General features: G+C 53.3%; 45 protein-coding genes (1 of these 45 running past the window's edge). 25 read left to right on the forward strand and 20 right to left on the reverse strand.

Annotation, left to right across the window (positions count from 1 at the left end; all coding sequences use genetic code 11):
• Positions 1 to 2,004, reverse strand: the 5' portion of a protein-coding gene (locus tag RID21_RS26395) for a PVC-type heme-binding CxxCH protein (protein WP_350194161.1). It extends 1,056 nt beyond the left edge of the window; 2,004 of the gene's 3,060 nt are visible here — the first part of the coding sequence; its start codon is at positions 2,002 to 2,004; its stop codon lies beyond the left edge, outside the window.
• A 290-nt stretch (positions 2,005 to 2,294) separates the two neighbouring features.
• Entirely contained in the window at positions 2,295 to 3,893 is a 1,599-nt protein-coding gene (gene guaA / locus RID21_RS26400; RefSeq protein WP_350194163.1) for a glutamine-hydrolyzing GMP synthase, read from the reverse strand.
• Between the two features lie 524 nt (positions 3,894 to 4,417).
• Here guaA and RID21_RS26405 point away from each other — a divergent pair.
• The 6 genes from RID21_RS26405 (at position 4,418) to RID21_RS26430 (ending at position 14,073) form a co-directional block, all read left to right on the forward strand.
• Positions 4,418 to 5,380: a hypothetical protein gene (locus tag RID21_RS26405; RefSeq protein WP_350194165.1), complete on the forward strand. Its 963-nt coding sequence runs from the start codon at positions 4,418 to 4,420 to the stop codon at positions 5,378 to 5,380.
• A 158-nt stretch (positions 5,381 to 5,538) separates the two neighbouring features.
• Positions 5,539 to 6,309, forward strand: a complete 771-nt coding sequence (locus tag RID21_RS26410) for an HpcH/HpaI aldolase family protein (RefSeq protein ID WP_145042615.1) — start codon at positions 5,539 to 5,541, stop codon at positions 6,307 to 6,309.
• A 107-nt stretch (positions 6,310 to 6,416) separates the two neighbouring features.
• On the forward strand, positions 6,417 to 7,781 hold the full coding sequence (locus RID21_RS26415) for a DUF1501 domain-containing protein (RefSeq protein ID WP_350194167.1): 1,365 nt from the start codon (positions 6,417 to 6,419) through the stop codon (positions 7,779 to 7,781).
• Positions 7,782 to 7,978: 197 nt separating this feature from the next.
• Positions 7,979 to 11,326 carry a PSD1 and planctomycete cytochrome C domain-containing protein gene (locus tag RID21_RS26420; protein WP_350194169.1) on the forward strand — a complete coding sequence of 1,116 codons (3,348 nt, stop codon included), beginning with the start codon at positions 7,979 to 7,981 and terminating at the stop codon, positions 11,324 to 11,326.
• Positions 11,327 to 11,345: 19 nt separating this feature from the next.
• On the forward strand, positions 11,346 to 12,755 hold the full coding sequence (locus RID21_RS26425; RefSeq protein ID WP_350194171.1) for a DUF1501 domain-containing protein: 1,410 nt from the start codon (positions 11,346 to 11,348) through the stop codon (positions 12,753 to 12,755).
• Between the two features lie 46 nt (positions 12,756 to 12,801).
• Entirely contained in the window at positions 12,802 to 14,073 is a 1,272-nt protein-coding gene (locus RID21_RS26430) for a PQQ-like beta-propeller repeat protein (RefSeq protein WP_350194173.1), read from the forward strand.
• Between the two features lie 19 nt (positions 14,074 to 14,092).
• Here RID21_RS26430 and murB read toward each other — a convergent pair whose 3' ends face one another.
• Together murB and murC are read right to left on the reverse strand one after the other, a co-directional pair.
• The gene (gene murB / locus RID21_RS26435; protein WP_145189414.1) at positions 14,093 to 14,971 is read right to left on the reverse strand and encodes a UDP-N-acetylmuramate dehydrogenase; all 879 of its coding nucleotides are present in this window, start codon (positions 14,969 to 14,971) and stop codon (positions 14,093 to 14,095) included.
• On the reverse strand, positions 14,937 to 16,388 hold the full coding sequence (gene murC / locus RID21_RS26440; RefSeq protein WP_145189417.1) for a UDP-N-acetylmuramate--L-alanine ligase: 1,452 nt from the start codon (positions 16,386 to 16,388) through the stop codon (positions 14,937 to 14,939). Before murC ends, murB begins: the two co-directional genes overlap by 35 nt.
• 424 nt (positions 16,389 to 16,812) lie before the next feature.
• Between murC and RID21_RS26445 the strand changes: the two genes are divergently transcribed.
• The 4 genes from RID21_RS26445 (at position 16,813) to RID21_RS26460 (ending at position 24,263) form a co-directional block, all read left to right on the forward strand.
• Positions 16,813 to 17,274: a hypothetical protein gene (locus tag RID21_RS26445; RefSeq protein ID WP_350194175.1), complete on the forward strand. Its 462-nt coding sequence runs from the start codon at positions 16,813 to 16,815 to the stop codon at positions 17,272 to 17,274.
• 73 nt (positions 17,275 to 17,347) lie between these two features.
• Positions 17,348 to 19,756, forward strand: coding sequence for a hypothetical protein (locus RID21_RS26450; protein WP_350194177.1), 2,409 nt, complete (start codon positions 17,348 to 17,350; stop codon positions 19,754 to 19,756).
• A 44-nt stretch (positions 19,757 to 19,800) separates the two neighbouring features.
• A complete protein-coding gene (locus tag RID21_RS26455; RefSeq protein WP_350194179.1) occupies positions 19,801 to 23,532 on the forward strand; it encodes a DUF4175 family protein in 3,732 nt (1,243 codons plus the stop codon).
• Positions 23,529 to 24,263: a hypothetical protein gene (locus tag RID21_RS26460; RefSeq protein WP_350194181.1), complete on the forward strand. Its 735-nt coding sequence runs from the start codon at positions 23,529 to 23,531 to the stop codon at positions 24,261 to 24,263. Before RID21_RS26455 ends, RID21_RS26460 begins: the two co-directional genes overlap by 4 nt.
• Before the next feature lie 90 nt (positions 24,264 to 24,353).
• Here the strand turns inward: RID21_RS26460 and RID21_RS26465 are convergent, their stop codons facing one another.
• Positions 24,354 to 24,698, reverse strand: coding sequence for a hypothetical protein (locus tag RID21_RS26465; protein ID WP_350194183.1), 345 nt, complete (start codon positions 24,696 to 24,698; stop codon positions 24,354 to 24,356).
• A 148-nt stretch (positions 24,699 to 24,846) separates the two neighbouring features.
• Positions 24,847 to 25,458, reverse strand: coding sequence for a hypothetical protein (locus tag RID21_RS26470; protein WP_350194185.1), 612 nt, complete (start codon positions 25,456 to 25,458; stop codon positions 24,847 to 24,849).
• A gap of 413 nt (positions 25,459 to 25,871) precedes the next feature.
• On the opposite strand from RID21_RS26470, the gene RID21_RS26475 reads away from it, so the two are divergent.
• Positions 25,872 to 26,420 (forward strand): sigma-70 family RNA polymerase sigma factor, encoded by a 549-nt coding sequence (locus RID21_RS26475; RefSeq protein ID WP_350194187.1) that lies wholly within the window; start codon positions 25,872 to 25,874, stop codon positions 26,418 to 26,420.
• Positions 26,417 to 28,111: a hypothetical protein gene (locus RID21_RS26480; RefSeq protein ID WP_350194189.1), complete on the forward strand. Its 1,695-nt coding sequence runs from the start codon at positions 26,417 to 26,419 to the stop codon at positions 28,109 to 28,111. Before RID21_RS26475 ends, RID21_RS26480 begins: the two co-directional genes overlap by 4 nt.
• A 302-nt stretch (positions 28,112 to 28,413) precedes the next feature.
• Here the strand turns inward: RID21_RS26480 and RID21_RS26485 are convergent, their stop codons facing one another.
• The gene (locus tag RID21_RS26485; RefSeq protein WP_350194191.1) at positions 28,414 to 29,088 is read right to left on the reverse strand and encodes a FadR/GntR family transcriptional regulator; all 675 of its coding nucleotides are present in this window, start codon (positions 29,086 to 29,088) and stop codon (positions 28,414 to 28,416) included.
• Positions 29,089 to 29,306: 218 nt separating this feature from the next.
• Here RID21_RS26485 and RID21_RS26490 point away from each other — a divergent pair, with 218 nt between their 5' ends.
• From RID21_RS26490 to RID21_RS26500, 3 genes are read left to right on the forward strand one after another with little or no spacing between them, the layout of a single operon-like run.
• Positions 29,307 to 30,155, forward strand: coding sequence for an HpcH/HpaI aldolase family protein (locus tag RID21_RS26490; RefSeq protein WP_145442250.1), 849 nt, complete (start codon positions 29,307 to 29,309; stop codon positions 30,153 to 30,155).
• Positions 30,133 to 32,469, forward strand: a complete 2,337-nt coding sequence (locus RID21_RS26495; RefSeq protein ID WP_350194193.1) for an aminotransferase class III-fold pyridoxal phosphate-dependent enzyme — start codon at positions 30,133 to 30,135, stop codon at positions 32,467 to 32,469. The genes RID21_RS26490 and RID21_RS26495 overlap by 23 nt, the downstream gene beginning before the upstream one ends.
• A 51-nt stretch (positions 32,470 to 32,520) precedes the next feature.
• Entirely contained in the window at positions 32,521 to 32,721 is a 201-nt protein-coding gene (locus RID21_RS26500; protein WP_350194195.1) for a hypothetical protein, read from the forward strand.
• A 65-nt stretch (positions 32,722 to 32,786) separates the two neighbouring features.
• Here the strand turns inward: RID21_RS26500 and feoB are convergent, their stop codons facing one another.
• On the reverse strand, positions 32,787 to 35,072 hold the full coding sequence (gene feoB / locus RID21_RS26505; RefSeq protein WP_350194197.1) for a ferrous iron transport protein B: 2,286 nt from the start codon (positions 35,070 to 35,072) through the stop codon (positions 32,787 to 32,789).
• 77 nt (positions 35,073 to 35,149) lie between these two features.
• Positions 35,150 to 35,374 (reverse strand): FeoA family protein, encoded by a 225-nt coding sequence (locus RID21_RS26510; protein ID WP_350194199.1) that lies wholly within the window; start codon positions 35,372 to 35,374, stop codon positions 35,150 to 35,152.
• A 590-nt stretch (positions 35,375 to 35,964) separates the two neighbouring features.
• Between RID21_RS26510 and RID21_RS26515 the strand changes: the two genes are divergently transcribed.
• From RID21_RS26515 to RID21_RS26555, 9 genes are all read left to right on the forward strand, one after another.
• A complete protein-coding gene (locus RID21_RS26515; protein WP_350194201.1) occupies positions 35,965 to 36,930 on the forward strand; it encodes a DUF1559 domain-containing protein in 966 nt (321 codons plus the stop codon).
• Between the two features lie 120 nt (positions 36,931 to 37,050).
• Complete coding sequence (locus RID21_RS26520) at positions 37,051 to 37,218, forward strand: hypothetical protein (RefSeq protein WP_155365951.1); 168 nt, start codon at positions 37,051 to 37,053, stop codon at positions 37,216 to 37,218.
• Between the two features lie 473 nt (positions 37,219 to 37,691).
• Positions 37,692 to 38,621, forward strand: a complete 930-nt coding sequence (locus tag RID21_RS26525; RefSeq protein ID WP_350194203.1) for a DUF1559 family PulG-like putative transporter — start codon at positions 37,692 to 37,694, stop codon at positions 38,619 to 38,621.
• Positions 38,622 to 38,731: 110 nt separating this feature from the next.
• The gene (locus tag RID21_RS26530) at positions 38,732 to 38,902 is read left to right on the forward strand and encodes a hypothetical protein (RefSeq protein WP_350194205.1); all 171 of its coding nucleotides are present in this window, start codon (positions 38,732 to 38,734) and stop codon (positions 38,900 to 38,902) included.
• Positions 38,903 to 39,382: 480 nt separating this feature from the next.
• Positions 39,383 to 40,306 carry a DUF1559 family PulG-like putative transporter gene (locus RID21_RS26535; protein ID WP_350194207.1) on the forward strand — a complete coding sequence of 308 codons (924 nt, stop codon included), beginning with the start codon at positions 39,383 to 39,385 and terminating at the stop codon, positions 40,304 to 40,306.
• A 156-nt stretch (positions 40,307 to 40,462) separates the two neighbouring features.
• On the forward strand, positions 40,463 to 40,618 hold the full coding sequence (locus tag RID21_RS26540) for a hypothetical protein (protein ID WP_350194209.1): 156 nt from the start codon (positions 40,463 to 40,465) through the stop codon (positions 40,616 to 40,618).
• Between the two features lie 226 nt (positions 40,619 to 40,844).
• Positions 40,845 to 41,018, forward strand: coding sequence for a DUF1559 family PulG-like putative transporter (locus RID21_RS26545; protein ID WP_350194487.1), 174 nt, complete (start codon positions 40,845 to 40,847; stop codon positions 41,016 to 41,018).
• Positions 41,019 to 41,974: 956 nt separating this feature from the next.
• Entirely contained in the window at positions 41,975 to 42,931 is a 957-nt protein-coding gene (locus RID21_RS26550; protein ID WP_350194211.1) for a DUF1559 family PulG-like putative transporter, read from the forward strand.
• Positions 42,932 to 43,087: 156 nt separating this feature from the next.
• On the forward strand, positions 43,088 to 43,249 hold the full coding sequence (locus RID21_RS26555) for a hypothetical protein (protein ID WP_350194213.1): 162 nt from the start codon (positions 43,088 to 43,090) through the stop codon (positions 43,247 to 43,249).
• A gap of 33 nt (positions 43,250 to 43,282) precedes the next feature.
• Here the strand turns inward: RID21_RS26555 and deoC are convergent, their stop codons facing one another.
• The 6 genes from deoC to RID21_RS26585 form a co-directional block, all read right to left on the reverse strand.
• Positions 43,283 to 43,981 (reverse strand): deoxyribose-phosphate aldolase, encoded by a 699-nt coding sequence (gene deoC / locus RID21_RS26560; protein ID WP_350194215.1) that lies wholly within the window; start codon positions 43,979 to 43,981, stop codon positions 43,283 to 43,285.
• 5 nt (positions 43,982 to 43,986) lie between these two features.
• A complete protein-coding gene (locus RID21_RS26565) occupies positions 43,987 to 44,910 on the reverse strand; it encodes a sugar phosphate isomerase/epimerase family protein (RefSeq protein WP_350194217.1) in 924 nt (307 codons plus the stop codon).
• A 207-nt stretch (positions 44,911 to 45,117) separates the two neighbouring features.
• A complete protein-coding gene (locus tag RID21_RS26570) occupies positions 45,118 to 45,540 on the reverse strand; it encodes a hypothetical protein (RefSeq protein WP_350194219.1) in 423 nt (140 codons plus the stop codon).
• A gap of 549 nt (positions 45,541 to 46,089) precedes the next feature.
• The gene (locus tag RID21_RS26575) at positions 46,090 to 47,016 is read right to left on the reverse strand and encodes a type II secretion system F family protein (RefSeq protein WP_350194221.1); all 927 of its coding nucleotides are present in this window, start codon (positions 47,014 to 47,016) and stop codon (positions 46,090 to 46,092) included.
• A gap of 89 nt (positions 47,017 to 47,105) precedes the next feature.
• Positions 47,106 to 48,077: a type II secretion system F family protein gene (locus RID21_RS26580; protein ID WP_350194223.1), complete on the reverse strand. Its 972-nt coding sequence runs from the start codon at positions 48,075 to 48,077 to the stop codon at positions 47,106 to 47,108.
• A gap of 60 nt (positions 48,078 to 48,137) precedes the next feature.
• Positions 48,138 to 49,442, reverse strand: a complete 1,305-nt coding sequence (locus RID21_RS26585) for a TadA family conjugal transfer-associated ATPase (RefSeq protein WP_350194225.1) — start codon at positions 49,440 to 49,442, stop codon at positions 48,138 to 48,140.
• 462 nt (positions 49,443 to 49,904) lie between these two features.
• Between RID21_RS26585 and RID21_RS26590 the strand changes: the two genes are divergently transcribed.
• Complete coding sequence (locus RID21_RS26590) at positions 49,905 to 50,975, forward strand: GtrA family protein (RefSeq protein WP_350194227.1); 1,071 nt, start codon at positions 49,905 to 49,907, stop codon at positions 50,973 to 50,975.
• Here RID21_RS26590 and RID21_RS26595 read toward each other — a convergent pair.
• The 5 genes from RID21_RS26595 to RID21_RS26615 form a co-directional block, all read right to left on the reverse strand.
• Entirely contained in the window at positions 50,972 to 51,811 is an 840-nt protein-coding gene (locus RID21_RS26595; RefSeq protein WP_350194229.1) for a DUF3467 domain-containing protein, read from the reverse strand. The genes RID21_RS26590 and RID21_RS26595 overlap by 4 nt on opposite strands.
• Before the next feature lie 78 nt (positions 51,812 to 51,889).
• On the reverse strand, positions 51,890 to 52,822 hold the full coding sequence (gene ispH, locus RID21_RS26600; RefSeq protein WP_350194231.1) for a 4-hydroxy-3-methylbut-2-enyl diphosphate reductase: 933 nt from the start codon (positions 52,820 to 52,822) through the stop codon (positions 51,890 to 51,892).
• 245 nt (positions 52,823 to 53,067) lie between these two features.
• A complete protein-coding gene (gene glmS / locus RID21_RS26605; protein ID WP_350194233.1) occupies positions 53,068 to 54,930 on the reverse strand; it encodes a glutamine--fructose-6-phosphate transaminase (isomerizing) in 1,863 nt (620 codons plus the stop codon).
• A 367-nt stretch (positions 54,931 to 55,297) separates the two neighbouring features.
• A complete protein-coding gene (locus RID21_RS26610) occupies positions 55,298 to 56,323 on the reverse strand; it encodes a hydantoinase/oxoprolinase family protein (RefSeq protein WP_350194235.1) in 1,026 nt (341 codons plus the stop codon).
• 18 nt (positions 56,324 to 56,341) lie between these two features.
• Positions 56,342 to 57,394: an ATP-grasp domain-containing protein gene (locus tag RID21_RS26615; protein ID WP_350194237.1), complete on the reverse strand. Its 1,053-nt coding sequence runs from the start codon at positions 57,392 to 57,394 to the stop codon at positions 56,342 to 56,344.
• Positions 57,395 to 57,671: the final 277 nt, after the last annotated feature.

Consider the following 57,671-nt stretch of genomic DNA (forward strand, 5'->3'; position numbering starts at 1 on the left):
TGCTACCGCATCTGCAGTCTCTTTTTTCGCCCCTGCAATTCGCAGCAACTCTGTTACCAGAGACTGCTTACTGCCAGAGGGACTGTTCTTGGCCGCTTTGAGAAAGTTGACCGCCAGAGGACCAGCAATGTCAGCGGAGGAAGTCAGAACTGCCACCTGCATATCACCATCATAGACCGGTGAATTGACCAGTTTCGTCAGACCGGTAATCGCGGTCTGTTTGTCGAATTCTCCCAGTGAGAATGCCAGCTGTAACTGCACCCGGTATTCCGGATCGTCCACCAGCGCCAGCACGGCTTCCGCCAGTTGCGGGTTTTCCTGAGCCTGTTTTTCAGACAGACGAATTGCATGCTCACGGATGCCTGGCTCCGGATCTTTCAGTGCCGTCACCAACAGCTCAGCGTCCAGTGCATTCAGCCCGTCCAGCGTCCACAAAGCATGCAGACGTGCCAGTGGCTTGTCAGAGGTCTTCAACAGTTTCACCAGATGCGGAACGGCTGCTTTATCCTGACGCTCCCAGATCAGCCGCTGCGCGGTTTCCCGGTTCCAGCTGTTGGGAGATTCCATCTGCAGCACCAGCTGATCGACAGGCAGCTTACCCAGTTTCTGAACGGGGAAGACCTTACCATTGGGGCCCAGCAGACGATAAACGCGGCCGCGATCGTGTCCGCTTTCCAGGTCGAGATGCCGTTTGATATCTTCAGGAATCGAGAACGGATGCTCGATGGTTTCGCGGTACATGTCCAGTACCCACAGCGTTCCATCCGGAGCGTTAACAAAGTTCACAGGACGGAACCAGTTGTCCGGTGAGGTAATAAATTCCGTGTTTTCGTCCGCACGGGACGCAACGTAAGTGGCGCCTTTGGAGCCCATCGTTTTGCGGTGAATCAGGTTCCCCCCCACATCGCCGATGAAGGCATTCCCCTGGTATTTTTCCGGATACGCACCGCCCCGGTAGATGGTCACCCCGGTTGCCGAAGTGAAGAAGCCGGTTGCCACCAGTTCAGTCGGAGACAGACGCTTGCGGAAATTCGGATCGGCGGCCCGACGGGCGGTCCGCACAACACGATAAGGTTCCGGAGGGCTCTGACGATACACGGGAGCAGCCGCCCCTTTACGGGCAGCCGTACGCAGGACGCCTGGCACAGCCAGATAAGCATTCCGCTTCAGGTAATGACTCGGATAGACGACGTGCTGAATGTGGTTGCTGTTACTGCAGACAAACCGGTTCCCCCAGTCGTCCATGGAGTGGCCGAACTGAGATCCACCAGACACCGGCTCCAGTTCCTGAGTTTTCGGATTGAGTTTCAGGTCGCGACGACCGGCGGGAATGACTTCTTTCCCATCTTTCAGGATTGAGCCGCCATTGGTTCCCCCGGCGAAATAGATGTGGTTGTCCAGGCTCCATTTCATATTGTTGGCCAGCCCCTGAACGTTGTTGGTCCGCAGGCCGGTGAAGACGGTCTTGCGGATATCCGCTTTGTTGTCTCCGTCGGTATCCTTGAAATAGTAGATATTCGGCGGTGCGATCACATACACGCCTCCGTCGTAGCAGCAGACGGAAGTCGGCCAGGTGATCTTGTCGGCAAAGACAAAGCTTTTGTCCATCTTGCCGTCACCGTTGGTATCTTTCAGCAGCCGAATTACGCCCGCTTCTTTTCTGACGGGGCGATCGAAATAATCGGGAACCTGATCTGGCAGATAAGGATAGCCTCGCATTTCTGCAACGAACATCTGTCCGTTTTCATCAAAGCAGGCATCGACCGGGTCCATGACATCCGGTTCCGCAGCCACGAGGTCCAGTTTGAAATCGTGCTCCAGTTTGAACCCGTTCAAACTGTCTTTGGGAGTGGTCGCGGGAATCCGCTTCAGGCGTTTGGAGAGATCTCCTTCGTCGGCCAGGGGCTTCTGTGCAGTCGCCGCGGGATAAAAGCCGCCCGCCGCCAGTACCAGACCGGAACAACAGACCGCTGCCACATAGAACATGTTTCTCTTGGAAACCATAAATTCGACTTTCTCTGTCAGAAATGCGTTAAGTGGGACTCAGGCCTTCCGAGGCGTAGACAGACCGGGAAACAGGCAGGGGTTCCCCGAGCTTCAACAGGTTCAACACCAGTCAGACTGCCAGGCGCGATAAATTATAAAGAACATTAACGAATGTATTCTACCTTACCCGGATTGACTGGGAATTCAAGTCCAGTTCGCGCGAAAAGTAGAAGGCGAGCGCTTGCAGCTTTAATTATTACGGCTGACTTAAACCTGCCGACAGAGAGAAATGGCAGGGAATCGGGAAATTATTCCCATTCAATTGTGCTGGGTGGCTTGGAGCTGATGTCATACACGACCCGGTTGATCCCCCGTACGTTGTTGGTGATCCGGGTCGACATCCGTTCCAGCACTTCGTGAGGCAGCGGAGACCAGTTCGCGGTCATGAAATCGTCCGTCTCGACGGCACGAATCGCGGCGACATCTTCATAGGTCCGGCCATCTCCCATCACGCCCACAGAGCGAATCGGCAGCAGCACGGCGAAAGCCTGCTTGGTCTTGCGATAGAGATTCGCCTTGTGCAGTTCTTCGATCACAATCACATCGGCTTCCCGCAGCACCTTGAGACGTTCTTCGGTTACTTCACCCAGGCAGCGAACTGCCAGTCCGGGACCGGGGAAGGGATGGCGGTAAATCAGCTCGTCAGGCAGGCCCAGTTCGTGCCCCATCTGACGGACTTCGTCCTTGAACAGTTCCCGCAGCGGCTCGATCAGTTCAAAGCCCAGTTTTTCAGGCAGTCCGCCGACGTTATGGTGTAATTTGATTGTCGCAGCCTGACCGTCCTTATTGGCGCCGGACTCAATTACGTCGGGATACAATGTTCCCTGAGCCAGGAAGTGGGCGTTTTTGATCGACTTGGCTTCCTTCTGGAAGACTTCGATAAACAGGCGGCCGATGATCTTACGTTTTTCCTGGGGATCAACCACACCCTTGAGTTCCGTAAGGAACAGATCTTTCGCATCCACTACGTGCAGGTCGGTCTTGAAGTGCTCACCGAAGCGGTGCTCGACTTCATCTGCTTCCCCTTTTCGCAGCAGACCGTTATCGACGAAAATACAGGAGAGCTGCGAGCCGATGGCCCGGTACAGCAGTGCGGCTACAACGGAGGAATCGACGCCTCCCGACAGACCGCAGATCACCTGCTTGTCTCCTACGCGGGCCCGAATGTTTTCAACTTCCTGCTCGATCAGGTTCGAGATCTTCCAGGTCCCCTGGCAGCCACACACCTTCTGTACGAAGTTCGAAAGCAGCATCCCCCCGAATTCGGTATGTGTCACTTCCGGGTGGAACTGCAAACCGTATAAAGGTTTGTCGTGATGCTTGACCGCAGCAAACTGACAGGTTTCGGTCGAGGCCAGCGAATCGAAGTGCTCACTCAGATTCTGTACCTGGTCGCCGTGGCTCATCCAGGCGATGAATTCGCTTGGCACCCCAGAAAAGAGATTCGTATGATCGCTGACCGTACAAGGCGTCCGACCAAATTCGCGGGACTCTCCGCCCCGTACTTCACACCCCTGCGAAGCACAGACCAGCTGCATCCCGTAGCAGATTCCCAGAATCGGAATCCCCAGATCAAAGATCGCCGGATCAGGCTGAGGAGCCCCTTCGCCATACACGCTGGCAGGACCGCCCGAAAGAATAATCCCCTTTGGATTCAGTTCTTTAATCCGTTCTGCAGACAGATCAGCTCGTGTCAGCAGACTGAAAACATTCTGTTCACGTACACGCCGCGTAATCAGCTGAGCGGTCTGGGATCCGAAATCCAGAACCAGAATCAACTCTTCCTGACGGGTATTCAGCAAACTCTGAGAGGGAGCATCCAGCTCGGAGACATGGGATTCAGTCATTACGTTCTCTGATAGGGCAATCGGTGATAGAAAGGGCATCAGCGGCCGGGGCGCTCAAGGCCTCTGCTGCGTTCCACTGTTCTCAGATTCAGTCCCCACGTCTCGAAAGAGAGGAGGGCTGAAAAGCAAGCCGCCATCTTAGCGATTCACCCCGCGAAATCCAATTCTGCACACGCCTTTCCAGTCAGGAAAGCAGGAATCTTTGCAGGCCAGTCAAAATACGAAAGATACAGAACATGTAGGTTTACCAGCCCCGGTTTTCAGCGATTTCCCGACTCTCAATTTGCGTATATATTTTCCACAAGAATCATGTGTAAATAGACTTACAGCAAAACCAACAGATCGGAACCCTTTGAATCATTTCTGTCGATCTGTCCGATAATTCCAGTAATCCGACTCCTGAGGGAAAATCCCGTTTGACGGAATGAGCCAGTGCACAGGGGTCCTGATCGATTTCTTCCAAGCCTCAGGGAATCGGAACCGTTTCCACTCCTTCAAACAAATATTGCCAGGAATAGATAATCATGCTTCTCCAATGGAATCGTTTTTTCACCAGACACTGTCTGGCTCTGGTCGCAGGGACCTCAATGCTGATGGCAGGAGCCGAATTACAGGCACAGGTCATCCCCGGCACAGGGACTCGTATCGATGGTTCCTGGGACGACTTCGAAGATGAATCCTGGGAATACGTGCCCAATCTGCCGAAAAGCAGTACCAACGTCGACAAACAGACCCGCTACCCACTGGGCCAGTCGACCAACGGCGTCTGGACCGAAAGTGCCAAACGCGGCCAGATGGATGTCATTCAACGCGTCCCTACTCCCGCCGGCGGTCTGCCCGGTAGCAAAGGGGCACTGCTGCTGAAAACTCTGCATACCGGCGTTCCCGGTCATGGCAGCCGGAGCAGCAATCAGGATGACCTGATCATGAACGGAACCATGGTTTCTGTCGGTTTGTCTCCGAGTGTGGTCACACGCGTTTATTTGCCCCCCTTCGAAGAATGGGAAGACAAAACCGGTACTTCATTTGGCTTCCGCGCTGCTGTAAAAGCTCCGATGAAATCGAGCGAGCCTCGCCGCCGTCGCTTCTTCCGCACGGTCGGGTCTTCAACCAAAATTGAAACCATTTACCTCGGGATGTTCATTCAGTTCAACAGCAAGACCGACTCTGCCAGCGGTGAAGATTCCGCAGTATTCGTAGTTCGCGCTGATACCAGCGGCCAGGACTTCATCGGTCCCGAAATCAAACAGACCGGCTGGTGGACACTGGGTATGTCGTTCACACCAGATGGACGGGTTCACTACTACGCCAGCCCGGGCGTCGATCCGCTGACTCCGGCTGACCGGTTCGCTTCTCATACTCCTTACGGTACCCGGATCCAGTCTTTCCACACGGCGTTCTTCAACGTCTGTAACCAGGACAACGGTCGTACCTGGTCGACTGAGTGGATCATCGACGATCCCGCCATGTACTATCTGGCTCGCTGAGATTTAGTCAGGTAAGACGAAAATAATAACTGATTTCAACGACGGCGTACTCTTGTGAGGGTATGCCGTCGTCTGTTTTATGCGTATCATGGGTCCTGGCGCTGACTTCTGTCAGTCGCGGTCTCGACCGTTGACCATCTATTGCAGGACCCTCTGAGATGTTTGAAAACAAGATCAAAACACTGCTTTCCCAGGGTGAAGTCGCTCTGGGAGTCGGTATGCCCGATGCTTCGGAAATTCTCGCAAAGCTCTCCGTCGACACGGGAGTCGATTTCCTCTGGATCGATCTGGAGCACCGTCCCTACAGCGTTAACGAAGTCAAACACCTCCCGATCATCGCCCGCCGCGCCGGCTGTATGCCGATGATCCGCGTCCCGGGTCTCGATCCGATCTACTTCAAGAAAGCGCTCGATATTGGCGCAAACACGATCATGGTCCCGCAGATCAATAATGCGGAAGAAGCCCGCCTGGCTGTCCAGTACGCCAAGTATCCCCCCGAAGGAACCCGGGGCGTCTCTCCCGACTGGACCATGTTCATGGACTTCTCCTTCGATGATTACCTGCCACATGCAAACGAAGAAACCGCCATCGTCGCGCAGATCGAATCTCCTGAGGGGATCGAAAACATTGAGGAAATCGCGGCAGTTGACGGCATTGATGTGATCTTCGCCGGCCCGATGGACCTCTCCGCTTCACTGGGTGTCATCGGTCAGATTCAACATCCCGACCTGCTCAAACTGCTGGCCGAAATCCCTGCGCGGGCCGCCAAGGCGAATAAACCCGCCGGCATCACCTTCGCCGACCTCGACCGTTGCCGCGAAGCGATCGACCAGGGTTATCGATTCGTCAATATCGGTTCCATCGCCAGCCTGGGTGGAATCGGCATCCGCGCCGTCCTGCCCGAACTTCGCGAGCGGGTTCGAAAATAATCTTTGGACTCCTCTGGAACACATAAACAGCATTTGATACAATCCGATTCTTGCCCCGTTTCCGACTACGGCGCTCCTGCCCTCACCACACCGGGAGAGACATCAAGATGCTGACACTGCTGGGAAAAGATCAGGCACGCGGTTCCTTTTGCGATCGTTTATCCAGGCGCAATTTTCTGCAAATCGGCAGTCTCGGGCTGTCCGGACTGACACTGCCTCGTCTGCTGCAGGCCGAATCCCAGTCTGAGAAACCGAAACGTCAGAAGTCGGTCATCATGATTTACCTGGTCGGCGGACCGCCCCACCAGGATATGATCGACCTCAAACCGGAGGCCCCCAAAGAAATCGCCGGCCCCTGGCGGCCCATCGCCACCAATGTTCCCGGCATTGAAATCTGTGAAGCGTTTCCCCGTATGGCTCGGATGATGGATAAAATGGTCCTCGTCCGTTCCATCGTCGGCTCCCAGAGCGGACACGACGCCATCCAGTGCTTCAACGGACACAACCCACGCAAGCTGACTCCCCAGGGAGGCTGGCCGCAGTTCGGTTCGACTGTCTCCAGGATTCAGGGACCTTATGTTGAATCTGCGCCCCCCTTCATCAGCCTCTGCTATCCCTGCACACACGGACCTTACAACGAACCTGGTCCCGGTTTCCTGGGACTGTCCGAGTCCCCTTTCCGCCCCATGGGGCCGACTCGACACGACATGGTGCTCAACGGCATCTCTCTGGAACGTCTCGCTGATCGTAAACAACTGCTGCAGAGCATCGATAACTTCAAACGCGAAGCAGATGCCTCGGGCATGATGACCGGCCTCGACACCTTTACCGAACAGGCAATGGGCGTTCTTACCTCTTCCCAGTTGGCGGAAGCGCTGGACCTGTCTCAGGAGGATCCGGAAACCGTCAAACGTTACGGCACCGGAGATCCCAACGTCTTTATCGACAGCAACGGTGCACCGCGTGTGCCACAAAGTATGCTGGTAGCCCGCCGCCTGATTGAAGCTGGCGCCCGCGTTGTCACACTCAATTACAGTAAATGGGACTGGCACGGCGGCAAGAATAACTCCATCTTCAAACGCGAAGCAGAAGACTTCCCGATCTTCGATCAATGTGTGAGTGCCCTGCTCGAAGACCTGCACCAACGCGGGTTGTCTGATGACTGCACCGTCGCCATCTGGGGCGAATTCGGTCGGACTCCCAAAATCAGCACGCAAGTCGGCCGCGATCACTGGCCACGCGTCAATTCCGCCATCCTGTTTGGTGGCGGAATGCAGACCGGTCAGGTGATTGGCGCCACCGATCGCCTGGGAGGCGAAGCCGTCGACCGCCCGGTCACGTTCCCCGAGCTGTTTGCCACCCTGTATCACAATCTGGGTATCGATACAGAGCATACCACGCTCCTCGATTTCAGCGGCCGACCGCAGTACCTGGTCGAAGATCACGCCCGACCACTGCCCGAACTCATCTGAGTACTGGCCCGGGAAACCGGCTCTCTTTGCTCTCGAGCCTGAATAAAACTTGAATCGCCGCATCAAAACGCGTTAATATAAGAGGTAGCGGCAACCTCAGTCGCTCCCTCCTGAATTCGGTGCTGCGCATGAGTTTCGTAGCTCCCGCTGGCCTCAGCTGAATCAACACCAGAACTTCGACCAGGAACCTCGCGAGCATGAAGCAACTTCTTCGAATCACCTTTGCCTGCCTGCTGCTGGTCTGCCTCGCCTGCTTTTCGACTTCCGCAGAAGAACCAGCTGCCAGCGCGACAGCAAAACCGCAGTTCTCCCCCGAACAGCTGGAGTTCTTCGAAAAATCAATCCGTCCCCTGCTCGCCGAACATTGTTATGAATGCCACAGCGGACAGGCCAAACGTCTCGAAGGGGGCCTGCGTCTCGATTCCCGTGCCCTGGTCATTAAAGGAGGCGATTCGGGTTCTTCGATTCAGCTTAAAACTCCCCACGACAGCTTGCTGCTGGAAGCGGTGCGTTATGAATCCTTTGAAATGCCCCCCAACTCACGATTAAAACAGCCACAGATTGACGCGCTGACCCGCTGGGTCGAAATGGGTCTCCCCTGGCCCGACGAGAAAACCCCCGAAGGCAATACACAGGCCGAAACCTTCGATCTCCAGCAGCGCCGCCAGACACACTGGGCCTGGAAAGACCTGAAGCCAGTCTCTCCCCCTGCCGTTCAAGATCAAGGGTGGTCTGACCATCCCGTCGATCAGTTCATCCTCGCCGGCCTGGAAGCAAAGGAGCTCGCTCCCGCCGCGGCCGCTGACAGACGAACTCTGCTCCGACGACTCTACTTCGACCTGATCGGCCTGCCTCCCACTCCCGCGCAGATTGATGAATACCTGAACGACAAATCCCCCGATGCCACTGCGAAAGTAGTCGATCAGCTGCTCGCGTCCCCGCACTTTGGGGAACGCTGGGCCCGTCACTGGCTCGACCTGATGCGTTATGCTGAATCCCGGGGCCACGAGTTCGATAACGACGCCCCCAATGCCTGGCAGTACCGCGACTACGTGATCCGGTCTCTGAATTCCGATCTGCCCTATGATCAATTTGTCACCGAACACATCGCCGGCGACCTGTTACCCGAACCACGTCTGAACCCGGAGAGTGGTTTCAACGAATCGGTCCTCGCAACCGCCTTCTGGTTCCTGGGCGAATGGGTGCACTCTCCGGTCGATATCCGCAAAGACGAGACCGATCGCTTCGACAATGCCATCGATGTCATGACCAAATCTTTCCTGGGCATGACCGTGGCCTGTGCCCGCTGTCACGATCACAAATTCGATGCCATCTCCACCCGCGACTATTACGCATTGTACGGCTATCTGCAGAGCAGCAATTATCACCAGGTCCGCTTTGAATCGATGGAGCACAATCGTCTCATCGCCGCGAAGGCAGAACAGTTGCATCAGCGTCAGCAGGCCCTGTTCAAAACGAAACTCAAAGCCGCATTCCAGGACGAAGTCCAGAATTTCTCCCGTTATTACCAGCGTGCATCCGAACTGGCCCGGCAGAAACCGTCTCCGGAAAGCGAACAGCAACTGCAGACACAGGCCACGAAACAGGAGCTCAATCCAGCGATCCTCAAACGCTGGGTCGCCTTCCTGCAGAACAACAAGACTGCGGAAGAGGAACTGAAGGCCGCCATCATGCTGGAGGCGGGCGCCCCCGCTTCACTGACTCCCGCCAGTCCCTTTGGACCGGGCAAACCGGAATCGCCCGAGCGGACGATTGTCAATTATGACACCTGTTCCCCCGATGACTTCATCGTTGACGGCTTCACCTTTGGACTGGCGCCGCGTCCCCGGGGAACGCTGCTGCTCGATCTCGACAGCAAAGCACAGTCGCTTAAAGTTCAGACTGAAGGTGCCGCGATCCGCGATCCCCTCTGGAACAATCTGGAAGACGTGAAAACGCCACAGATGATCCAGAAAAACAGACTGCGTTCCTATCCCCGTGCCGGCCGGACACTCCGAACTCCCACGTTCGAAGTCAAAGGTTCCGTCGCGTACCGCGTCAAAGGTTCCTGCTGGGTCTATGCCTGTGTTGATTCGCATCGCCTGCTCTTTGGGCCCCTGCACGGGTCCACTTTGAAAAAAGTTGACGCTGACAAAGCCGGAAAGCCTTTGTGGGTCTTCCATGATCTCTCCCGCTACAACGGACATCGGGTGCACCTCGAGTTCACGCCCATCGGCAAAGAGCCACTCGAAGTCTTCCAGGTGAAATATGCAGCCAAGTTCCCCGAACCCGATCTGACCTCGGTCAGTCTCCAGACGCCGCAGGTGCAACAGGCCTTCACAGACGCGTTCCAGGAATTCTGTGACACGACGGACAAACCTTCTTCGCAGACAACTGCATTGATCAACTGGATTCTCGCCCATCCCGACCTGTTCTCCGATCCGGAAGATTCCGACAGGAAAGCCCTGCAGCAGTCGATCCGCGATTATCAGTCCGAGCGCGATCAACTGCAGAAACAGATTCAAAACAAATCCCGCACCGCGATGGCCATCATGGATGGCAGTGCCGAGAACGACCACGTCCTGATTCGGGGCAGCCACCAGAATCAGGGCCCTGTTGTGGAACGTCGCTTCCTGGAAGCCCTCGAAGGAACTACTCCCCAGGTTACCGGCAGCGGACGTCTGGAACTGGCCCGGGAAATCAACGATCCCGCCAATCCGCTGACGCACCGCGTCATTATCAACCGTATCTGGGCACATCTGTTCGGACGGGGAATCGTCCCCAGTGTCGATAACTTCGGCGTGTTGGGCGAGCGTCCTTCGCATCCGGAACTGCTTGACTTCCTGGCACTGAAATTCCTTGAGCAGGACCGTTCGATCAAACAGATGATCAAGTACCTGGTCCTCTCGAAAACTTACCAGCAGGCCAGCCAGACATCCCTGGATGCCGCCGAGATCGATCCGGACAATGTCCTGCTTTACAAAATGCCGCTGAAGCGACTCGAAGGCGAAGCGATCCGCGATGCCCTGCTCAGCATCTCCGGAAGACTGCAGCCTGAGATGTACGGTCCCTCGGTTCCCATCCACCTCACGAAGTTCATGGATGGACGCGGCAAGCCCCCTGTCAACGGCCCCCTGGATGGAGACGGCAGACGTTCCGTCTATATCCAGGTCCGTCGCAATTTTCTCTCGCCGATGATGCTCGCCTATGATACTCCCAGCCCCTTCAGCACGATGGGCCGCCGCAACGTCTCCAACGTTCCCGCCCAGGCTCTGATCATGATGAATGATCCGTTCGTGATCCAGCAGGCTCGCCTCTGGGGAGATCACATCGCCGAGAATCCCAAATTGACATCAGATCAGGAACGCATCCGCTGGATGTATGAGTCGGCCCTGGGACGCCCACCGGCGCAGGCTGAGTTACAGGCCGCAGAGCAGTTCCTGCAGGCTCATCGAACGACAAACCCGGCAGCACAACCCGCAGAAACCTGGGGCGAGCTGGGACATGTCATCTTTAATCTCAAAGAATTTATCTACGTCTTCTAATAGCAGGAAAGTCGGCAGCATGCATTGTGGCCAGTTTCGATACCAGTTCAATCGCCGTCAAATGCTCCAGCAGTGCGCGAACGGCTTCGGCGCCGCCGCCCTGACGGCCCTGCTGCAGGACCGCGCGTTCTCCGGAGTGACAGCGGAGAGAACCCACTTTCCTGCCAAAGCGAAAAACGTCATCTTCCTCTACATGGACGGCGGACCTTCGCAGGTCGACACCTTCGACCCCAAACCAATGCTCTCCAAATACAATGGCAAAAGCCCGGGCGATTTTTTCAAAGTCGAAGACACCCAGTTCGATAACGTCGGAAAGGTGCTGGAGAGTCCCTGGAAATTCAAACCCTACGGCGAAAGCGGGATTCCTGTCAGCGATCTCTTCCCCGAGGTCGGTTCCTGTATTGATGACATCGCCGTCATTCGCTCAGTTGTCTCGAACTTTCCCGAACATACTTTCGCCAATTACTTCCTGCACACGGGTAGTGGGCTGCAGGGACGTCCCAGTATGGGTGCCTGGGTCAACTACGGTCTGGGCAGCGAATGCCAGAACCTGCCCGGCTTTGTGGTCATCAACGGCGGACTGATTCCTCCCGGCGGTCTCGACTGCTTCAACAGCGGTTTTCTCCCCGCCAGCTTCCAGGGTTCGGTCTTCAAGCCGGGAGGCAGCGGTATTGCCAACGTGGAACGCCAGGAAAAGACCAGCCGCACCCAGGTGGAAAAGCTGAAACTGATGCAGCAGCTGGACCGGTTCAAACAACAGGAGACCGGCAGGCACGACGAAATTGACTCCGCGATCACCAACTATGAACTCGCCTATAAAATGCAGATGGCGATTCCCGAACTGATGTCGTTCGAGAGCGAAAGCAAGCCGACACTCGAACTCTACGGATTCAATGAGGAATACGAGCCCACACGCACTTTCGCTGCCGAGTGTCTGCTTGCACGCCGGCTGGTCGAACGGGGCGTGCGGTTCGTCGAACTGACCTGTCCCAACGTGAAAGGGGACCGCTGGGATCAGCACAGCAATCTGAAACTCCATCACGCTAACAATGCCCGGGCAGTCGACCAGCCCATCGCGGGGCTGCTCAAAGATCTCAAACAGCGCGGGCTGCTCGATTCCACGCTGGTCATCTGGGGAGGTGAATTCGGTCGCACTCCCTTTGCCCAGGGAACCAACGGTCGCGATCACAATCCGTTCGGTTTTACCATGTGGATGGCCGGCGGAGGTGTCAAAGGGGGCACCACTTACGGGACGACCGATGAATGGGGCTATAAAGTTGTCGAAAATCGCGTTGAGATCCACGACATCCATGCCACGATGCTGCACCTGCTCGGACTGGATCATACCAGATCCACGTTCCGCTTCGGTGGACGGGATATGCGTCTGACCGACGTCCATGGACACGTCGTGCACGATGTCATTGCCTGAGAGAGTTGAAACAATCTAATCTGAATCCGTTTCGAAAGGCACTCCGATGAAACAGTTCCTGCGCCCGTTCTGTTCGACCCTGCTTCTGCTCTGTATCACATTCTCTGAAACATCTGCTGAAGACTGGCCCGCCTTTCGTGGTCCCCGGGGAAACGGCATTTCACAGGAAACGAAAGGCCCCCTCAAATGGAGTCAAACCGAGAACATTCTCTGGAAAGTGCCACTGCCTGCAGCGGGTAACAGCAGCCCCATCGTCTCCAACGGACGCGTATTCATTACCTGTGCAGAGAATGAAGGTCGCCAGCGGAGCCTCTACTGTTTCGACCGCAAGAACGGCAAGCAGCTCTGGATGCGGACCGTCAACTTTGACAAGGTGAAGCCCACCCACAAAACCAATAATTACTGCGGTTCGACTCCCGTCGCGAATGGCAAACGCGTCGTGGTCTGGCACAGTTCAGCCGGTCTGTACTGTTACGACTTTGACGGCAACGAGGTCTGGCACCGCGATCTGGGTGAGTTCGATCACATGTGGGGCTACGGTGTCTCTCCGATCCTGCATGAAGGAAAAATCATTCTGCACTGTGGTCCCGGAAAGCGGGTCTTCATGACCGCGATTGATCTGGAGAGTGGCAAAACGATCTGGGAAACCGATGAACCCGTCGAAAATAACGGCGAGCGAAATAACGATCGCAAATACATGGGTTCCTGGAGCACCCCCGTGATTGCGCGAATCAATGATCGCAGCCTGATCATCTGCAGCATGTCACTCCGCGTGAACGCCTATGATCCCGAAACGGGTGAGATCGTCTGGAGCTGTTCCGGACTCCGGGGACAGAAAGGGGACTTATGCTATACTTCTCCCCTGCTGGCAGATCAGATCTGCGTCGCCATGGGTGGCTTCAACGGACCTGCGATCGGCTTTCGCATGCAGGGGACGGGTGACATTACTGAGTCCGCCCGGCTCTGGCGTAAGGAGCCGAATCCGCAACGCATCTCCACAGGCGTGTTTACTGCAGGCCACATCTTCATGGCCAACGCCGGACCGAATATTGTGCAATGCATCAATCCGCAAACCGGCGAGATTGTCTGGCAGGAACGTTCCGGTGGTGCCGCCTGCTGGGGATCTCTGATCCTGGCTGACGGCCACCTGTTCGTCACCGACCAACAGGGAACAACGCATGTCTTCAAGCCGAACACGGAACGCTTTGAAACGGTCGCTCAGAACAAACTGGGCGAACGCAGCAATTCTACGCCCGCGTTCTCGGACGGGCAGATCTTCATCCGTACGTTCCAGCATCTCTATTGTATCGGCAACTGAAGCAGCAGCGAGCGGCTGATTACCAGAGCTCGATTTCCAGTTCGAGATCGACGCCGAACTTTTCAGACACGGTATTCTGTGCGAGGTTAATCAGATCGAGCACATTCTCCGTCGTCGCACTTTCATCATTGATGATAAAGTTCGCGTGACGGTCGCTGATTTCGGCTCCCCCGATGCGGGTCCCTTTGAGGCCCGCCTGTTCAATCAGAGCCCCGGCGTGCATCCCACGTGGATTTTTGAAGATACAGCCCGCAGACTGGTGGGTGAGAGGCTGGTTGGCCTTCTTCATGATCCAGTTCTTTTTCATGCGTTCAGTCAGCTCATCTGCGTCAGCCTGCTGCAACTCGAAGGTCGCCTCCAGAATCGCCAGTTCATTGATGCTGCTTTCCCGGTAGCTGAAGCTGAGTTCATCCGCTGTCCGCACGAACTTCTCACCCCGGGCGGTCAGCACAGATACGGATTTGGCGAACTGGCCGATGTCACCGTTGTGACCGCCGGCATTGCCGTGCAGTGCACCACCAACCGTACCGGGAATCCCCACCAGCCCTTCCAGGCCGGCCAGTCCCTCTTTGACGGTCTGTGAAACCAGGTTCGAGAGCAGCGCCCCCGCTCCCGAGGTGACGGTTGTCCCCTCGATGCTGATCTGGGCGAATTCCTGATCATGAATACGGATGACGGCACCTTGTACGCCGGAATCCTTGATCAGAATATTGGATCCGCCCCCAAAGACGCGTACAGGAATTTCATTTTCTGCACAGCATTTGACGACCGCCTGCAGTTCATCTGCGTTCCGTGGCTCCAGAAAGAACTGGGCCGGACCGCCGATTTTGAACCACGAGTATTTCGCCAGGGGTTCGGAATGTTTAAGAATGTCTTTGAAGTCTTCGATTGAACTCATGATGGATCCGATTTATTTCGCCAGCACCCATAGTTATGATGATATCACCAGATTGAGCCTCAGTCTCTAAAGTTGAGACGATCTGGTCAAGGGAACTGCCGAATCTGACCGCAGCATTATGCAGAAGAATTCGCTGAACAAGCTCTTTGGACGTATCAACGGGCTCCGTTCCCAGCTTTTCCCGGGCTGCATACACCGGAGCAATCAGTACTTCGTCCGCCAGTCGAAAACTGCGGGAGTAAGAATCCATCATGGCCTGCGTCCGCGAGACCTGATGCGGTTCATAAACACACCAGACCTTGCGATCCGGATATTCCTGTCTCAACAGGTTGAGTGTGGCCTGAATCGCCGTTGGATGGTGTGCATAATCGTCGATCAGCGTGATGCCCTTATAAGAGCCTCTCTGCTCGTAGCGACGACGAATCCCCGGAAACTGGTAGATTCCTTCGCGAATGTCTTCGGCAGGGACTCCCGCCGAGTGACAGAGAATCGCGGCGACCATCGCGTTACTCACATTGTGGCGGCCCCGTTTCTGCAGGGAAATCTCGGAAAAGTACTCACCCTTGTAGAACATTCGGAAACGCTGACCGTAGGTAGTCTGCTTGATGTCTGTGGCCCACCAGTCTGCTTCCTCTTCCAGTGAAAACGTTGCGATTTTTGCCAGACAGGCTGTGCGAATTTCCACGGCGCCGCGACAGGCTGCCGGCATGATCAATGTTCCGTCAGCCGGAATCCGGGCTACGAACTCAGCATACGCGGAGGTCATATCATCCTGATTCTTAAAGTAATCGAAATGATCGGGCTCAATGTTGGTAATGGCTGCATAATAGGGGTAGAGATTCAGAAAACTCCGCTGGTATTCACAGCTTTCCGCTACAAATAAAGGACCTGCTCCTGCCCAGCCATTCAGGTTCTGGTTACAGAGTTCGGCTCCAATTACGGCCGAAGGAGAAACGCCGGCATTCTCCAGTACAAATGCCGTCAGTGCGGTAGTGGTGCTTTTTCCGTGGGTTCCTGCGATACAGACGCCCTGCTTCTGCCGCATCAGGTTGCCCAGCATCTGTGTGTAGGAGAGCTGGGGAATTCCCATGCGCTGCGCGAAACGCCGTTCGGGGTTTGCCAGTCCGATCGCCGGGCTGTAGATCAGCACGTTGGTCCCTTCCGGAACGAAACGTTTGTCATGCCCCTGATGGACCCGGTAGCCGCCTGCCTGTAAGGCCTGATCTGTCGGCAGCGCAGGACTCATATCCGAGCCGGTTACGCGGCAACCGGCGCTGGCCAGGTATTCCGCGAGTGCTTTCATCCCGGATCCACAAATGCCGACCAGGTGCGCAGAGGCAGGTAATCCGGCAGAGTCGAGCCGAAAATCCTGATTCAAGATTCCCTGTTGATGCGTATTCGTTTTTGACAGGATCATAGTCGCCTTAATGTCTATCTGAGGCCCCGACAGGTTATTCCCGCTGGCATCAGTACCGGCGGGTCTTGATTTCGGTAGAATCACTCCGAAATCCCACGACTCTCTCTATCGGGAATCACTGCGTGTGGAATCCATTGGTTATGACATTTGTTTCGACTGGATAAACATTATCGAATAACAGGATCCTGTTGCATCAAGCCGGTCATCTGGAGAAACTTGAGAAGATAGACAGCTATAGCTGGGTTTTACTGAAATCCGTTTCATTTCCCTGATTTCTGCACAATTTTTCCAGGATCTTATAATTCTTTACCGGCTGCGATACAATGCATTATGCCTCGAAATGGATTCTGTCTGAAGAGCAATTTCCAGGTCCGCAATCTCGACCGTCTGCTGTTCAACAGAATATCCCTGAAAGGAGTTACCAATGCAGAGCCCCGCTTTTGATCCGCAACAGGCCCATCGACATTTTGCAGCGAGCTGTTTCAATAAAACCTGGGATTATCTGGACAAGGCAGATCGCACCGCTGCTGAAAATCTGGCCATGATTTCTGCCTGCCACGCTTCGCACTGGCACTGGGCACAATACGAGGAACATACGCCAGAGAACATTTCGATCGCGTACTGGCAGCTGGCCCGGGTCTATGCGGTCACCAATCAGCCCAGTAATGCGTTCAGCTACGCCATGCTCTGCCTGAAAGTCACGCAGGACAAACATCTTAAGCCGTTTTGCCTGGCCTACGCCTACGAAGCCCTGGCCCGGGCTGCTTCCGTCGCCAATAAGCCCGAAGAAGTGGAAACATACAAACAACAGGCAAAAAATATTGCGGAATCGGACCTCGAAGGAGATGAAAAACAGCAATTGCTGGATGATCTGAATACAATATAAACAGAGAAGCCCTCTCTCTCGTGAGGATCTCAGCAGACACGTCCTATTGTTTTTCCATTCTTAGACAGCACTTATGCAAACGCTGAAACGAGCCCTGGAAGCCTATTTTGATATCCCCGCTGCCGGGCCGGGTCAGGGTTCTGCCTGGAATTTCCACTGGAATACTCCCTGGCCAGCCTGGTTGCCCGACTGGATCGTGCTGCTGCTGGCCACGGGCATTGTTTTCCTGCTGATCTACGCCTACCTCAAAGATACAGCCCATCTCGATCTGAAAAAGAAGAGTCTGCTGATCAGTATTCGACTGATCGTGTTCCTGATTGTTGTATTGTTCCTCACCCGCTTTACGCTGACGATTCATCGCACGGGTCTGCCTTTCGTAGCCCTGTTGATTGATGATTCCGCCAGCATGGGACTCGAAGACAATTACACAGGCACGCCGGAGATGAGCCCCGCCAACCTGAAAGAGTTTGAAGGCAAACCGCGGCTCTCGCTCGCCCGAGACCTGCTGCTAAAAGACGACGCCCGCTTCCTCACCGAGTTGCAGCGGAAACATAAACTGCGACTCTATCACTTTTCCGAAGACTGCCTCCCCCTGGGTGATCCGGATTTTCTCGATCAGACCAACCAGCAGTCCACACAGGAAACGCTCAAACAACTGGTTCCCACAGGTAAAGAGACGCGGCCTTACCACGCGGTGCAGAAAGTCCTCAACGATTTTCGTGGCACCCCGCCGACAGCCATTATTGTCTTGAGTGATGGCATCTCCAGTACGGGAGAGCTGGATCGCCTGTCCCGCGCCGCTCCTCTGGCCAAGTCGAAGCTGGTTCCCATCTTTCCGGTTGGCATTGGCAGCGAACAACCCGTGCGTGACCTGCAATTATACGATCTGCTCGTCGACGATGTTGCCTTCGTGAACGACCCGGTCAATCTGTCTGCGAAAGTCAAAACGTTCGGCATCAATTCCGGCACGCTCTCCCTGGTATTGAAGGATGCCAAAACCGGCAGTCCCCTGGCCACGCGCCAGATTCCGGTCAATTCCCGTAAAGAGTTTCAGAAGATTGAGCTCACTTTTACTCCCACGACACCGGGACTGTTTGAATACGAATTCGAAGTCGAGCCGGTCGAAGGGGAAGTCAATCAGAAAAACAATCAGCAGAGCGGCCAGGTTTCGGTCCTGGATCAGAAGATCCGTGTGCTGCTCGTTGATTCGGTACCACGTTATGAATATCGTTATCTGAAACATTTGCTTGAGCGGGACAAGACCATCGAGCTCCGCAGCATCCTGCAGGAATCGGATCTGGAATACTCGTCGGAAGACTCCACGGCACTCGATTACTTCCCGGTCAAAAAAGAAGACCTCTACCAGTATGACGTCGTAATACTGGGAGACGCCGATCCGGCTTACTTCAGCCAGGCCGTCTTCGAAAACCTCGATCAGTTCGTCAGAGAAAAAGGAGGTGGACTGATCGTCGTAGCCGGCCCCCGGTTTTCCCCGCAGGCCTACTTCAATACACCCTTGCAGGGTCTGCTGCCGGTTGAAATTACCAAGGCCGTTCCCAACGCGGAATACGCCCCTGTGATCGAAGGTTTTCAGCCAGAGCTGACCACCGAAGGGCAGTTCAGCACATCCATCTTCCGCTTTGCCGACAGTGCTGAAGAGAGCCAGCGAATCTGGAACAGGCTTCCGGAACTCTACTGGTTCTTTACCGCCGACGACGTCAAACCCGGTGCAACGGTCTTCGCCATCCATCCCACCCAGAAGGGCAAGGATGGAAAGCCGATCCCCATTATCTCAACGCAGCGGGTAGGAGCCGGCAAGGTGATTTTCAACGCCACCGACGATCTCTGGCGATGGCGGGATCTGGTGGGTGATCTGTATTACTCCCGCTACTGGGTTCAGGCCATTCGCTACCTGAGTCGTTCCAAACTGCTCAACCAGGAACAGGCTATTGAACTCACACTGGATCGCAAAACATACCAGCAGGGAGACACCGTGCAGTTTCGCGTAAAGTTTCTTGACGAACGACTGATCCCTGGTGACTCCGAGCCGGTCACGGTCATGCTCGAGCGCAAAGGGGAAGCGTCCCGGCCTGTACAGCTGACCCCCCGGAAAACCGCGCCCAATATTTTCGAGGGCAGTTATTCGAACATCCCGGAAGGCGCCTATCATACCTGGGTCGCCAACCCCATTCTGGAAGGGACTCCCCCCTCAGACGATTTTCGTGTCGAGATTTCCCAGCAGGAACTGTTGAACCGGGATATGGACCGCAGCGACCTGCAGAAAACAGCCCGCGAAACCCGCGGGACGTATTTTCATATCCTGGACGCGGAACAACTGCCGGAAGCGGTTCCCGCCGGTCATCCGATTCCACTGGAAAATGAAGAACCGATCCCCCTCTGGAATCGCTGGGAATTTCTGATTCTCTTCACTTTACTGATCTCGGTAGAATGGCTCTTAAGAAAACGTTTTCGACTGGTATAATAATTCTTTAGCGTTCTGTCTCCTGATTGGCTGAATCCATAAATATGCCTCATTCTATTCGAGCACAACTCGAGCATCTGCACCAGAAGATCCGACAGCTGATCTGGCTGAACGGGGTCTGCTGGGGGCTGACGATCCTGCTCGCCCTGGGGTTGCTCGCCGTCGCACTGGACTGGAGTCTGAATATCACTGACCCCGCGATTCGGCTCATTCTGGGGCTGGGTATCGGGGCGACCCTGGTCTCGACGGTCTGGAAGCGGCTGCTGATCCCTTTAAAGACCCCCATCACCGATCTGGACCTGGCTCTTAAGATTGAAAAACGCTATCCGGCCCTGAAAGACAGTTTTTCGAGCAGCATTGAGTTCGAAGATCAACCGGCGGCTCATTACGCGGGCTCTGCCCAGATGCGACAGGCCGTCATTCAGGAATCTTACCAGCGGGCAGCCCAGATCAATTTTCTGGAACTGATTGATACCCATCCAATTCGCAAAGTCATGATCTCGGCAGCCATGCTCTGCCTGCTGGTGTCGGGACTCGCGATCCTGCATCCCCGGCAGATCATACTCGGCTTTCAGCGTCTGATACTCCCTTTCTCCGCCCCGGAGTGGCCCCAGAGTGTGGAACTGCTGATTCTGGATGAGAATCTGGTGCCCATCGAAACCAGCCCTGGAAACCCGTATCAGGTCGTGGAGGGGCAGGCATTTCAGTTCTTTGTCGAAAACCGCAAAGGTGCGCCGCCCGAAGACCTGATGCTCGAGTATCAGAACCGCCAGCAGTCCCAACTCCGCCCGCAGATCTATTCCGAACCGCTGCGAATTGTTTCAGTCCCCGACACCGCCACCGGCGTGGAACGCGATCTGGGAACCGGTTCCCTCGTGGTCTCCAGTAAAACACTCAAACTGAGAGCGGTTGGCGGCGATGACACCAGCATGCCCTGGCTGACAATTGAGTCGGTCCCCCCGACCACCATCAAGCTCGAGAAGGTCACACTCACTCCCCCGGAATATTCGCAACAGAAAGAAACCAGCCTGCCCGCGGGCATTGGTCATTTCAAAGCGCTCGTGGGAACCAGGGTTCAGATCGCAGCCAGTTCGAATAAGCTGCTCAAATCGGTCGCGCTACGCGTTAAAGATCAGCCGCCTAAACCTGTTCAACTGGATCAGGACCGCAGGCATTTCACAACTGAATTTACCGTGACGGAACCAGGCACCTATTCCTACTGGTTCGACATCGAGAACGATCAGGGATTCCGTCCTCCCTCGCCCGATCGATATGAAATCACAGCAGTCCTCGATGCGCTGCCCGAGGTCTTTCTGGAAAAGCCCGATACTGATCTGCAGGTCACGCCCGACGCACAGATCCCATTGGCGGTCGCGATCCGCGATGACCTGGGCATCGCCAGTGCATTGATTCGCTATCAGAAATCGTCACGCGAAGAATCACTCTCACGGGCACTCCGTACAGATCGTCCCACGGAAACCTTTCCCCTCGGATTCCAATCGCAGCAGCCAGCTACGGATGTGATCATCAATCAGAACTGGAATCTGGCAGAGCTCTCACTGGAAGAAGGCGACCGAATCATCTTCCGCGCCGAAGCCACCGACTTCTTTCAACCAATTCTATCCGGGGAAAACGAAAGCGGTGTCAAAACCGACCCGCATACCGGCAGCAGTATTTCGCGTGTACTGACGATTGTCAGCCCCGACTATAAATCAAACGAACTCGTCAACCGTCATGCACAGTTGCTGGAAGAACTGACGCGTGTGCTCAAAGACCAGCGACTGCTCAATACGGAGATCAAGGATGTGCAGCATCAGCTGGAACGCGTCGGTCAGGCACGCACACAGGAGCTCGACACAATCAAGCAGGTCGAGATGGACCAGAAGCGGGTCGCTTCCCAGCTGGCCAGCCCGCGTACCGGCCTGGAACCTCGGGCGAAAGAACTGCTGCAGGAACTGGAATGGAACCGCATCCAGGACCCAGGCATGCAACAGCGCCTGACGGAACTAAGTACCGAGCTCTCCCGGCTGAACCAGGAACTGTTTCCACAGATCCAGGAACAGATGACGCAGGCCCGTAAGAAACTGCAGTCCTCTGTCGATCAGGCCCCCGAATCAAAGGATGACCAGAAACAGAAACCGGCCGCCGGAAAACAGAATTCAACGGACCAGGCTCCCGCGAAGAAATCAGACCGTGATACAGAACCGCTGGAAGCCCTGACCAGAGCCGAACAGGGACAGCGGCAGGTGATCGATCGGCTGGGTACGATGCTGCAGTCACTCTCACAGTGGCAGAAGACCCGGGACCTGGTCTCCGAACTGGACGAACAGATCGCACAACAATCCGAAATTCAGGAACAGACCACGGAACTGGCCAAACGCACGATCACCCGTTCGTTTTCCAACCTGAATCTGCAGGACCAGGCCGACCTCGAAAAACTGGCCAGCCGTCAGGAACGTCAATCGGATCAGTTCAAATCCTTTCGTGACCTGCTGGATAACATCCGGGCGGAATCAAAGGCGAATTCCCAGACCGACCAGTTTGAGAAGCAGGCGGCCCTTGATTTCCTGCGGAAACAGTCGTTACCCGAAAAAATGCGACAAACGGCAGACCGACTCAAGCAGAACCAGGTTGGACAGGCGATCCAGGAACAGCAGCAGATTCAGGAGTCGATGCAGAAACTCAAAGACATCTTTGAGAACCAGGCAGAGGAATCTCCCGACCAGCTGATCAAGAAGCTGAAACAGTCCGAGCAGGAACTCAGCCAGTTGAAGCAAAAACAACAGGATCTGCTCCAGAAACTGAAGACGGCTTCACAGGACACGAACAAGTCGGAGCTGAAAAAAGAGCTGGAGCAACTGGCCAAACAGGAACAGGCACTCAAGCAGCAACTGGACCAGTTGGAAAACCAGTTGCAGAAACTGAGCCTGCACCGGGCCTCCGCTTCGGTCCGGCGTGCCAGCCAGCGACTGTCTAAAGTCAATGACTCCCTGAGCCAGGGACAGACAGGTCAAGCCGAACAGGAAATGCGCGAATCACTGGATGACCTCGAACAGGCCCAGCGCGAACTGGCTTCACGCAGACAGGAACTGGAAGAAACCCTCGCATTCGAGGAGTTCACGAAACTCGAGTCGGAGATTGAGTCTCTGATCGAACGTCAGCAGGCCGTGATTACCGAAACCAACCGCCTCGAAACAGTGCGTAAAGAACGTGGCCGCTGGTCGCGGGGACAGCTCAAGTCACTCAGACAGCTCGCGGAAGCTGAGCGTGATTTACAGAACCAGACACAAACCTTCGTCGATAAAATGGCAGCGGCTCCGGTTTTTGGACTGGCGATTCGCAAAGTTCGGGATCAACTGGAAATCGCAGTGATCCGACTGGAAGAGCGACTCACGGACGAGGAAACCCTGGCTGCAGAAAAAGGTGCCCAGGACAGGCTGAAGGAAATTCTGGCGATCCTCAAATATCGCAAAAGTACACCGAACCAGGAATCGGGGGACGGCTCACCGTCACAACAACAGATGCCCACCGATCAGATTCCGCTGGTGGCCCAGCTAAGATTGCTCAAACTGCTTCAGGAAGAGCTCCTGCAGCAGACGACTCGCTTTAATGAATCCATCGATCAGCAGAAAGAGCTGACACCCGAGCAACAGGAACTGCGTAAACGTCTCTCCCGGGATCAAGCCGACCTGGCAGAACTGTCGCAGGAATTGATGTCACTTTTCTCAGACTCTCAGTCTGACGAAACAGAACCATTACCCGAGACCATCCCATGAAATGCGTTGCCCTTCCACAGACGATTCGCACGCTGTGCCTGCTCTATCTGGCCGGACTCGCCGTGTTTCTGTACTCACCGAAACTGCACGCTGCAGATGAACCGCTGAAAAAGAAAACCATATCTCAACCGACTGAGACAGAAAATCCGGATAAACAAAAAGAGAATAAGCTCAAACTTCCGGAGACGAAGCTGGATCTCCCCGATCCGGATAAGCTCCCCAAAGCCAAACCCGGAAATCAATTACCAGTTGAACCAATCATCAAGGAAATGCAACGGGCCAGCAAATTAATCTCTGAGCAGAAGACGGGAAAAGAAACCCAGCAGATTCAGCGCGAGGTGGTGCGGAACCTGGAAGAGCTGATTCAACTGATCGAGTCGAGCCCCGGCAAAACCATCCAACGCATGAGTTCGGGGAAAGAATCGGAATCCTCTCAACAGTCCGAGCAGAAACAGGCACAGAAAGACCAGCAGAGTAAGAACCAGCAGAAAGGGGAACAGCTCTCGCAGGGGCCGGCAAAGGAATCGACTGACCGACAGAATCAGGGAAAAGCGACCTCAGGTCAACTCGCGGACCGGAACGCGTATATCAAAGATGCCTGGGGACACTTGCCTCCCGCGATGCGACAACAGCTTTTGAATATCTACACGGAAAAATTTCTTCCCCGCTACGAGGATCAGGTTAAGCGTTATTATGAAGCGTTGGCCGAAAAGAACAGACAACAGCGCTGAACCTGTTCGTCTATTGATTCCCCTCCCATAAAAAAAGCGGCCTCAGATCGTCGATCGAAGGCCGCTCATTTTTCGTTGAATTAACCAATCTTAGGGGGGGACGACATTAAAGGTATCACTACGAAAGATTGTCGTGTCGTAGCTGTTCCCGCTGTAGAGTCGCACGTAGTTCCAGCGACGTGCGCCCCGTAGTGCAAACCCGGGTGTGGTTGCCAGTTCTGGCACACGATAGGCAGAGCGGCTCTGAGGCCTTGGATAACGGGCAGCGACTTCCGGTGGCAGCTGGTGGCTGTAATAGGATCGATTATACATCCAGCTCTCAGCCCGAACCTGTTGAGGATTCAAACTGAATCCGGCAGCGCCACTGGCGACAACAATCAACAGAATTGATTTCGCGGCCAGTCTTTTGATGCTGACTGATTCTGTGTGTTTCATGAGACTTACCTCTTTCTCCACTGACTCAGCATGTTGCGAAACATCAACACGCTGATTCCGTTTTGAAACGAATGTTGCTCTAAATCAACATTCACTCTTCAATTGGGGGATAGAAGAGGTAAGACGCAGATCCCATGCCGAACAGGGATCAGTCGAGCGGAATTCCCGCTTCCTTGTAGAGCTCTGCTTTTTTCTTTTTATCCTCTAAGACCAGGATGTTCCCGGATTCAGCATCGTACCCATACATTTTATAGGGGGGCAGTGCTGCAAACTCGACCCGGTTCTCTTTCATCATCTGCATGTATTCGTCGTAAGTGGGGAATCGATCATTCAAGGCCTTATGGGCTTTAATCGCCTGTTGCATTCCCAGGGTACTCACGCGGGACGACATCGAGACATAAGCGCTTCCGGCTTGAGAGAAGGGATCGACGCCTTTGATCTTCCCGTCGACGACAACAATCTCGGGATTCTCCAATGCTTTCTTCGCATCCACCACGACAGCGGTCGTCTTCTGCAGAATGCTCTTCTTCTGGTCTCCGCCCGCTGGCTGGGCTGCTGGTTCGGGAGCCGCCTGTGCTGCAGCAGGCATCTCCTCAGCTCCCCCCGCGGGTGCCTGCCCCTGGGCTTCATTTCCATCGGCCATTCCCTGCTTCCGGGCGATATCCTGTGGATCCTGACATCCCAGACCGGCGGTGAACAGAAGCAGAGACAGCAGACCTGCTCGCGACAAAAACCCGGATTTCAACTCACTTTGATTCATCAACAACGCTCTTTCCAATATTTTAGAAAAACCCGCTTTAATTTTGCTTCCAATGGACTACTACATCTGTAAGACTGATTTGTTTCCTCAAACCACTCTCTACCATCAGACTCCCTCTGCTCACATTAAATACGATTCCAATTGTAATTCACCACAAATCTGGTGAATTATATATGTTTTTCAAAAATTTGACATTAGATCTCACTGCTCACCGAACAACTCTTTATAGCGACCTGAGGTATTTTCCTGCTGGGAGAAATACCTGGATTCAGGTAACAGAGTTTAATCAGAGTCAGGTCAGGCTTTCCGTTCTTACCTGAAGTTTGCAAGAGTTGTTTTAATGCCAGATTTTTCCGAGTATAGTAATCTTCTGGCTGAACTGCAGACTCAACTGAACGGAGCGCCTTGTCGGTATGTCCATTACGACCTCATCTTCGGATCAAAATTCCGGAGAGACCTTTACATCATTGCTGGAGCAGGAGCGATTACGAATATTCGGTTATATTCGTACGCTTGTACCCCACAATTCTGATGCCGAGGACGTATACCAGCATGTGTGCCTGACACTCTGGAATAAATTCGACGAGTTTGATCAGGAGCGCGACTTCTTTGCCTGGGCCTGTGGAATTGTATACTTCACCGTCTGTAACTTTCGGAGAAGTAATCAGCGTGATCGGCACTATTTCAGCCAGGAGTTAATTGAAACAATGTCACAGGAGCGAATGCAACATCTGAGCAACTACAATCTCAGGCTGGAGCTCCTGCAAGACTGTTTCTACAGCCTGAGCCAGGCCGACCAGGAACTGCTGATCCATTCCACCCAGGAAAAACAGTCTATTAAGGACTTCGCCTGCAAAGCGGGTAAAACTGTGCAGACACTCTACAATCGCCTCAGCACACTCAGACGCGAGCTGGCACAATGCGTCAAACGAAAACTGAAACAGGAGGGAAGCCTGAGATGAGCCTGCAGGAAATTCCCCCGGAGTTTGACGAACTCCTGAATCAGTTTCTGGAAGACGAGCTCTCTGCAGAAGAGTTTGCCGCCTTCGAAAAGACGTTGCGGGAAAATCCCCAGGCGCGGACTTACTATTTCGACGTACTGGATGTCAATTCCGGCATCGCTAAAAATCGTACGGATCGACTTCGTGATCTCGACAGAGTGATTCTGCAGGGAATTAAGACACCCCAGCCGGCTCAAGAACGTTCTACCTCACCGTCAAGTCGGGGCGGCGGGCGTGCCATCGCATTTCTCCTGGTGGCAGCGGCTTCGGTTTCAGTCCTTCTGCTGACAGAATGGATCATGACCGGCCACTTTTTCTGGAATCAGCCGAAGCAGGTCGTACAACCTGACAATAAAGCCAATGAAGATCCTCCGCTGGCACTAAGCGATTCTTATGTCGCCACGCTTTCACGGTCCTTTGACTGCAAATGGGGAAATGAAAACCCGCCACGTTTCTCCGGCCAGAGACTGCTCTCCAAAGATCTGACCCTGCTGCAGGGCATCGCAGAATTTCGCTTTGACAGCGGCGTCAGGCTCGTACTGGAAGGCCCGACGACCATCAGCATCGATTCTGCGACCTGTGCGAAAATCGCGTACGGTTCGGTGGTGCTGCACGGTTACGAATCTTCTCCCGAGTTTGAACTGGTGACCCCGCAGGCTCGCTTCTATGACATCGGCACCGAGTATGGTGCCAAAGTCGCTGAAGATGGGGGAACCGAGCTGCATGTTTTCCAGGGAGCGGTTCGCGTTCAGCCTGAAATTGAGCTGGCTCAGATTTCAGCTCCCCTGGTCGTGAATGAGGGAAATGCCCGCCTGATCGAACCAGAAACCAATAAGGAAATCAACCTCGAACCAACGCGCTTCAAACGGGAAGTTCCCGGCCAACCCAAGGCTCTGACTGCGGTTCGACAGGAACTGCTGGCCTATGACAGTTTTCACCCTCCGAAAATTGCCGACCCGGCCCGCTTCTCTGACTGGAGAAATTCCGGTTTCGGCTGGACCACTCCCTGGCGCAGTCGGGCTCAGAAGCTGAGTGAAGCCCCCGGAAAAAGCCTGCCCCAGCTTTCGCTTCAACCTGATCAGAAATCCAAAGATCAAACCGGCAGTATCGAACTGGAACGGGGCAACACCGCCTGGCGATCCCTGGAAAAAGCGGTTCGTCTCGACACAGACGCTCTGTACTACCTTAGCTTCTTTATCCAGCAGGCTGCAGAACCAACGGCGGCAGGACTCCATTACGGGAATATTTCGCTGCAGTCCGATCAGATCGATAAACTGACCGGCCAACGAGACAAGATCATGTTTGGAGTGAATTCTCAGAATTACCCCACCCTGCTACTGAAAGGGCAGACCCAGGAAAAAGCACCTCCCCTTCTCCCGGAAACGACTTACTTTTATGTAGCGAAAATCGTGGCCAGCGAGAATGCCCCCGACCAGATTTTCCTGCGTGTCTTTTATGAAGATGAAACCATCCCTGACCAGGAACCGCTGATCTGGACCTGCGTCTCCACGCCCTTCAAAGATTCCAACATCTACCCCCATATTCGTATTCATGCCGGTAAATCCAGCAAATATCGGTTTGATGAACTACGAATCGGTTCTTCCTGGGAGTCCGTCGTGAATTTCCAGGACCCCAACAAGCTGCCGGAATAAAGCCTCCCCCCATCAAGTCCCTTTGCAATAACGAACGCGAACCGAGGGAAATCCCTGCTGCGGTGCGATCAGTAAATCCCCCACCGATGCGCTCATACCAATCTTTTTACAAAAAATTAAAAAATGATTGTTTTCCTGAGTAGGTTTCCAGGTGGGAAGAACAATTACCGGGTAGCAGGCAAATGTTTTGTGGATCCAAGGGTAGTTTGAGTTCGTACTATCCCACTAGTCCCTGAACGGCGGGGGTCATGCACGTGACGGCATGGCCCCCTTCTTATTTGATAGACTGCATATTTTGAGAATCAGATCAGATCTTCAAACTGCTGTCGAATCAACACCCGGGCATGCTCCCGATCCTGCCTGCGAATGGCACTGGCCAGTTCCGCATGCTCCCAGACGATCCGTGCTGCTCTACCTGAATCCAATCGGTCAATTTCCGGCAGACTGTGAAAATACTCCGCGAGGATCTGCTGCATTCCGGCGACATATTTGGAACCGGTCATCTCCAGAACCAGGGAGTGAAATGCCAGATCCAGCTCGACTGATCGCTCCCATTCCTGATCTTCCAGGCAGGACTGCATCTCAGCCACCAGCGCATCCAGCTGGTCCATCTGTGATTCCGTCGCATTCTTGACCGCCAGCTCGATCGCACCGATTTCTAATACATACCGCAGCAACTTCAGTTCATCGCGTTCATGCGAAGAGACAGTGAGCAGTGGCAGACTTTCCGATAACAACTGAACCAGGTCCGGTCGCCTCACGACCAGTCCCTTGCGCTGCTTCCCGTCCAGAATCCCCAGGGCCCGCAGGCGACTGACCGCCTCGCGCACAATTGTCCGTGAAACCTGATATTCTTCAGCCAGTTGTCCTTCCGTCATAAACACATGGCCTGCCGACAACTGCTCCTCAACGATGCGCGTACGGATTTGCTCAGCCAGTCGAGTCGCCATCGTATTTTGCGAAGAGTCTGTTTTCATACCAATATTATCATACAATTAAAACCCGCATGTCAATTATCTCAGCTCGGAGATCTGCCAATCACCTCAGAATACATTGCATATTGTTATTTCAGACTCATTCCAGACTCACCTCCGATGAGCCTTGCAGTTTTTTTTATCCTACAATATTTTATGATTGTTAACACCGTCAGCTTCCAACCACCGCCGCGTGCCATCGTTGACAAAGGAAATCCTTAATGCGAATCAGTCGCGTCAAACAGAAACTCAACCAGAATGAACCGGTCCTCTTTACGCAGCTGCATCTGTTAGACCCCAGCGTCTTTGAACTGACCAGCCTGATGGGTTTTGATGGCATCTGGATGGATATGGAACATCACACCTATAGTGTAGAGACAGCCAACCAGCTAATGCGGGCTGCCCGAATCGGAAGTTCTGACATTCTGGCACGACCAGCCAACGGCGAGTTCATGCGACTGGGACGCATGCTGGAAGCGGGTGCCCAGGGCATCATGTATCCGCGCTGCAGCAGCGCGGAAGAGGCAGCTGAAGTGGTGAAATGGTCCAAGTTCGCCCCCCAGGGAAAACGGGGATTTGACGGCGGCAATCCGGACATGCCTTATTGCACGATGCCGATGGGTGAGTACATTCAGCAGGCAAACGAAAATACATTTATCATCATCCAGTTGGAAGAACAGGCAGCGGTCGACCAGGCGGAAGCCATTGCAGCGGTCCCGGGGGTTGATGCACTGATGCTGGGGCCGGGTGACTTCTCAATCCTGGAAGGCTTCCCCGGACAGTTTGACCACCCACGCCTCCAGGCTGCCATCGACGCCATTGCTGCCGCCGCCGCAAACCAGGGCAAACACTGGGGCATGCCGACCTTTAACACCGAACACGCGCAGATGCTGCTCAGCAAAGGTGCCCGGCTGCTGTTCCACATGGCGGATATTATCTTCATCAAGAATGGGCTGGAACTGATGCAGCAGCAGTTCAGCCAGATTGGGTTCACCTTCGATAATCAGCTCAACAAACCAGCCACAGCCTACCTGGAGGGCAAGAGTGATGAACAGCAAGCTTCCCGATGACAAGACACTCTTCGACCAGCAACTGAAGCAGTTTATGCCCCCGGGCAGCTTCGATGCCCACGCTCACTTCTATCGCCCCCAGGACGCTATCGCCGGACTGCCCTCCTCTGCTGAAAATGCGCAGGGCTTCTCCGGCTGGCAGGAATACTATGACAAGCAGGAACTCTGGATGGGCTCGCTCCGCCCCTCCGCGGGACTGTTCTTTGCGATTCCGAATCCCAAACTGGAACGGGACGGGGCCAATGAGTATGTCCTCAATGAAATCAAAGATCAGTCCGGTTCGCGTGCCCTGCTACTGGTCACACCGGCAGACGACCCCGCTGAAGTCGAAGCCAAAATCAAAGCCGGCCCCTACAGCGGCTTCAAGGTCTATCACGTTTACGCTGATCGCGCAGACACCCTGGAAGCGGAGCCCCAGGAATTCATTCCGGAATGGGTCTGGGAACTGTCTGAACAATATAGTCTGGCGATCATGCTGCATATGGTTCGTGCCCGTGCGGTGGCAGATCCAATTAACCAGAGCTATATCCGCAATCGTTGCCTGCAGTACCCCAATGCCAAACTGATCCTGGCGCATGCCGCCCGTGGCTTCTGTGGCAATCATACCACCGAAGGCATCGCTTCCCTGCGCGGACTGGACAATGTCTTCTTCGACACCTCCGCCGTCTGTGAAGCGCAACCATTCGAAGCCATTCTCCGCGAGTTCGGCACCACCCGCCTGATGTTTGGAACCGACTTCTCCGTCAGCGAACTTACGGGACGCTGCGTGAGTATCGGCGATGGCTTTCTCTGGCTGGGAGATCAGAACGTCAACTGGGAAACATCCAGGTTTGCCCAACCGGCGCGTGTGGGACTCGAATCCCTGCTGGCCCTCAAACAGGCCTGCCACACCCTCAGACTGAATGATGCCGACGTCGAGCGTATTTTCGGCACCAACGCACGACAGATGCTGGGCATCCAGACTGCCTCCACACAGAACCAGACCCAGGAAACCTATCGGCGTGCGAAGCAGTTGATTCCCGGCGGCACACAGTTACTCAGCAAGCGCCCCGAAATGTTTGCCCCGGACTGCTGGCCCGGCTATTACCGAGAAGCCAGCGGCTGCGAAGTGATCGACCTCGACGGCAGAAAGTATCACGATCTGGCGACGTCCGGAATCGGCTCCTGCCTGCTGGGCTATCGCGACCCCGATGTGACTGACGCTGTCGTACGTCGGGTTCAACTCGGCTCCATGAGCTCGCTGAATGCTCCGGAAGAAGTGGAACTTGCTGCACTGCTGACGGAACTGCATCCCTGGTCCGACCAGGCCCGCTTCTGTCGCACCGGCGGCGAATCGATGTCGATCGCTGTTCGAATCGCCCGCGCCTCCACCGGCCGCGATGAGGTCGCTTTGTGTGGCTATCATGGCTGGAGCGACTGGTACCTGGCTACCAACCTGCCCCGCAAGTCAGCCGAAACGGGAACCACTCTCGACAAACACCTGCTGCCCGGCCTGGAACCAGCGGGCGTTCCCATGGGGCTGGCAGAGACGACACACCCCTTTACCTATAACGATATCGATGCCCTGAAACAGATTGTGAAGGAACGCGGTTCCCAACTGGCCGCTGTCGTAATGGAACCCACGCGCTACACGCACCCTGAACCAGGATTTCTGGAAGCGGTTCGCGAGATCTGTGATGAGTGCGGGGCGGTGCTGGTGATTGATGAAATCACCACCGGCTGGCGATTGACGCTGGGCGGCGCGCATCTGCATTACGGGATTGAGCCTGACATCGCGGTGTTCGCGAAAGCACTCGGCAACGGACACCCGATTGCAGCCATCATCGGCAGGCGGAACGTCATGGATGCCGCCGAGAACTCCTTCATCTCCAGCACCTACTGGACCGAAGGCGTCGGTCCGACCGCGGCGCTGGCGACCATCAAAAAAATGCAGTCTGTCGATGTCCGTCAGCACATTGACCAGATTGGGGAAGCGTTTCGTGCCGGCTGGAGTGAGCTGGGAGCACGCCATCAACTGCCCGTCAAAGTCTTTGGGCATGCGGTGCTGCTGCATCATACGTTCGACCATCCGCAGGCCGCCGAACTGGGGACGCTGTTTACGATTCGCATGCTGGATCACAGTTTCCTGACCGGCAGTGGATTCTATCCGACACTCGCGCACGAGCAGCGGCATGTCGATGCATACTTCCAGGCAGCGGACGCCGTTTTCGCCGAACTGAAACAGTCCCTTGACCAGAATGACTTAACGAAGCGATTGAGTACTCCGGTCCGGCACTCCGGGTTTGCCCGGCTGACCCCCAGCCCGAAAAGCTGAATCAGCCGCTGGATGTACTGAGGCTAAGGGATAACCGTTGATCCCCCTGCCGTGTCAGCACTCACCTATTTCAACTGGTCGAGCGAAATGAAATTGGGTGCGGAAGAAGATTCTGAACTCGAAGGACAGCCACTGCAGGAGCCGCCGGCACAGCCCGGGCGTTGCTTGAAAAAATGTACCAGCCGCCGCAAGATGCACAATCCGGCTGTCGCGACGCAGAGCAATACGATCACCAGTTGCCAGTCGATCTGATTCATTGTTTCACCTCATTCAAAATGAGCCTCTGATCCAGCAGCGCTGCCGCGGAGACACCACTGTCAGATCAGTAACATTCCCACCTGATAGCAGACCAGTGCTCCCAGGTAGGCCAGCGTGGTCATATAAGTAAAGGAGACGGCCGGCCAGAACCAGCTGTTGGTTTCGCGACGCATCACCATTAAAGTCGCTGCACACTGCGCACACAGGGCAAAAAAGACCATGATGGAGACCGCGACGGGAATATTGAAAACTTTGCTGCCATCGGGCCAGGTGGCGGAACGAATGGAACCGATCAGCCCTTCGTCATCTTCGCCCACATCCCCCCCCAGGCTGTAGATCGTCCCCAAAGTCGAAATAATTACTTCACGTGCGGGGAAGGAAGCGATAACCCCCACCCCGATTTTCCAGTCCCAGCCGAGTGGCTTGACAACCGGTGCGATCAGATGCCCCGCCTGACCCAGAAAACTGTTTTCTACCAGCTGACTGCTGATCTGATTCTGTTTCTCCGCCAGCATTTCCTGTTCTGCACTGAGCTCGGCCTGCTGTGCTTGTAGACCTTTGACGGCAGCCGGCTCCAGTTCCTCCGCATCAGCAATCTGTGTTTCCAGCTCTGCGAGTGAAGCGTCAATGGTTTCCAGTCGGGTTTCCACTTTGAACTGTTCGGTGTGGTCCCCCGGGAAATATCCGGCGGCCCAGATCAGAATCGATGTGGCAAAAATCAACGTTCCGGCTTTAACCACAAAGGACTTGGCCCGGTTATACACTCGATAAAACACGTGCCGGGGAGAAGGCCACTTGTAACCGGGCAGCTCCATCACGAAGGGGGCGACTTCTCCTTTGAAGCAGATCCGTTTGAGGAACCAGGCGACCGGAATCGCGATCAGGGCACCAATTGAAGACATCGCGAAGAGCACGATTCCCTGTAATGAGACAAGAGGACTGCCTGCGATCGAAAAGTAAACAATATTCGGAATGAAGGCCGCGATGAACAGCGTGTAAACGGGCCAGCGGGCCGAGCAACTCATCAGGGGAGCGACCAGAATTGTCGTGAGACGTTCGTGGCGGTTCTCGATCACCCGGGTCGCCATAATCCCGGGGACGGCACAGGCAAAGGACGACATCAGTGGAATAAACGACTTGCCACTCAATCCCAGGCTGCGCATCAGGCGGTCCATGATGTAAGCAGCCCGCGCCATGTATCCACTGTCTTCCAGAACGGCGATGAAGAAATAGAGGATCACGATCTGCGGCAGAAAGATGAGCACCCCTCCCACCCCGGCAATCACACCATCGACCAGCAGGCTGCGCAGGGGACCGGGACCGACCAGTGCCTGGGCTGTCGCTTCCACAATACCCTGACCTGATTCGATGTATTCCATCGCGGGACCAGCCCAGGTGAAGACTGACTGGAAGACAAAGAACATCAGAAGGAAAAAGAACAGAAAACCGAGGACCGGATGAGTCAGCCAGCGGTCGATCTTGTCCGATGCTGTCGCCTGATGATCCTGGGGATGTGTGAGTACGCCGGTTAACTGCTCCCGTGCCCAGGCATACCGTACACGGGCTTCCATCGCGGGAACCACACACCCCGACTCTTTCAAGCGGGTGCGGGATTCGTGCAGCTGATCGATCAGGCCATTCTGAGTATGATCCTCGAAATAAGCTTCCACGTAGCCGCCAACATCCAGCAGCAGACGGTCGATTAAAAAATCGGGCGGCGTCTGATTCTCTTCGTTTTTCAGCTTCTCCTGCAACAGTTTCCGCTCTGCATAAAAATTCTCGGGAAACAGTTGCTGTGCTGTATGTTGGCGACCGGGTTCAATCTCCAGGATCGCCTGTTTCACATCGGCTATCCCCACGCCATGATGCGCCTCCGTGCAGACGACAGGAACATTTAACTTCTTTGACAGACCTGCGGCATCAATCTCAATTCCGCGCGAGCGGGCCAGGTCGTACATGTTTAGTACGAGGATTACCGGAATCGTCAGGTCCATAATCTGGCTGAAGAGATACAGATTGCGCTCCAGATTAGAGGCATCCGCGATACAGATAATCGCATCGGGCCGATCGACCTGCTTCTGCCGCCCCAATAGTACGTCGACAGCGACCATTTCATCGATCGAACGGGGAGCCAGACTGTAGGTTCCCGGCAGGTCAACCAGATCCAGTTCACGCCCTTCCCAATGTACGTGTCCCACTTTCTTCTCGACGGTCACTCCGGGAAAGTTGCCGATATGAGCATGTCCGCCGGATAGCAGGTTAAACAGAGTACTTTTACCGGTATTCGGATTACCGATAATGGCAACCGTCATTTTTTTCTGTGAGGTAGCTGGGGAGTTGATCATGAACTTAAAATCAGAAAGCGGCGCTTTCGGCTGGAGGGATCGACTGGTTGTCTTCCGACGCAATGAGGAGACTCGAATTAAACGAGTTCAACCTCGACACACCGGGCTTCGTTCAGACGTAAAGAAAGTCGATAGCCACGAATCGCAAATTCGAGCGGGTCACCCAGAGGCGCTTTTCCCAGCAACTGGATCTGCTCACCGTCGATCAAACCCATCTCCATCAGTCGGATGGAAATCGCATCCTCACCGGTGATGTTGGTAATGCGTGCGATCTGGCCTTTTACGATCTCGTTTAACGTCATCTCTTTACTGGTCTCAACTTAAAGGGATACAGCAACATGCGATTGATTTACGATTCGCTTGGAACACTCTAATATAAGGAAATTGAGACTCAGTTTCAACTCCCCAAATCAGGGAAAATAAAGGTTAGCAGATCGCTATTCGAGCCACCCTGACTGATCCTCATTTTTTTCCGGACAGGTAGCCTCTCCCGAATCTGTCCCCCTGGCTCGACTGCGGCCAAATCGAAGTGTGCACATAAACACATACAACAACAAAGCTTATAAATTATCCTGTCAATTTTTTAATGTATTAAGATTGTGATTCCCCTTCATCAAACCTTAAAATAGCGGGGTGATGATTCGCGGGCATCAGATTCAATCGATACCATGCCCGGGGCGCACAGACTGAATTTTCTGTTTTTTGTAAAATCGATGTTAAATTCTGTCTAATTCAACACAAGTATATTTAACCAATCTACCAGGGCCCTCAGTCCCGCTCCCGCTTTCTTCCCAGACGATTCACTGCGAAGAGAGTCCCTATATCTGAAACATTTTCTTCAACAAATTTTATTTGTTGTTTTTCATTACTCGTTTTCAGGGAGTTCCAGTTCATGGAAAAAGTGTTGCTCAAAAAGAAGCGTGGATTCACGCTGATCGAACTGCTGGTGGTCATTGCAATCATCGCGATTCTGATTGCACTTCTGTTGCCGGCCGTTCAGCAGGCACGCGAAGCAGCGCGTCGCTCGCAGTGTAAAAACAATCTGAAGCAGATTGGTCTGGCACTGCACAACTACCACGATAACTTCCAGTGTTTCCCCCCTGGTGATATCCGTAGAACCTACGGAGCTGGTGTTACCTCCTGGACGACCAGTCAGTTGGGTTGGATTCCCCGCATCCTGCCGTTCCTGGACCAGGCACCGCTCTATAACCAGATCAACTGGGAAATGGAACATGGTGTCAGCGCCGCTCCGAACAGCAATATCCGTAGAGAGAAGCTGCCGGTTCTCCGCTGCCCCAGTGACTCATCACGTCAGCCGGACGGAAACTATGGCCCGACAAACTACATGGCTTGTCGCAGCCTGGCTCTGACTTCTGACACTGCCTTGAGTAACATCACAGGAACCAACCGGGACGTCAATTCGATGTTCCGCATGAATAACAGCGTCCGCATCCGCGACGTTGAAGACGGAACCACCAACACCATGATGGTCTCCGAAACCTTCGCCAGCGCTCCGATGTGCAGCGAGCTGCCGACCAACAACAGTTGTGCCACCACTTGTGCTACCGAGTACAACAACAGCACCACTGGCTCCCAACAGGGTTACTCCTGGTTCTACGCTTCGTTGTACCAGTCGCACTATTATTGCACGGTGTATACACCTAACTCCAAGATTCCTGACTGCGGTGCCGGTTCGAGTTCCACCAACGCTCTCCTGTCTGCTCGCAGTAAACATGTTGGTGGCGTGCACGTGCTGCTGGCTGACGGATCAATCCGCTTCGCTTCGGACAACGTCGACATCAACATCTGGCGTAACCTGGGTAACTACAATGATGCCAATGTCCTGGGTGAATGGTAAGCTTCACTTTTGATTCTTAACTGTGATCGATACCTCGCCACTTGCCAAAAGTGGCGAGGTGTTTTTACTCTCACGATATTGACTCACTCAATTCACGTTCTTATTGGAAAAAGAAAACCGATGACCAGAATTCTACGCTCGCTCTTATTCGTAATCTGTCTGACACCATTCCAGTTTGGGTGTGGTGGTGGTGCTCCCATGACACCAGAAACCGAAGCCGACCCCGTTGAAGAACTGGATCCCTCAGTCGAAGCAGAAGCACAGAAGAATGCGATGAAAAACAAGTAGGCAGACCAGACGGTCTGATCGATTGTTTTCAACAAAATCAAGCCAGAGTCAGCGCGGAATCATCAGCAGGCTCTGGCTTTATTCTTTATTCCCTGTCTGCAGTAACCTCCGCTTTCAGTTCTCAACCCGGCAGTTCCAAGGCCTGAATCCACCTGAAATAGTGATCATTTAATTGCAGGAAAGCCGATGTGTATACTGGACTTCTCAGCCACATCCCCCTAATATTACAGCATCTGAGCATGCTGCACCTTGTGCACATTTGCATGCATGATCGTAGCTATAACTGTTACGATTTTCTTACTCTAGAGTCGGCTCCTTATTGCCTGTCGACTTTCACTCAAATCAATTCTATTCTCAAATTACGAATATCGCACTGGGTCTGTTGCTCCGGTTTTATTAACCGCAGGCACCGGCGCGTTCTCATGTGAAAGGTAATCTGTACGTCTCAATTCATAATTTCAGGAGTTCAATGAATGAAAAGAACGTTGCTCAACAAGAAGCGTGGTTTCACGCTGATCGAACTGCTGGTGGTGATTGCTATCATCGCTATCTTAATCGCGCTACTTTTGCCGGCAGTTCAACAGGCTCGTGAAGCCGCCCGTCGCTCGCAGTGTAAGAACAATCTCAAACAGATTGGCCTGGCACTTCATAACTACCACGACAACTTCCGCATGTTCCCTCCGGGCGATGTTCGGCGAACTTATGGTGGTGTCAGTTCCTGGACGACCAGCATGATTGGCTGGATCCCCCGTATTCTGCCGTTCCTGGATCAGGCCCCGCTTTACAACCAGATCAACTGGGAAATGGAAACCGGTGTCAGTGCGACTCCCAACAGTGAATTGCGCAAAGAGAAACTGACTGTGGTGCGGTGTCCCAGTGACTCCTCACGGCAACCCTCAGGCAGCTATGGTCCCACGAACTACATGGCCTGTCGCGGCAGAACCATGAACACGACCAGCAACAAGGGGACTTCGATGTTCTGGAACAACAGTAACACCAGAATCCGTGACATCGAAGATGGAACCTCAAACACCATGATGGTCTCGGAAACCTTCTCCAGTGCCAAACTCTGCTCAGAACAACCAACCGGCACCAATGGTGATTGCCCGGCTACCTGCACCGAATACACGGGAGGCACACAGCAGGGCTTCTCCTGGTTCTATGGTGTGAACTATGAAGGTACTTACTTCGGAACCCGTTATACGCCGAACCACCCCCAGCCCGACTGTGGTGGCGGTTCCAGTTCACAGGCAGCCCACCTGGCAGCCCGCAGTAAACATACTGGCGGTGTGCATGTTCTGATGGGTGATGGCGCGGTCCGGTTTGCCTCGAGCAACATTGACGGTCAGACTTGGATCAACCTGGGCGACCCCCAGGATGGTAACGTGATCGGTGAATGGTAATCAGACCTGAAAAAGGTATGATCGACACTTCAAAATCGCCACCTGGACTGTGAATCAGGTGGCGATTCTTTTCACTCAAGATAATTAACAGACAACGGGAGAATTTTTCAATGTCTCGGTTTTTGTTTCTGCTCCTGACCACTCTCTGCTTCACGCCTCTCATCGCAGGTTGCGGAGAGGAAGAACCAATCGTCAAGGAAGGGGAGCACAATATAGTAGAAGAACTGGATCCAGCCGAAGAGGCTGCTGCACAAAAAAAAGCTGCCAGAGAAAATCGCTGAATTCATTTCCAGACGAATCAGATATTTTAATAATTATCTGATTCGTCTGACTGATTCCTGCCTGAACTACTTCATATCATTTCAAACCGCTATTTACGATTCAATCTCTCCCCTCCCTGGAACCGTACACCTAAACGCTTGCCCGGTAAGATTTTGAATAGATTCGTTTTCTGTAATTTCACAGAAAACTTTCTGGATTTTACGATCCGATTGGTTATAGTGGGGCGTCGATTCACTTAAGAATATCGCGTGAAATTTCGAAGATATTCAGGGGTTTCAACCCCGCCCTTCTCAATCAGTATTCACGAACTCCAGGCTTCGTATTCACTTTCAGAGCCTGATTTCACCCAAACTCCAGACATTTTAATCAAAGACGACAGTGGGTTTTCAGCCCTTTGTCTCGCTTCTTTACAAATACTTTGTCTAAGGAATCGTAGATGTCCTAATCATTTCTTTTTTTCAGGAGTAGGAGTTCAAGTAATGAAAAGTGTGTTGCTCAAAAGAAAACGAGGTTTCACTCTCATCGAACTGCTGGTTGTGATTGCTATCATTGCCATCTTAATTGCTTTATTGTTACCGGCAGTTCAACAGGCTCGTGAAGCCGCACGTCGTTCGCAGTGTAAAAACAATCTGAAACAGATTGGCCTGGCGCTGCACAATTACCACGACAATTTCCGGGTCTTCCCTCCGGGAGATATTCGCAGAGAATATGGAGGAGCCTCATCCTGGACGACCAGTCAGCTGGGGTGGATTCCCCGAATTCTGCCGTTCCTGGACCAGGCCCCCCTCTACAATCAAATCAACTTCGAAATGGAAAACGGTGTGAGTGCGGCTCCCAACAACAGCCTCCGCAGGGAAAAACTGACAGTCGTACGCTGCCCCAGTGATTCTTCCCGTCAGCCTTCCGGAAGCTATGGCCCCACCAATTACATGGCTTGCCGTGGTACCGAAGCAGGATCGGGAAGAGACAGATACAACTCCATGTTCAGCATGAATAGCCGTGTCAGGATCCGTGATGTTGAAGATGGTACCTCCAACACCATGATGGTTTCCGAAACATTCGCCAGTGCGAAACTCTGTTCAGAGCAACCGTCAGGTGGAGTCTGCACAACAACGTGTACTGATTATACAGGTGGAGCGCAGCAGGGTTACTCCTGGTTTTATGCCTCACTCTATGAATCTCATTATTATGGAACGGTAATGAACCCCAATAGTCCGACTCCTGACTGTGGTGGTGGTTCCAGCTCGACAGCCGCTCTGCTTGCAGCGCGCAGTAAGCACACGGGTGGCGTGCATGTCCTTCTGGCAGATGGTTCAGTCCGATTTGCCTCAGACAACATCGATAATACTCTTTGGAGAAATATCGGTAATCCCCAGGATGGTAACGTTCTGGGTGAATGGTAAGCCTATTCTGTTTCTAATTTAAAAATTTCCTCGCCACCTGTTCCTCAAGTGGCGAGGAAATTTTACCCTCTCTTTTCGCCACCTAAAGCTGCAACTATCAGATATTTAAGTCTCATTAAATCTTTGTAACAAATCAGTAGAGGCCAATAATCGAACATGAGCAAATTCATTCAATCACTTTTACTATTGATTTGTCTGATACCATTCCAACTCGGTTGTGGTGAAGCAGAGCCATTACAGCCTGCATCAGATGAACCTGTTGAAGAACTAGATCCTGCATCAGAAGCTGAATCTCTGAAGAAAATTAAATAAGCAATATTATTTATAACAGAATCTAATCCAATTATTTAAAAAGGATGACGAGAAGCCGCGGCCCAACCGTAGAACAATGCTTATATTTATTGATGGCTGACGCTTTCTCATGAATAAAATACAAGTCTGAGACATTCAAATTTTCCAACACAGCAAAGCAATTTGCTGTGTTTTTTTACACCCTCATAGAACTACTGGTCGTGATCGCCATCTTAATTGCATCATTATTGCTGGCAGTGGTTCCACAACCGCGACAGTCTCTGCGCGAAGCAAGCACACCGGCGGCATGCATGTTCTGCTTGCCGAGGGCTCAATCCGTTTCGCCTCTTCCAATATTGGTCTGAATTCCTGGCGACAGCTTGGCAATCACCAGGACGGCAATGTCATCGGTGAGTGGTAAGACGCTCTGAGTTAATTAAGTTCACAACGACCTCGTCACCGGATTCTGGTGGCGAGGTTTTCCTGAATCAGTTCTCGAACTCTATTGATCCGATTTTGAACGATCGCATCAACATTTTTTAACAGAGTTGGATGCTCTACTTTTACAGGTACGATAAAAAGACACGCACTCTCAAGATCATGCTGCTTCTGCCCAGTCTCGTCTCAATCCACTGAGGATGTGGCAGCATTGAACCGATGACTCCGGAAACAAACGCAGATCCGGTAGAAGAACTGGATCCTGCTTCAGAAGCAGAAGCCGTCAATGAAGCTCGCCGAGATACATCATAAACTAACAGAACATGTTGCCCGGTTCGCTAAAGAACCCGAGCTGAATTTCTCATCTGCAATCGATGGTTGATTTTTCATCGCACAGATCCGTGGGCATTCCACATTTTCGATGACTGTTCGATTTATCAATGATCAGGGCTGAATGCATTACATCCACCGAAGTTCTGTATAATCAGAGTGTTATCGCATGAACCCCCCTTGATGTAAGCTGAATGCCAACCATGATCTGTCAGACTCTGAGGACTGAGAATTGCCCTGAATTTTTGTTTGAGTGAAATACCTGCTCGCTGGTATCTTAGCTTTATTAACTGCCCGATGCACTTTTCATTTTTTTTGAAAACCATCTGGCAATAGTGAACCGATTCGTTATAGTGAATAAATGGGCTTATGGGGGTTTCGTAGGACTCTCTCTGATTAATTCCTTAAGTCCCCCGTCTTTTACTGTGTTCACATACAGCTTCGCTTCAATCGAATTTGAAGTGATCGATTAAATCTTTATTCAGATAGTTCAAGATTCTGTCACAGCAGTGCGCTTCGCTGATTGCTGTGTTTTTTCACATCCTCGTGTAGCAGGAACTACGCCGATGTCATAATCATCATTCATTTCGTTTTCAGGAGATTCAAGTCATGAAAAAAATGTTGCTCAACAAGAAACGAGGTTTCACCCTCATCGAACTGCTGGTCGTGATCGCCATTATCGCGATCCTGATTGCTCTACTGTTACCAGCAGTCCAACAGGCACGCGAAGCCGCCCGTCGTTCCACGTGCAAAAACAATCTGAAACAGATTGGTCTGGCACTGCACAATTATCACGACAACTTCAAGATGTTTCCTCCAGGTGCGATCCGTGATACTTACAGTGGTCTCAACTCCTGGCAAACCAGCCAGATCACCTGGATCGGTCGCATTCTTCCCTTCCTGGATCAGGCCCCGCTCTACAACCAGATCAACTTTGAGCGAGCACCAGGAAATGGCGGAACCAATGCCCCTCTCCGCAGAACGAAGCTACCAGCAGTTCGTTGCCCCAGTGATTCATCGCGTCAGCCTAACAGCGGATATGCGCCAACCAACTATCTGGCCTGCCGTGGTACGGAGGGCGGTGCAGGAAACGATCGTTTCGACTCCATGTTCAGCTTAAACAGCCGCATGAGAATTCGCGACGTCGACGATGGGACTTCGAATACGATGATGGTCTCGGAAACCTTTGCGAATGCACCGTTTTGTAGCGATCAACCTTCCAATTCGACGGTCAATGGCTGGCGCGTGGGAACCTGTCCTGCCAGTTGCCAGTCTGGGTCGGAGTACACAGGTGGAAATCAGCAGGGATACTCCTGGTTCTACGGTACTCATTACGAGTCCCATTACTACGGGACTGTCTACAACCCCAATAACAAGAACATGCCTGACTGCGGTGGTGGCTCCAGCACAACCGCAGCTCTGCTGGCCGCACGAAGTAAGCACACAGGTGGTGTGCATGTTCTGCTTGCTGATGGGGCAGTCAGATTTGCCTCAGACAACATCGACAACCAGACGTGGAGATTCCTGGGACACCCCCAAGACAGCAACGTGCTCGGCGAATGGTAGGTCTCACCATTAGTTAAACCTGATAACTCTCGTCACTTTCCATCAGTGGCGAGAGTTTTTCCTGCCATCTCTTTCATATCTGTTGCTCTGCGTCCAAGCCTACATGGGCTTAATGCATCGATTCCATTATTATCAGTTTAAGAAAAGAAGCGTTCCATGAACCGATTTTTATTATCATTCCTGTTGCTGCTTTGTCTGGCTCCCTTCCAGGTTGGGTGTGGGGGAGAAGAAGAACCATTACATCAGGAAGAAGAAGTTGACGATCAGATTGATCCGGAACAGGAAGCTGAAGACATGCGCAAACTCAAACAAAATTAGAGTCGCTTTCCAAACGATCTCGATTCAGTTTCTTCAAAACGTGATCGCAGGGAGTTTCAACCGCTCGCGGCAGGTATTCAGTATGTCGCGGGTGGCACTGGCTCCCACGCGACTGACTCCCAGATCACGGACTTCCAACAGCTTATCCAGTGTGCGGATTCCTCCGGCCGCTTTCACCTGAACCTGGGGGAGCGTGTGCTCCCGCATCAGTTTTAAATCTTCTATCGTCGCGCCGCCGGTACCATATCCGGTTGAAGTCTTAACCCAGTCCACATTGACAGCACTGCAGATGCGACACAGTTCGATTTTGTGCTTATCTGCGAGGTAACAGTTTTCAAAGATCACTTTGATTTTCTGCCCTGCCTGATGCGCAGTGCGCGTCAAGAGACCAATCTCTGTCTCCACGTACTTCCAGTCTTCACTGAGGACACGTGACAGATTCACAACCACGTCCAGCTCAGTACATCCATCTTCCAAAGCCTGTTCTGCTTCACGCAGTTTAACCAGCATCGTATGACCTCCATGTGGAAATCCTACCGTCGTACTTGGTTCTACAGTAGAATGCTCCAGAATTTCAGCGCAGCGTTTCAGATAACAGGGCATGATACACACGCTGGCTACGTCATATGCCAGCGCCAACTGACACCCCGCTTCCAGTTCGGGGATGGTTAGAATCGGACTCAACAGTGAGTGGTCGATCATTTTGGCAATCTTCTGGTACTGTTCGTCCATGAGAATCACCTTCCAACGGGAATGAAGTTTCGCAAATAGGTATGGCACTGACGCAAAGCAGCCAGGCAGGACTCGGTAGAGTCCTCGTAGGCTCGATCTTCAACTTCCACACACACGGGCCCCTGGTAACCAATCTCGTTCAGCTGGGAAAAGAAGCTGCCCCACTCAACCTGCCCCAGCCCTGGCAGCTTGGGAGTATGATATTCCAGGGGATGTGCCAGAATACCGACCTGATCCAGGCGGTGCTGATCCACGCGTACATCTTTGGCATGCACATGAAAGATACGATCGGCGAAATCGCGAATGGGTGCGAGATAATCCATGTGCATCCAGACCAGATGTGAGGGATCGTAATTTAATCCGAAGTATTCGCTGGGAACATCTGCATACATCCGCTTCCAGATCGCCGGCGTGCAGGCCAGATTTTTACCGCCGGGCCATTCGTCTTTAGTAAACGACATCGGACAGTTTTCGATCCCCACCCGCACCTGCTGCTGTTCGGCAAATTGTATGATGTCGGGCCAGGTTTCCAGAAAGCGCGGCCAGTTATCGTCAACCGACTTTGTCCAGTCCCGTCCGATGAACGTATTCATGCGGTTGATTCCCAGCATGCGGGAAGCGGAGATCACTTTCTGAATGTGCTCTGTATATTTACCGGCCTCTTCCAGATCTGGTGTGAGAGGATTGGGATAGTAACCTAATGCACTGATGGAGATACCATATTCATCTGCGAGTTGACTGACAGTAGTCACATCTGATTCGGTAAACTCTTCGGCAGAGATATGCGTGATGCCGGCATACCGCCGTGCGTCTTTCCCTTCTGGCCAGCACATGACTTCCACACAGTCGTAGCCAATTTCAGACGCGGCCTGAAAGACCTGCTTCAAATCGTAATCGGGTAATATCGCAGTCACAAACCCCAGTTGCATCTCTCTGATCTCCTTCTCAACTCGCACTTCCATTGATACTACGGCACGAAACAGAACCGACTCCTGAATCATAAACGAGTCGTTCCAGCCGGTCTACAACAGCGGGCAGAATCTCTGCTCAGGAGGAGTGAATCAATCTTCGTGCGGGAGAGATCAGATGGAGTTTTAGTACTGTGGGAAAGAGTTTCAGGGGGGGGATCAGGCAGGTTACCAGATTTCTTTTAAATCGAATTCGTAAGCTTCAATCCGTCGACCTGGCTCAAATTCTTCGGGGGATTCAGACAGGACGCGCACCCAGACCTGATGCCCTTCGTAGACTCCCTCAACGGAGACGTGGGCCCCCAGTTGATCGTCATAACTGACGGGGAGTGCCTGCCAGTAGAGGGCAGTGATTTCGTTGAAGATTTCACGGAGTTTGAGAATATCCAGGCAAAACTTGGAAGGCGCAAGCATACCATCCCACTCTCCGCCAACAATTTCTGTATTGGAAGCAAAGAGTGTGACTTCCCATTCATCACGGCTGTGGTGGTGAAAGAAATGGCAACCAATGGGTGCCAGCACATCGACGTCATACATCAATGAGGCAACCTGATCAGCCATCGTTTTCAGCCAGTCGGGAGGGGCAGGCATCAAATGATTTCAATCTAAATAAGTTTTGAACCGGTTCTTATTTCAAATCGTAACTACTTGCATCGCAGTGCATCAGTTCAACAAACGAATAAGCTTAACACACTGCGAAGGCCATGCTCTGTCACGGTGTGCCGTTATGCTGACTGCTTCAGATGTTGTGCCTTGCATCAGGCAACCAGTTCATGTGGCCCGAAGAACAGTTTTGCAAGACAGCGATTCCGGCAGTATTCTCCGGAACCTTCAGGGATCCTGGAGCTGATCACTGATCCCTGGTTCATTTTATCCAGCCACAGAGTCCGCAAAAAAAATGCCAAACATCTGTTAGATCATATTTTCCCGATCTTTGACAATCCGAATCCAGTTAAACACCTGCATGCAATACTTTGCGTATAAAGTGAAATTATTGTGCAGAGAGATAATCTGATCACAGACCGGAGTCGAAGGGGGAACGACCGGGAGATGTGTCAACAAAAAGAAACACCTTTGATTAACAAACTGTTCAAAGGTGTTTACATTTGGTAAATAAATTGAGAGTCGCGTCTGTGCGAATCAGCTCGATAGTAGCCCGTTGATCATCATGATAGCCGCCGGTCCGACCAGTACCACGAAAATCCCGGGGAAGATGAACAGCACCAGCGGGAAGATCATTTTCACCGCCGTCATCGCAGCCTGCTCTTCCGCCAGCTGGCTGCGTTTGACACGCATACTGTCGGACTGGACGCGTAACGCCTGGGCGATTGAAGAACCAAACTTGTCCGCCTGAATCAGAATTGCCGAAAGTGCCCGCATATCATCGACGCCACTACGTATTCCCAGGTCGTGTAACACTTCACGCCGGGGACGCCCCATCTGTAACTGTAAGTTGCATAAAGCAAACTCGTTACAGACATCAGGCGCTGTTTCCTCAAGTTCTTCGGAGACGCGCCGCATCGCAGCGTCCAGACCAAGGCCCGCTTCTACGCAGACAACGAGCAGGTCCAGCGCATCAGGCAGAGAGAGAAAGATGCGTTCGATTCGCGCCTTACACATGAAACGCAATACGATTTCAGGGAGATAGAATCCAATCCCTCCGGCAATCACCAGCGAAGTCAAGCCGTTCTGAGTCAGACCGAAATTATAAAAACCGTAGCCGGATCCAATCAGTACCCCGAATAATCCAAGGGCTACTTTGAGCGAGAGAAAGATGGACGGCGCGTTCTCGGAGTTATACCCGGCGTTCGCCAGCCGCACCTTCAGCTGATTCTCTTCCAGCTCAGACTTGGGAGTCAGTGCTTTCGACAGCGTCGGCGCTGCTTTCTCCAACAGCGAGCTGGCCGAGGCACCCTCTTCTCCGCCATTGCGCAGATGAGGGTTGCGTAATTCATCCAGTCGTTCATTAGCCCGCGATTTATCGGAACTCAGCTTATTGACTACGGCGATCACGCCCACGATCACCATCCCGAAGATCGCCCATGGTAGCAATTGAACATAATCCATAATTTCTTCCCCAAACTCAACCGTATTCTGGAAATGTATTCTGCTGTCTGATTCGTTCCTGCCCGAGATGCCTCCGGCAGACTGTTCGTTCAGATCTTGATGTTAATAATCTTCTTGATCCAGACCGCTCCCAGGACCTGCAGTACGATGCCCCCCGCAATCATTTTGCGTCCGAGCTCATCGGTAAACAGCAGCATCACATAGTCCGGATTGAGATAGTAGACTGCAAAGAACAACGCGATCGGCAACGCCATCAGGACGACACCACTGATACGGCCTTCCCCGGTCAATGCCTGAACCTGTCCCATGATCTTAAAACGCTGACGAATGATGTGACCAATTTTGTCGAGGATCTCAGCCAGGTCGCCCCCGGCCTGTCTTTGAATGACCACCGCTGTCACGAAGAACTTCAAGTCCAGGTTCGGCATCCGTTTCAACATGCTTTTCAGGGCAACATCGATCGGCACACCAAGGTTCTGTTCCTCGTAGGCCATCGCAAATTCAGTGGCAATCGGAGATGGCATTTCCTGAACCACGACACTCAGTCCTGAAGCAAGACTGTGACCGGAACGTAAGGCACGTCCCACCAGTTCCAATGCATCAGGCAGCTGTTGAGCAAATTTCTTGAATCGTCGATTCCTACGAAACAGCAGCCACATGAAAGGCATGGCTCCTGCTCCCATCGCCGCAACCGGGCAGAGCGGGACCGGCGCGTTCGTGAACCAGGCGGCTGCAAAACCCAGCGAGGCAGCCACCGCGGTCATCAGCAGAAATGTATCTGCCTTGAACGGGGCTTCCGCCTGTTCGATAAGCAGCTTGAGATTTCCAAACTTTTCGAACCATTCCGAGATACGGTCCGAAAGGCTGGTTATCCCGCCTTTGACCATTTCATCCTTGAGTAAGGAAGCAGTTTCTTCGGTATGTTTTTTCTTTCCGGTGATTACGGCCAGTCGATCTTCCGCCTTACTGGACGAAAAATCCTTGAAGACGAACATGATCGCCCCGACAAACGCCACCATTCCCAGAAAAGCAGCAATAGAGATGATGAGTGTCTGATCCATCTCGCTTTACCTTTACCATTATTCATCTCGATCGCTCGAGATCTGATTATCTACTGTTATTTACTGCAGGACGCGATTTGCAAACAGATTCGAAGGCAGACGCACACCAGCGGCTTCCAGTTGATCCATAAATGCAGGACGAACACCGGTCGCTTCAAAGTGGCCATAAGCGCGGCCGTCCGCATCAATCCCATCCTGAACAAACAGGAAAATATCCTGCATGATCACGGTATCCTGTTCGAGGTTAAGCACCTCGGTGACATGAGTCACTTTTCGTGGTCCCCCCTGCAAGCGGTTCACCTGGATAATCAGGTTGACGGCCGCAGCGAACTGTTGCCGGAGTGCTTTCAGTGGAAGTTCCACGCCCCCCATTGTGATCATCGTTTCCAGACGGGAAACCGCGTCACGAGGGGTGTTAGCGTGAATCGTGGTCAACGAACCTTCGTGACCGGTATTCATCGCCTGGAGCATGTCCAGTGATTCGCCGCCACGACATTCCCCGATGATGATTCGGTCGGGACGCATACGCAGGGCGTTCTTTACGAGATCGGTCGCTGAGATCGCACCGCGTCCTTCAATGTTCGGCGGACGGGTTTCCAGACGCAGCACGTGTTCCTGCTGCAGCTGAAGTTCCGCAGCGTCTTCAATCGTAATCACACGGTGATCCGGCTGAATGAAGCTGGAGAGTGTATTCAACAAGGTCGTTTTACCGGAACCGGTACCACCACTGATGATCGTATTGATGCGTGCCTTGATCGATCCTTCGAGCAGCATCGCAATTTCGGGAGTGAAGGCACCGAAGCGCAACAGGTCTTCCAATCCCAAAGGGTTCGAACCGAATTTACGAATCGTGAGTGAAGGTCCATCCAATGCCAGCGGTGGGATGACCGCGTTTAAACGTGAACCGTCGGGCAGGCGGGCGTCAACCAGCGGCGATGTTTCATCGACGCGTCGACCGACCTTGGAAACGATTCGGTCCAGAATCTGTAACAGGTGCTGATTATCGCGGAATACGACGTTAGAACGTTCAATCCGCCCCTTCTTTTCCACAAACACATGTTTGGGACCGTTGATCATGATGTCGGCAATATCCTGATCCTTCAGCAGCAGTTCCAGGGGACCGAAACCAAATGTTTCATCGAGGATTTCTTCAATCAGGCGTTCGCGTTCGGAACGGTTGAGCAAGGGGTTTTCGGTGTCGCAGAGATGCTCGATCACCAGACGGATTTCCCGTCGCAGAGAGTCTCCTTCGAGATCTCCCACGCGCGACAAGTCCAGTTTTTCAACCAGCTTGCTGTGGATTAACCGTTTCAGATCATCGAATGCCATATTGGAATCAGCGTGGGAAAGGCCATGACCTGCCATTTGCTCGAAACTCCTTCATTTTGTGTCTTTAATTTCAAAACCAGATGTGACTCTCAGAACGTCCCGGCAGGCAACTCGATTTGCGTGCGGGAATTCTCATGAGGTTTTTCCAGTAAAATCTAGTTCATAAAAAAGGCGGATGTCGCCAGAAGCAGAAAATGATGCAAAAAAACAACGCTGCACTATCAGAAAATCACTACCGATTACGACGGTTAAAGGGATTCCAGGGATGTATCCGTCTGGTTTCGTTGTGACAGTTGAGCCTGTCACAATTCGTGGCGAGTTCTGTTTTGTTGAATTGCCCCTCTTTTCAGGAGAGTAAGGTGGCATTTACGCCCCCTCACGGCAAAAAATCATCATGCGCCCCTGCTCTGTGATTCAGCCCGCCGATCACAGTTGTGATAAAATCAGAGCCTGCAACCGTTACTTTCCATAAAAGCCAGAACATTGCTGCAACTATCGATGATCGTCCCCACTTTTGGTGAGACAGACAATTTGGTCAGCAAACTACCCCGATTTGCAGATGAGATAGCAGGTAGCGGACTGTCTGCCGAGCTGATACTGGTGACTGTCGATTCCTCCCGGGTGCTCAAGCAGGCATGTGAGGTTCTGCACCCGAGTCTGCCCGTCCAACTGATTTACCCCGAACAGTCTCAATCACTTACAACAGCCATTATGGACGGCCTGCAGGCGGCTTCAGGCGAATTCCTGCTGGTACTCGCTGACGAAACCTGTCTTACCCGGGAACTGATTCAGGCTCTAAGCACTCCGCTGCTGGAGCAACAGGCTGACTTCGTGATGGGTTCCCCGGAGATAAAATCCGGTTCGCCACTCACCAACTGGCTGCTTCGACCACTGACGAAGGAAAAATATCCGTGGGCGGACTGTTTTGCCCTCTCCCGGGACAAGCTTGAACAATGTGCGGAGTATCTTACCCCTACAAGTCCGCACCCTGCCCTGGAATTAATTGTCAAAGGGGAATTCGAGGAGGTCGTCACACTCCCGCTTGATGATCGCTCTGCTCGCAAACCAGCGTCTACTGTGGGCGAATGGTTTCGCCTGGGTGCCCAGCTGAAAACGCTGTACGAGTTCAAATTCAAAAACTACGCTTACTTCCTGCAGTTCGCGATTGTCGGCTCCTCCGGAGTCATCGTGAACCTGTTGGCGCTTTCGCTGCTGCTGGATCTGATGATCCGCCCCCTCGCGGTGGCGACTGCGATCTGGATTGCCATGACCAGCAATTTTCTGCTGAACCGACACATCACATTTTCGTACGCGCGTCATGCCCCGCTGCTGAAACAGTACCTGGCTTATTGTGGAAGTTGCCTGACGGGGAACTTCTTCAACTGGTTAACCACGATGGTTTTGTGTGGTACGTTTGCTTTCTTCGTTGCTCAACCACTGGTGGCAGCTCTGATCGGGATCCTGGTCGGCATGGGCTTTAATTTTCTGCTCTGCCGTCTACTCGTATTCGGAAAACAGAAATCCGCAAGCACGGCTCCCGTCAACGAGCCTGTTGAGAACCACTCTTAAAGTTCGCCGGGCTGATCCCCGGGCGCAGGTGGTTGCCGTTTCTGCTGCTGAGCCATTTTTCGTTGAAACTGTTCGAATGAATGCGTCAGGGAATCGAGCAGTCGGGGAATGTTGGGAGCAGCCAGATGTACGCGTGCGGAAACACAGGAGCGGGGAAAGAATGTCGTGATGAAATCGAATGAAAACTCAGTCGCAGAATGGCCGATCCGGACCGCGTTCGCATAGACGCCGCTCAGCATTTCATCCGGCAGCTTCAATTCATCATAGAGTTCTTCCGCGGAAGGTGGTTTCTGTGCCGCTTCTGTTGCTTTATCGGCTACATGTGGCTGCGGTGCAGCCTGTGGAGGATTCGCATCCGGTGTGACAGTCTCGCCGACAGCACCTGATCCACCAGCAGAGGTGCCTGAAGGAACATCTGAAACTGAGGGAGTCGGTGCCTCAGGCTCGGGAGATTCCAGACCGGCCCCCACGTTGATGGCATCCGATGAACTGGTAACCTGCGGCGGCAATGGTGCCGGCATCGTGGGGAATCCAAACCGGTTCTCGTAGTTGGTGAGATTGTCGCGCAGGGCCCGGATCATCTGCGGTACGACTCCAATCGGCAGCACGACGCGGGCGACAACCTGTTGGGGAGTTGAGATGCGCAACAGGAAGTCCAGAATAAATTCGTGCCCCCCCTGAAGAACGACAGCCCCCGTACTGAAGACGCCTCGGGAAACCCCTTCCGGCACCCTGGCACTCACCTGGGAATGACGGATTTCCTGAGTATGACGCTCCGGATTGAACTCTCCAGAAGATTCATCGTTGTTCCCTGCTGGTGTTGATTCATCACTCATGGTTTCGATTTCGTTCTTTCAGAATTCTCAAGTTGTCTGTCATTGTCCGGATTGAATTCCGTTCGCGACTGCTCAGTCTTATGTTTCCAGGACGCGCAGTTCCCGAGGCAGCGGAAAGCGTACGGATTCGTTGCGAATCGTCGCGGTCTCTACTTCCGCCTGATATTTTTCTTCGAGGTGAGTGACCAGTTCATCAACGACAACTTCGGGTGCACTCGCACCTGCAGTAATCAGGATCGACTCACAACCAACCAGCCATTCGGGATTCAGTTCCTGAACCCCATCGATGAGATACGATGGTTTGCCGACAGTCTTGCCGATCTCCATCAGTCGTTTGCTGTTGGAACTGTTCTGGCTACCGAGGACCAGTACCAGGTCGGCTTGGGGAACCAGTTCTGTCACCGCCTGCTGACGATTGGTTGTGGCATAACAGATGTCTTCCTTGGGAGGGCTTTCGATGTGCGGGTATTTCTGCTTCAGACTCTGAATCACCCGACCAGCTTCATCCACGCTCAAAGTGGTTTGTGTCAGATAAGCCAGTTTCGCATCTTCCGGAAATGACAGATCGGTAACCTCTTCCGGGGTTTCGATCAGCGTGATGCTCTCCGGCGCTTCGCCCATCGTGCCGATGACTTCATCGTGTCCTTCATGGCCGATAAGAATGATGTTGTAACCGGACTGAGCGTATTTAATCGCTTCGGTATGAACCTTGGTTACCAGTGGGCAGGTCGCGTCAATCGTGCGAATGTTCCGATCGCGGGCTTCCTGACGAATCTGGGGAGACACCCCGTGTGCACTGAAGACGAGAATCGAATTCTCCGGGACTTCACTCACCGCATCGACGAAGGTGACTCCCAGACTGGTAAACTTATTGACAACGTATTTGTTGTGGACGATTTCGTGATAGACGTAGATCTCGCTACCGAAAATACGAATGACTTCTTCGAGACATTCGATCGCCATATTAACTCCCGCACAGAAGCCGCGGGGATTTGCCAGAATGACTTTCATTGAATTTGGTACCACTAAAGCAGAGATGAACAGATCTGTTCCTGTAGCGAAATCCAGCAGTCTGCTCCCGAATTCACAATCATCAGAGAGTCAGCATATCACTGGAATAACTCCGCCACACGGTGCAGGTCGCTTTCCAGCAGCCCTGCACCTGTATTCTATGACGAACGGCAGAGTAAACCAAATCCCTACGGTTGAAAAATCGGACTTTCTGTACAGGAATGCCCCTGTTTTACAGCGAAATCCTATTCCACGGTCACGCTTTTCGCCAGATTCCGCGGTCGGTCGACATTACAGCCTCGCTGAACCGCGATGTGATAGGACAAGAGTTGCAGTGGAATCGCAGTCACCAGTGGTTGCAGGAAATCATCGACATCCGGCACATAGATCACATCGTCGGCGATGTCGGCGATTTTGCGGTCCCCTTCACAGGCGATGGCAATGACGGGACCTTTCCGCGCTTTCACTTCTTCGAGGTTACTCATCACCTTGGGATAAATCTGTCCCCTCGGCACCACGAAGACACTGGGGGTCTCTTCATCCACCAGTGCAATCGGGCCGTGCTTCATCTCAGCAGCCGGATACCCTTCGGCATGGATATAACTGATTTCCTTCAGTTTCAAGGCACCTTCCAACGCCCCGGGGAAGTTATACAGTCTGCCGAGATAGAGGAAATTGTTGAAGTTGCAGTACTTCTGTGAGATCTCTTTGACCAGATCATTACATTCCAGGCATTTGCGGATCTGATCAGGAACCTGATGAAGGGCGTCAATGATTCGTCGTCCAGCGGGATACGACAGATGCCGCATGCGTCCCAGGAATAATGCCAGTTGAATCAACACCATCACCTGGGAAGTGAATGCCTTGGTCGACGCGACTCCCACTTCGGGACCGGCGTGCAGGTAGATCCCCCCATCAGCTTCACGGGCAATCGTCGAACCGACGACATTACAGATCGCCAGCGTGGGATGTCCTTTACGTTTACATTCCCGCATCGCTGCCAGGGTGTCAGCCGTTTCACCACTCTGGGTGATGGCGAAGATCATCGTGTTTTCCGACATGGGAGGATTGCGATACCGCAGTTCGCTCGCGTATTCGACCTCTGTCGGAATCCGTGCGAACTCTTCCAGCAGATATTCTCCCACCAGACCAGAGTGCCAGCTGGTGCCACAGGCGGTCAGCACCACGCGATCAATTTTTCGCAGCTGTTGCGGGTCAAGATTCAAACCACCGAATTTCGCGGTCGCCTCATCTTCATCGATGCGTCCCCGCATCGCATTTTCCAGCGTCTGCGGCTGTTCGAAGATCTCTTTCAGCATGTAATGTTCATAGTCACCCAGGTCGGCATCTTCGCTGACCTGGTCGAGTGTCTGAATGGACAGTGTCTGCTGACCTTCATCCCGATGGAAGACTTCGACTTCATCCCGTGTCAGTACAGCGACTTCATGGTCCGAAAGATAGATCACTTCTTCAGTATAACCCACCAGCGGGCTTGCATCGCTGGCGATAAAATGTTCGCCCTTGCCGACACCGATTACCAGCGGGCTGCCCAGGCGGGCGGCGATCATGACATCGGGCAGTTCCCGGAACAGGATCACCAGACCGTAGGTTCCCTTCAGCTTGGAGAGAGTATTCTCCACCGCCTTCAGGTACGTGTTCGTATCATCCAGGCTCTCCCCCAGCTTGATCTGTTCCTCCAGATGGTGAGAGAGCAGGTGCGCGATCGTCTCTGAATCGGTGGTTGTGTGGAAGACATAACCCAGTGCCTGGAGCCTGGAACGCAGAGATGTGTAGTTTTCGATCACCCCGTTATGCACGATGATAACTTCACCGTTTCCGCCGACATGCGGATGTGAATTCTGGTCATTGGTTTCGCCGTGAGTGGCCCAGCGGGTGTGTCCGATACCCACGGTGCCCTCTATCGGACTCGACTTATACAGGGCCGCCATCTCCATGACGCGCCCTTTTTTCTTGCGAACCTGAATTTCGCTGCCCATGTGGACTGCGACACCGGCACTGTCATAGCCACGGTATTCCAGTTTCTGAAGCCCTTTGATCAGCAGCGGGCCCGCTGGCCGATGTCCAATATAGCCGACAATTCCACACATAATCTCGCGCTCCGTCGCTGGATGAGGGAAAACTGGTTAGTTTTGAGAAACCTGACTGGTGACACCAGAATTCAGACTGCTCTCCATCCGTGAGATTTCAGTCTACAGGATTCCATGAATTCATTAATAAGGATGGGCTCAAGCCGAACCGAGGGCAAGACCATCGGCAGGAAAGAGACCTGACAGGTACTTAGGAAAGCCGAAAGATATCACAAGTCTTTAAAATGAGTCAACCACGTTTCGCGCAGCCCTCAGTGCGCGGTCGTGAAATCCCCATCCAGCAATGTAGCTGCAAACTATTTATTGCCAGTGCTTTAGCGAATCGGCCTCTGCACACCATGGAGGGAATTCCTCAGCAGGTGTTCTTTCATTCTTTCAGCTGAATACGCTCTGCCGCCAGGCGGGATACTGCGAATGCACAGGCTGCATCAGCAACGGAAGCATCAAAGATTTCCGCCACGTTCGTCAATCGGGCCTGACTGAGCACCGGATGAGATTTAACGATCTTTTCCGCCAAAAAGACAGCACTTCCACTGATGAGAACGGCTGTGACCGGCTCTGTGACGCGAGCCAGTACCTGATCGATGGCCCGATGGATCTGGTCCTGATGACGCTCCCCCAGCCAATCCGCCATCTGCTGTACTTCTTCTGTTGAAATTTCTGTTAAATCACAGCAGACGGAACGGGCCAGGCGATTATTGGCTGCTTCCCGGGTCGCTGGCTGGCCGTTGGCGGTATCCAGGTCGGCGGCATTCTCGGGCCACATGTTCAGTAACAGGTATAAATCGAGGGTCGTCGCGAAGCTCTCTGCTGCCAGAGGACACTGCTGGTCTCGAAGCAGAACGTAGTGCGAAAGCATGGCGAGAGGCGTCCGTCGCCCCCCGGTATAAACCAGCTCTCCCGAGAGCAGTCGTTCTACATCCGTCAGCCCTGCCGGCACCGGAAAGCCCTGCTCCAGTGGAATAATGTCTGTCGTTGTCGAGCCGATATCGATCAGCAGGCCTCCCGGTTCCTCAACCATCCGTCCGACCCAGGTAGCCAGGGCATGCCAGTTCGCTGCCGCTGCCAGCAGAGGATATTCGCGAGCAATGTCAGTCGTGATGAACTCAGCTCCCGTCGACCAGACAATGACCGGAGCCGGCGTTACCGCGGCTTCGACGGCAGACAGGATCTGATCCACGCCCGCGGCTTTCGTTTCAAAACAGTCTGCCAGTTCGCCGGTCATTGTTACCGCAACCAGGTCGGGGCGGGACAATTTGGTCAGCAGTTCTCGCAAAGCATCTGCTAACAATTCCGGTGTCTTCCAGAGCGGAAATGGGACGGAGTGCGCCTTGCCATCACAGTCCGCCGCCTTCAGATTCGCTCCGCCCACATCCAGACCGATTACATACATCACATGTCTTTCTCTGATTTACGAAAGCCGTTGGAAACTTCCATCAGGCTGGAAGGACACAGCTTGCTCTAAATTCCACTTCAGGTTGGACGCTCCCGCGGAGAAACCTGTCACCCGTGCAGCCAGATTGTCGGGAGTCAACCGTCGATAACCGGTGTAAGCGGTCGTCAGCCGCGGATTGATTTCCACGAGTACAGGTGAAAGCGGTGCCCGGTCAGGCAACAGAATATCAAAGCCCACGTATCCCGCAAGTCCGGGCAGCAGATCACAGGTTTGAAAGATTAACTTCTGAATCGCGGATGTGGCGTCAGGTTCCAGTCGCGCGGGAATCCGCCCTCCCCGGTAGAGAAACCTTGGTTCCCAAGAGAGAATCTGTTCTCCGATTGGTAACTGTTCACAGCGTGCGTCCTGAATCAGAGCCGCTGCAGAAAGTGATTTTCCTTCCAGCCAGGGCTGCCAGATCAAGTCAGCTGCGCCTGCCTGTCTCCCAGCAAACCAGTTGTGCCACTCCTCCGGTTGGTTGAATCGCAGTAATCCCATGCCGCCTGCTCCCCAGCGATGTTTGACCAGACAGGGAAAGCGGGCGGGAAGCTCGGCTGCTTCAGTCAGCAATGCGGTCTCAATTGTGGGGATGCCCGCTTTCTGCAATACCTGATAGAGCTGCCACTTATCAGAGGTCAGTTGAATCGTGGCCGGGTCGGGCCCGAGCACACAGGCTCCGGTTTCCACGGCCCAGCGGGTTCTGGTTAGCAGTAGATCATCAAATTCGGGGGCAATCACCCAGACCAGATCGGCCTGCAGACAGGCCTGACGAAAATACTCCGGTTCGGCCTCGGGTTGAATCACGCGCTGGATGTAAAGGCGCTGCTCCTGTTCCGCCTGCTGAAATTCCGGAGCGGTCAGCAGTCCCGGCTGTACGCAGGTTTGAACCTGAATCCCGGGAATCTGCAACAGATCGGAGAGAACCGCTTCCAGCATCGCGGTCCCTTCAGCCAGCAGGGAGGGCTCAGACTCCGCCAGCGGACAGCCGCCACTGCAGAGATATTCGGAGACAAAAACGGTCGATAACATGCCAGATTCGATTCAATTCAGTCTGATTTCAGACGCAGAGACGAAGTACGCCGGACCAGATATCCGTTATCAGGGGTATTGTCGAGACGAAGCGCACTATTTCCTCAGTCTAAATACTCTGACAGGTTTTGTTAATTTCCCCTACTGTTGAACTCGCTGAATTCCTTCAGTTTTGACTCGCCTTACTGTAGCAGTAAAACAGTACTGGTCGTGTTGATTGTGCGGCCGGATTCAACCTCAGAAGCGACAAGGTTTCTGAAAGCGGATTCTGCTGTTT

The sequence above is a fragment of the Gimesia sp. genome (assembly GCF_040219335.1).
Taxonomy (GTDB): domain Bacteria; phylum Planctomycetota; class Planctomycetia; order Planctomycetales; family Planctomycetaceae; genus Gimesia.

Coding starts and splice junctions, on each gene's coding strand:
- murC (WP_145189417.1), bottom strand. CDS start 16,388: ATGATCCTGTCAAAAACGAATACGCATCAACAGGGAATCTTGAATCAG.
- deoC (WP_350194215.1), bottom strand. CDS start 43,981: ATGGACGAACAGTACCAGAAGATTGCCAAAATGATCGACCACTCACTG.
- RID21_RS26590 (WP_350194227.1), top strand. CDS start 49,905: ATGATCGTCCCCACTTTTGGTGAGACAGACAATTTGGTCAGCAAACTA.
- RID21_RS26535 (WP_350194207.1), top strand. CDS start 39,383: ATGAAAAGTGTGTTGCTCAAAAGAAAACGAGGTTTCACTCTCATCGAA.
- ispH (WP_350194231.1), bottom strand. CDS start 52,822: ATGAAAGTCATTCTGGCAAATCCCCGCGGCTTCTGTGCGGGAGTTAAT.
- RID21_RS26550 (WP_350194211.1), top strand. CDS start 41,975: ATGAAAAAAATGTTGCTCAACAAGAAACGAGGTTTCACCCTCATCGAA.
- RID21_RS26420 (WP_350194169.1), top strand. CDS start 7,979: ATGAAGCAACTTCTTCGAATCACCTTTGCCTGCCTGCTGCTGGTCTGC.
- glmS (WP_350194233.1), bottom strand. CDS start 54,930: ATGTGTGGAATTGTCGGCTATATTGGACATCGGCCAGCGGGCCCGCTG.
- RID21_RS26585 (WP_350194225.1), bottom strand. CDS start 49,442: ATGGCAGGTCATGGCCTTTCCCACGCTGATTCCAATATGGCATTCGAT.
- RID21_RS26470 (WP_350194185.1), bottom strand. CDS start 25,458: ATGAATCAAAGTGAGTTGAAATCCGGGTTTTTGTCGCGAGCAGGTCTG.
- RID21_RS26595 (WP_350194229.1), bottom strand. CDS start 51,811: ATGAGTGATGAATCAACACCAGCAGGGAACAACGATGAATCTTCTGGA.
- RID21_RS26575 (WP_350194221.1), bottom strand. CDS start 47,016: ATGGATTATGTTCAATTGCTACCATGGGCGATCTTCGGGATGGTGATC.
- RID21_RS26555 (WP_350194213.1), top strand. CDS start 43,088: ATGAACCGATTTTTATTATCATTCCTGTTGCTGCTTTGTCTGGCTCCC.
- RID21_RS26490 (WP_145442250.1), top strand. CDS start 29,307: ATGCGAATCAGTCGCGTCAAACAGAAACTCAACCAGAATGAACCGGTC.
- RID21_RS26480 (WP_350194189.1), top strand. CDS start 26,417: ATGAGCCTGCAGGAAATTCCCCCGGAGTTTGACGAACTCCTGAATCAG.
- RID21_RS26405 (WP_350194165.1), top strand. CDS start 4,418: ATGCTTCTCCAATGGAATCGTTTTTTCACCAGACACTGTCTGGCTCTG.
- RID21_RS26525 (WP_350194203.1), top strand. CDS start 37,692: ATGAAAAGAACGTTGCTCAACAAGAAGCGTGGTTTCACGCTGATCGAA.
- RID21_RS26450 (WP_350194177.1), top strand. CDS start 17,348: ATGCAAACGCTGAAACGAGCCCTGGAAGCCTATTTTGATATCCCCGCT.
- RID21_RS26460 (WP_350194181.1), top strand. CDS start 23,529: ATGAAATGCGTTGCCCTTCCACAGACGATTCGCACGCTGTGCCTGCTC.
- RID21_RS26540 (WP_350194209.1), top strand. CDS start 40,463: ATGAGCAAATTCATTCAATCACTTTTACTATTGATTTGTCTGATACCA.
- RID21_RS26430 (WP_350194173.1), top strand. CDS start 12,802: ATGAAACAGTTCCTGCGCCCGTTCTGTTCGACCCTGCTTCTGCTCTGT.
- RID21_RS26520 (WP_155365951.1), top strand. CDS start 37,051: ATGACCAGAATTCTACGCTCGCTCTTATTCGTAATCTGTCTGACACCA.
- RID21_RS26425 (WP_350194171.1), top strand. CDS start 11,346: ATGCATTGTGGCCAGTTTCGATACCAGTTCAATCGCCGTCAAATGCTC.
- RID21_RS26445 (WP_350194175.1), top strand. CDS start 16,813: ATGCAGAGCCCCGCTTTTGATCCGCAACAGGCCCATCGACATTTTGCA.
- RID21_RS26580 (WP_350194223.1), bottom strand. CDS start 48,077: ATGGATCAGACACTCATCATCTCTATTGCTGCTTTTCTGGGAATGGTG.
- murB (WP_145189414.1), bottom strand. CDS start 14,971: ATGAGTTCAATCGAAGACTTCAAAGACATTCTTAAACATTCCGAACCC.
- RID21_RS26565 (WP_350194217.1), bottom strand. CDS start 44,910: ATGCAACTGGGGTTTGTGACTGCGATATTACCCGATTACGATTTGAAG.
- RID21_RS26410 (WP_145042615.1), top strand. CDS start 5,539: ATGTTTGAAAACAAGATCAAAACACTGCTTTCCCAGGGTGAAGTCGCT.
- feoB (WP_350194197.1), bottom strand. CDS start 35,072: ATGATCAACTCCCCAGCTACCTCACAGAAAAAAATGACGGTTGCCATT.
- guaA (WP_350194163.1), bottom strand. CDS start 3,893: ATGACTGAATCCCATGTCTCCGAGCTGGATGCTCCCTCTCAGAGTTTG.
- RID21_RS26455 (WP_350194179.1), top strand. CDS start 19,801: ATGCCTCATTCTATTCGAGCACAACTCGAGCATCTGCACCAGAAGATC.
- RID21_RS26475 (WP_350194187.1), top strand. CDS start 25,872: ATGTCCATTACGACCTCATCTTCGGATCAAAATTCCGGAGAGACCTTT.
- RID21_RS26495 (WP_350194193.1), top strand. CDS start 30,133: ATGAACAGCAAGCTTCCCGATGACAAGACACTCTTCGACCAGCAACTG.
- RID21_RS26530 (WP_350194205.1), top strand. CDS start 38,732: ATGTCTCGGTTTTTGTTTCTGCTCCTGACCACTCTCTGCTTCACGCCT.
- RID21_RS26615 (WP_350194237.1), bottom strand. CDS start 57,394: ATGTTATCGACCGTTTTTGTCTCCGAATATCTCTGCAGTGGCGGCTGT.
- RID21_RS26485 (WP_350194191.1), bottom strand. CDS start 29,088: ATGAAAACAGACTCTTCGCAAAATACGATGGCGACTCGACTGGCTGAG.
- RID21_RS26610 (WP_350194235.1), bottom strand. CDS start 56,323: ATGTATGTAATCGGTCTGGATGTGGGCGGAGCGAATCTGAAGGCGGCG.
- RID21_RS26415 (WP_350194167.1), top strand. CDS start 6,417: ATGCTGACACTGCTGGGAAAAGATCAGGCACGCGGTTCCTTTTGCGAT.
- RID21_RS26465 (WP_350194183.1), bottom strand. CDS start 24,698: ATGAAACACACAGAATCAGTCAGCATCAAAAGACTGGCCGCGAAATCA.
- RID21_RS26510 (WP_350194199.1), bottom strand. CDS start 35,374: ATGACGTTAAACGAGATCGTAAAAGGCCAGATCGCACGCATTACCAAC.
- RID21_RS26570 (WP_350194219.1), bottom strand. CDS start 45,540: ATGCCTGCCCCTCCCGACTGGCTGAAAACGATGGCTGATCAGGTTGCC.
- RID21_RS26515 (WP_350194201.1), top strand. CDS start 35,965: ATGGAAAAAGTGTTGCTCAAAAAGAAGCGTGGATTCACGCTGATCGAA.